Source organism: Chryseobacterium echinoideorum (assembly GCF_007474535.1).
GTDB classification, from domain to species: domain Bacteria; phylum Bacteroidota; class Bacteroidia; order Flavobacteriales; family Weeksellaceae; genus Chryseobacterium; species Chryseobacterium echinoideorum.
The window spans coordinates 115,343-173,013 of the sequence record NZ_VKNW01000001.1 but is presented as its reverse complement, the minus strand read 5'-3'; the positions used below and the strand labels follow the sequence as shown (position 1 = coordinate 173,013).

The window sequence follows — 57,671 nt, the reverse complement described above, 5'->3', positions numbered from 1 at the left end:
TCAAAGCCGGCGTAATCGTACTTATATGAAGCCAGGTTACATCCTTAAAAACTTCGTCATCAGAAAAACCGGAAAAATCTGATTCTGTGAAAACCGATGGAAAACGGTCGTAGATAACTTTCGCATTTTGCATATCGCCATCAAAAGGAAGATAAAACGCTCCCATTCTCCCATTTGACTTCTCTGCAAGAACTTTTATTTTTTCATCATTTAATTTTAATTCCAATTGATTTCCGAGATAATTTTCCGATAACGCAGAATACAGAGAAACCTGATTTCCCCATCTCGAAAGTGCCGAAGCAACATTATATTCAGCTCCGCCAACGTAAATTTTGAGAGCTTGATTTTTCAGCCAAGTTCCTTCAGAATCCGGAGCGAAATGCAAAAGCAATTCACCGAAACATAAGATTTTATTTGAAGTTTCCTGATTCATTCTTAAAAATTGAAATAATTTTTCGCGTTGTAATAGCAGATATCCTGAATGATTTTTCCAACCCATCTTTCATCATCGGGAAGAAGACCTTTTTCCATCTCGTTTCCGAACATATTACAAAGCAATCGCCTGAAATACTCATGTCTTGAGAATGACAAAAAACTTCTGGAATCGGTCAGCATCCCAACAAATGTGCTGATAAGTCCAATATTGGAAAGCGTGTTCATCTGCTTCTGCATCCCATCCAACTGGTCCAGAAACCACCAAGCGGCGCCGAACTGTATTTTCGACTTGATTCCTGATTCGTTGAAATTGCCTGCAAGAGAAGCCAGAACTTCATTATAAACAGGGTTCAGATTATAAATAATTGTTTTTGCAAGCTCGCCTTTGGAATTGAGCTCGTCAAAAAGAACGCTCATTCTTTGTGCAAAATATTGTTCGCCAATCGCATCGAAACCGGTATTTGCACCAATATTTTTCAGCATCAGAGAATTGTTATTTCTGGTTGCGCCAACGTGAAATTGCTGAACCCAGCCTTTACCAGAATACATTTTGCAGAGCTCTTTCAAAAGAAATCCGCAAAGCGCATCCGGATCGGAAAATATAAGTTGGTTACCTTTTAAAAATTCTGAAAATTCTTTTTCTAGATCATCATTCCATCGGGTTGTGTCCGGAAAATATTCGAAGCCGTGGTCTGAAACTCTGGCGCCAACCTCATCAAAATAATTGATTCTTGAATGAAGCACACTTAATAGATCTGAAACTGAATTAATATTGGTTCCTGAAGCTTTTTCAAGTTTTTTAATATTGAGGATATAAGATTCGGAATCAATAATATTGATGTAAATATCCGGACGAAAACTTGGTAAAACTGTTGTATTGAAATTGCTTTCTTTTATTTTTTTATGATAATCCAGATTGTCAGCCGGGTCATCTGTTGTACAAAGTGCCTCCACTTTATAATTTTTGAGCAGATTCTGTGGCGTAAATTCAGGTTTTTGTAAAGAATCCTGCATTGCGCTATAAATATCATCCGCATTTTTTTCAGACAAATATTCCTTAATTCCAAAAGAATTTTTGAGCTCCAAATGCGTCCAGTGAAACAATGGATTCCGAAGTGTGTAAGGAACCGTTTCGGTCCATTTTTGGAATTTTTCTTCGTCCGTTGCCTGTCCTGAAATGAATTTTTCATCAATCCCGAAATTCCGCATTGCCCGCCATTTGTAATGGTCACCATCCAGCCAGATTGCTGTTGGAGAACGGAAATTCTGATTATTTGAAATAACCTCAGGTTCCAGATGATTGTGATAATCAATAATCGGCATCTCTTTCGCATAGCCAAAATAGAGATTCTCCGCCTTCGCCGATTCCAGCAAAAATGATTCTCCGAAAACTCCTTTATTTTTAATGGAATGAGTCATTATTTAATGTAAAAACTGATTTTTATTTTATGAAAATCTTTAAAAACAAGACCTTAACGATGAGAAAAAATTGATTAAGGTTCTGCTTAAAACAATACTTAATTTAAACACCACTGAATGCGCTAAAACCGCCATCCACAGGTAATAATGCACCTGTTATAAAACTTGCGGCATCGGAACAGAGAAACTGTACAGCTCCATTCAGTTCTTCCACTTCACCGAATCTTTGCATTGGTGTTTTGGCAATCACTTTTTTGCTTCGATCCGTTAAAGAACCATCTTCATTCAACAAAATAGCACGGTTTTGGTCACCGATGAAAAATCCTGGGGCAACAGCATTGACACGGATCTTATCCCCGAACTTCAAAGCTAAATCTGAAGCTAACCACTGGGTAAAATTGGTAATCGCCGACTTCGCTGCCGAATATCCTGCTACTCTTGTAATCGCCGAATAAGCGGCCATTGACGAAATATTGACAATGCTTCCGCTTCCCTGTTCAGCCATCACTTTTCCGAACACGTAACTTGGATAAACCGTTCCGTTGATATTGAGATCCGTTACCTCATCCCATCCGTCTATATTCATATCGAAAAAAGACTGGTCGGGAGATAAAGTTGCTGTGGGAATATTTCCGCCTGCAATATTCAGCAGAATGTCTATTCTACCATACTTTTCTATGATTTTTTTTGATGCATTTTCAAGACTTTCGATGTTCATTACATTGGCTTCTACTGCGAAAGCATCGCCTCCCATATCGGTCAGTTCTTTCACGCGGGAATCCAAAGTTTCCTGATTTCTGCCTACCGCAACAATTTTTGCTCCGGCTTCGATGAAACTTTTCGCCAAACTTCCTCCCAAAACGCCGGAAGCGCCAGTGATGATTGCTACCTTATCTTTTATGCTGAATATTTCGTTCATTTTTTACTTTTTAAAATGATTGCAAATTTTAGATTTATTTTTTTTGCAATTCTGATTGTACTGTTGCCATCACGCCTTCAATTTGACCTAAAGCCAACATTCTTCCAAGGAAAGAATAACCGGGATTGTAGCCTTTATCAATATCTTCCGTCAACAATCTTCCGTGGTCGATTCTCATTGGTAAATTCGGATTTTCTTTTTCGAATACGCGGATAACGTCAATCAATTTACCTCTGCCACCTAAATGATGCGCTTCGATGAAGTCTCCGTTTTCAAAAACATTGGTACTTCTGAGGTGAACAAATTTAGTTCTGTGGGCATATTTTTGAGCTAATTTCGGAACATCATTTTGAAGATTGGCACTTAGAGAACCTGCGCAGAATGTCAGTCCGTTGTGAGGATTATCGACAGCATTCAGGAACCAATCGATGTCGTCTTCATTGGTCACAATTCTTGGTAAACCAAGCAAAGCAAATGGTGGGTCGTCCGGATGCACACACATCTGGATGTTCCACTCTTCACAAACCGGCATTATTTTCTCAAGAAAATATTTTAAGTTTTCCCGAAGCTGATGTTTATCAATTCCATCGTACAAAGCCAATAGATTATTGAACTTTTCAACCGGATTCAAATCGCCTTCCTTGATATTTCCATTAACGAAACCTTGAGTTTTAACGATAACAGAATCTATTAAATCATTGTTATCGGCTTCTGTAAGCGTATTTTTTAATTCTTCAACTTTTTTGAGAATTTCAGGTGTATAATCTTTTTCTGCTCCTTTTCTTTTCAGAATATGAATTTCGAAATAGGCAAATTTGGCCTTATCAAAATATAAAGATGATGAACCATCTTCCCACTCGTGGAAAAGGTCCGTTCTTGCCCAATCCAGAACCGGCATAAAGTTGTAACAAACCGTTGTAACGCCTGCTCTACCAAGATTTTCGAGACTTTTGATATAATTTTCTATCAGTCCGTCTCTGTCCTCACCTCCGTATTTGATAGACTCACTCACAGCAAGGCTCTCAACTACAGACCAACGAAGTCCGTGACTTTCTATATAGTTTTTATAATCATTAATAGCCTCTGAACTCCAAACTTCTCCGTTCGGAATATCATGCAGTGCAGAAACAATCCCTTCAACACCAATCTGTCGAAGTGTTTGTAATTTTATTTTATCATTCTTCCCAAACCAACGCCATGTTTTTTCCATTTTAAAATGAGAATTAAAACAAAGCAGGTGTAGTAAACACCTACTTTGTAAAGTTAATATGAATGTAAACTAATTTTAATTATACCCTGGATTTTGGTATTTTGCTTTTACATCTGCCGGAACTTCCATTGCATTTAACTGTCCTAAAGGAATAGGTCTTAAATAGTGAAAAGGCTGAATATTTCTTGTAACCGTCTGTGGTGTATGATCACCATAAGACAATCCCCCAATCTGATATGTAGCAGCGTATTCTCCCCATTTTTGAGTACGAACTAAATCATACCATCTGTAAAATTCACCATAATATTCACGAGATCTTTCAGCAAGAATATAATCAATAGTAATAGTAGAGGGTGTTGCTGCGATCATTGCGGCACTATTATCTGCAACAAAGGTAGTATTTTGAGCATTATTGAATCTCCACTTTCCAGCTCTTGCACGGATAACATTGATTAAATCTCTTGCTGTCATGGCACCTGAAGCACCTTTAACAGCAGCCTCTGCAGCAATAAAATAGAACTCTGAAAATTTAGCAACATTAAACGGACGTGTTAAACCTGCATTTGGATACCCTAAACCATTTGGATCATCTGTGCGATAAGTTCCTATTTTCCAAAGTCCTGGGTAAACGATTCTGCTTATTCCATTAGGAGCAATTACCCAATCAGCTCTTCCAGGCAGAGTTCCTGCTCCAACACCACTTTGTCCTGAACCTGATGGATAATTGGGTAATTGAGAATCATCATTAAGAAAACTTAGAATTGCACCTCCAATCGGAACCGGAAGAGCATTCGCATTGTACATCATTGAAATTCCTGTAAGACCTGTACCTTGTTTATGCCAATTTCCACGATAAGTAGTTACAAAAGTTCCATCGTATCTTGAATCATTTACCTTATCTGAGAATGTATTTTTAATAACGCCAATAGTCGGACACATACGAACCCACGGTCTCCCAAGTGGCTGAGAAGCTTCTCTTTGTACTGAACTTATAATATCAGTTGATGCCCATGAGGTTGTTTTACTACTTTTTATTGCTGTATAATTCCAAGTTTGCATCCAAGCTGCAAAATTATCAGGAGCCCATCCTGAACCAAATCCTACAGGATCACCTTCGTTGTAGAATGCACTCGCCTGTGTATGATCTGCATAAAGCATACACTCTGCATTTCTATCTTTTGATCCCTCATTTACATCGTAAAAAGTTGGCTGTAATGAATATGGTCCAGGAGCATTTATTCCAGACATTGCGATATCATAAGCTTGCTGGAAATACCATTGAGCATTGTGACCATCGGGATCTGTTCTTGGTGTTTCAGGATAAGTTGGGATATTATTTGGATTTTGAAGCCACCATCCATAAGTAAGATATGCTTTTGCTAAAAATAACCTCGCCACATTTTTTGTGACCCCTCCTGTAATTCTTGGACTTGCAGGTAAATTATCAACTGCTTTTTTTAAATCAGGAAAAACCGCTTTTGTATATATTTCAGGTACTGTATTTCGTACCGATGTTGTAACAGGAGTAATATTAAATTTTAGTTCTCCTGAACCTAAGTCTAAAGGAACTCCTCCATAAGTTTGTACTAGCATGAAATAATCAAATGCTCTAAAAAATCTCGCTTCTGAGATTAAAGCTTCTGTAACGCCTAATGCCGGTCCCTTTTCTATTATTCCATTTGCTGTATTTATATTGGGAAAAACTGCTCCCCAAACCATGCTGGTAGGAAATGTATTGGAATTTATAATTCCGTTCCCAGACATATCCAATTCTCTAAAGTTTCCATCTGCACTTTGAGCAAATGTAGACTCATCAGTACCATTCTGACAGTTACTCATAAAGTAACCATTTCCATATAATAATCTCAGATGTCTGTATAATGATGGAATACTTTGATTAATACCATCGACTGTACTGAAGTAATCAACTGTATAATTTGCTCTTGGCTGTTCATCCAAAATTTCATTACAGCTTGTTAATGTTAATGACAGGAACATTGCTCCAATAATCATTTTAGGTTTAAATTTTATCATGACAATGTGATTAGAAAGTTAAATTAAGTCCGATTAAATAATTTCGTGTGGATGGGTTATTGGTTCCGATTACAAGCTGTCTATTACGATATCCGCTTACAGCCTGATTTTGATCTCCGAAGGAGTTAGGTTCCGGATCCATTCCTGAAAATTTATGATAAGGAGAAAACAATACTACAGGATTTGTAACTGTAAAATAAAGTCTTAATGCGGTAATCTTTAAATCATTCAGCAAATCTTTGTTGAAATTATATCCTAAAGTAATTGTACGAAGCTTTAAATATGAAGCATCAAACATAGCTAATGTAGAAGAATATTTAGGATTATCACCGCTCAAATGTCTTCCTGGTCTTGGAAAATGCGCTCCGGTATTATCTTCTGTCCAATAATCAACTTCTACATTATTACCTCGACCTGTAAGTCTGTTTAAGTAGCTCGCAGAACCATACAATGTACTTACTAAAATTCCTCCATGCTGGAAAGCTCCAACAGTACTGAGGTCAAAATTTTTGTAAGCAAATCTCATATTAAAACCGCCCTGAAACTTTGCAGCGGTATCAAATACCTGCATATCATCTGGCCCAATTGCCCTTACAGGAGTTCCATCTGCATTATATCCACCTGTGTACAAAACCTTTATCGAACCTACAACATCTTCAGGAGTTCCAGGCTCTAGGATATTTTGATATGGATCTCCAGCCTGCCATAAACCAATATATTTATAATCATAAAGAGCATTAATATTATGTCCTACAAACCAAAGATTATTGATGTCTCTTGGGACACCTGATGCAAGTGATAAGATTTTATTTTGATTTGTATATAGATTTACTCCTGCTTCCCATGTAAAGCCTTCTGGATTGTCGAAAATAACACCATTTAAAGATATCTCAAAACCTTTATTTTCTGTTTCTGCAACATTCTCAAGGACATTCAATAATCCTGAAGATGCAGGTAAACTTTTTCTGGTCAGTAAGTCAAAAGTATGTGTTTTGTAATATTCTACACTTCCTGAAAGACGGTTATTAAACAAACCGAAATCAATGCCATAGTTTTGTGTTTTTGAATATTCCCAACCTAATGAAGCATTGGGAGCCTCAGTTACATAAACTCCTGTTGTATTGCTACTACCGAAATTATAGGGTGTTACTGCAAGTCTTCCTAATGTTGAGTATTCAGGTACTGCCTGATTAGACGTTTGACCCCATCCAGCCCTCAATTTAAGTAGATTGATCATTTTTACATTTTCCATGAATGACTCATTGGATATATTCCAGCCCAATGATAATGCGGGATATGTATGCCATTTGTTACCCGGAGCGAGCCTTGAAGATCCATCCGCACGTAAAGTAGCAGTCAGCATATACTTATTATCATAAGTATACATTGCTCTTCCCATTGCAGAAAGTAACCCATTTTGATAGTATTGCTGATCCTCTGGTTTTACCTGAATATCTGCTTGAGGGGCTTGACCTAAATTATAATATTGAAAAAAATCAGCAGGTACATTCCTTGCGCTCATGTATGTACTTATATATCTATTGCCTTCAGCAGAATATAAAGCTACAGCATTTACCTTATGCTTACCAAAAGTTCTGTCATACGTCAAAAGATTTTCTACGACCCAGTGATATGTTTGATTGTTTCCTCGACCAGCAGACGAAGGACCGGCAGGATTCGTATTAAACACACCCATTCCAGCATAGTTACCTCCGTTTGATGTACGATAGTCTAATCCTACATTCAATCTGTATTTTAAACCATTAATAATATTCATTTCACCATACATATTATTATATGATGCGAAAATTTTTGATTCATCTACATATTTTTCTCCTAATCCCTCAATTCTATCTCTTGTATATATCCATGTTTGATCTATCCCTCCCGCAGTAGTCATTACACTTTTGGGACTACCATCAGCGTTATAAGGTGTGGCAAGTGGTGAATATCCCAACACAGCGCCGGGATTCAAACCATTGGCTTCAGATTCCGTGTAATTGGTATTGGTAGTAAAACCAACACGAAAACGCTTACCAAGCTGCTGATCAACGGCCACTCTTAGAGCAAATCTTTCATAATTTTGTAAAGGGATAACTGCATTTTGCTTGAAATAGGAAAGTCCCACATTGTAATTTCCTCCGCTGGTACCTCCGGATACACCAATGTCATGACTTGTTATCATTGCAGGCTTATAGTATAGTTTCTGCCAATCCGTATTATTATTTACATTTTCATCTCCGGTAGTTCCATAAAGAGGGTTATTACTTCCTGCTGGAGTTGCATAGTTTCTTAGTTTTGCAAAAGAAGGACCATCCATCATAGGATACCTAGAAAACAATGTCTGTACGCCATTAAATGTATTATAAGTAAATCTCGCCTTCTGTCCCTTGCTTCCTCTATTAGTGGTTACTAATATAACCCCATTTGCTCCTCTTGATCCATAAATAGCAGTAGCAGAAGCATCTTTGAGGATATCAATACTTTTAATATCACTTGAGCTGATATCACTTAAAGATCCTACAAAAGGGATTCCATCTAAAACAATTAATGGGTTATTATCACCTGTTAGCGATCTGGTACCTCTAATCCGAATCTGCATAGGAGCACCAGGTTTTGTAGATGTTTGTGAAATGTCGACACCTGCAGCTCTTCCCTGCAATGCCTGAGTAATATTTGCGGAAGGAACTTCACGAAGAGCATTACCCTTTACGGTAGATACAGATCCTGTAACAGCTTCTTTCCTTTGAGTTCCGTATCCGATGACAACTACCTCCTCAATCTGCTTTTCATTCCTGAGAGAATCGGGCGTAGTCTGGGAGTAAACTAAACTTGCAGGCAACATCGTCATCGCAAAAAACAGCGCGGCTTTGTTACTCTTACTGAAATAAAATCGGTTCATAATTATTATTTTTTAAATATTAGTTTAGCAGGAAAATGAAATTGATAAATTCAGTTTTCCTTTTTTTTAAATGTACATGTTCACAATAGCTTCAAACAATTCCTGCTTACCACTCTTAGGCTGGGGTTCTCCTATTTCGTATGCTATGGTTTGTAGATCTTCCAGAGTAAGTGTTCCTTCTTCAAAGGCTTTTCCGCTTCCACTATCAAAAGAAGAGTATCTTTCTGTTCTTAATTTCTGATAGTCTGAATTTTCTAATACATCAGCAGCGACCAGAAGTCCTTTTGCAAATGCATCCATTCCTGAAATATGTGAGATAAATAAATCTTCGGCATCAATAGAATTACGGCGGATTTTTGCATCAAAATTTACTCCTCCTGTTCCCAAACCTCCTGCAGGAAGAATTACCAACCAAGCCTGAGCAAGTTCTAAATAGTCTACCGGGAATTGATCTGTATCCCATCCGTTTTGGTAATCTCCTCTGTTTGCATCAATACTTCCCAACATACCAGCATCTACGGCTGCCTGTAGCTCATGCTCAAATGTGTGTCCTGCCAAAGTAGCATGATTTACTTCTAGATTTAATTTAAAATCTTTATCTAATCCGTAATTTTTAAGAAATCCGATCACTGTCTCTGCATCATAGTCATACTGATGCTTGGTAGGCTCCATTGGCTTAGGCTCAATAAGAAATGTTCCATTGAATCCCTGTTTTCTGGCGTAGTCTCTCGACATTGTTAAAAATCTTGCCAAGTGCTCCTTTTCTCTCTTCATATCCGTGTTCAAAAGACTCATGTAGCCTTCTCTTCCACCCCAAAAAACATAGTTTTCTCCACCTAAAGCAATTGTAGCATCAATAGAATTTTTCACCTGAGTTCCTGCACATGCCACAACATCGAAGTTAGGATTGGTAGAAGCTCCGTTCATATATCTTTCATGTGTGAAAACATTCGCCGTACCCCAAAGCAATTTAATTCCTGATTCATTCTGTTTTTCTTTAGCGTATTCTACAATAGTCTGCAGATTTTTTTCATAATCCTTCCAGTTATCAGCAGGATCTACTAAATCAATATCATGAAAGCAGTAATGACCAAAACCCATTTTGCTCATAAACTCAAACCCTGCATCCATTTTATACTTAGCTCTGGAAATTGTATCTGTACCTTTGGACCATGGATGATGGATTGTAGAGGTTCCGAAAGGATCACTTCCGTCTGCACACAGAGTATGCCACCAAGCCATTGCAAAACGCATCCATTCTTTCATTGGTTTTCCCATTACCATTTTATCGGCTTCATAATATCTGAATGCCATTGGGTTTCTGCTTTCCTTACCTTCAAATTTTATTTGTTCAATTCCTGAAAAAAACTCTTTGGTTCCTGTTAAAATATTCATGTTGTCTTTATATATTTAAATTTTATTTTTTTGTATTTTGATATGAAAATTCTTTCCTTACTGCACAAAATGTACGGTAAGTAGCTATTTTTCCTACTTAATTTTTCTAGATTTTACAATATTTCAGTGAGGTGTTTCCTCCATCGCGTGTAAGCTTCCATATACTGATCCCTTTTTTCTGTCTCCGGCTCTATCACTGTTATTTTTTCTAAAGATGAAAAGGCTTCTTCGGTATTTTCATAAAATCCGATTCCAATTCCGGCTGCTCTTGCTGCTCCTACAGCTCCATCGGTATCATACAATTCTATAACTGCATTGCTCACGCTTGCTAAAGATTGGCGGAAAATTGAACTGAGGAACATATTGGCATTTCCTGCACGAATTACCTGAATATTCATTCCCATATCTCTCATAATGTTCATTCCGTATTCATAAGAAAAAACAATCGCTTCCTGTGCGGCACGCAAAACATCTCCCTTAGAGTGAATGTTAAAATTAATCCCATGAATTGAGCAGCTTGTATCACGGTTTTCCAAAACTCTTTCTGCACCGTTTCCGAAAGGGATGATACTTAAACCTTTAGATCCTATGGATGATAATGAAGCCAGCTCATTCATATCTCCATAAGATGAAAGTGAAGTTGCAAAATTGTGTTTCAGCCATGAATTTAAAATTCCGGTTCCGTTGATGCATAGCAAAACTCCAAGTCTGGTCTGCTCTTCGGAATGATTGACGTGTGCAAATGTATTTACTCTTGAAAGCTTGTCGTAATCTAACTGGTCTAAAACCCCATATACAACACCTGAAGTTCCTGCCGTTGAAGCAATTTCTCCCGGATTGAAAACATTAAGCGACAATGCATTATTCGGCTGGTCGCCTGCTCTGTAAGAAATCGGAGTACCTTCTTTTAAGCCTAATTCTGTTGCTGCTTTTGCTGAAACTGTTGCCTGAATCCCAAAAGTTGGAACAATTTCCGGAAAAAAACTTTTTGGAATTCCGTAATAGCTAATAACATCCTCCGAAATAGAGTTGTTTTTAAAATCCCAGAAAATTCCTTCTGAGAGACCTTCTATTGTAATTCCTACTTCTCCCGAAAGTTTCATGGCAATGTAATCTCCCGGAAGCATTATTTTATCAATTTTTTCAAAAATATCCGGCTCATTATCTTTAACCCAAGCTAATTTTGAAGCAGTAAAATTACCCGGAGAATTAAGAAGATGAGAGAGACATTTTTCTTCACCTATTTCTTTAAATGCCTTCTCACCATAAGGTACAGCACGGCTGTCACACCAGATAATAGAAGGTCTAAGTAAATTCTGATCCTTATCTACCAAAATAAGACCATGCATCTGCCATGTAATTCCGATACCTTTTATATCTTCTGGATCTATTCCTGAATGATGCATTACAGACTCATGAGCAAGTTTCAGGTTAGTCCACCAGTCTGCAGGATTTTGCTCTGCCCATCCCGGATTGGATGCAATAATTTTCATCTCTTTTTTCGGCGAAAAATCCGAAGCAATGATTTTTCCGCTCGAAGCCTCAATGAGACAAACTTTTACAGAAGAACTGCCGATATCGTATCCTAACAAGTACATAGTAGAGTGGGTAAATTTTTATTTAATGAGTTTTGAATTATTTTTTTTATAAATTTTTGCATCAAACTTGTAATATCTTGCAGCACGGTGCGAAACATTTTTTTCAATTTCGTCTAAAGGAATAATATAATTAAATGATGAAATTTTTTTATGAAAGTTTTTAATGTCAATATATTTTTCACTTAGAGCAGAATACAGCTGATAAAGTTGTCTTATGGTAAATTTTTTTGGCAAAAGCTCAAAAATGATTGAGAAATCAGATTCTATCCATTTTCTTATTTCAATCAAAGATTCGCTGATGATTTTATTATGATCAAACGGTAAAGCCGGAACATTATCCACAGGATACCAATCTACCGTACTATACTTACTGCTGTTAATCTTATGATCAATTTTACAAAGAGAAAGATAAGCTACTGTAATAATCCGGTCTATATCGTGTTTATATTCAGTTCCCATCCATTTGATATCACTTTCATTGCTTGCTCTCATAGGATCTGCAAAGCATTTGAATTGCTTCAAAACCATTTTTTTAATTCCTGTAAGCTCGTGAAGAACTCTTTGGGCAGCATCATCTACATCCTCTTCACTGAAAATAAGGCTCCCCGGAAGTTTGATCTGTTTTTTATTGGCATTGTCTTCTTCATGTCTTTGAACTAGTAAAATATTGAGCCTGTTTTCGTGATCAAATCCAAAAACAACACAGTCAACAGATACATAGGTATGAATGAAATTCTGTTTCATAAAAATGTTAACATTTAGGTAACATTACAAATATAAAAATACAATTGAATAAAAAAAATTATTTTACTATTAGTTACTGCATATCAATATATTACATATCTATTTTTTATGATATTGTAGGGGTAATTTTTATGATAAGGTTATCATAAAAAATATACTTATGTAAAATGTAAGGTATGAGTTTACAAACAATTAGTGAAATGTATCATCATCATCAGCCGAATATTTTTTTAAGAAAATTTTATGATAAGAATCATAACAATTTTTATGAAAAAAAATAAAATAAAAAGTGTTAAAAACACACTTTTTATTAAAAAAAACAATAGAAATTGATATTTTTTTTTGCTTTTTTTATACGTAAGCAAGCAAAAAATTGGTTATAACGGAATTTTACATTCAAAATGTATATAAAATTGGTTGCTGGGAAATAGAATATTTTAAAATTGAAAAAATAAAGCTAACTTACTGTTAACCAAAATAAAATCTACTTAAATTATTGGCGAGTAACTTCGGGGCTTTAATTAAGAGATATTTTTTTCAATAATCTCCTTATCTAAGAAAATTACATTTGCGTAATCAGGGGATAATTTAAAAAAAACATCAATGTCTTTTAAGTACATATTCGTAGGTGAAGGCGGTTCTCTGATCCTGAAGATCCCATTTTGAAGTTTCTAGCCTGACCCGTTCTCCATACTTTTTGCTGATATCCCTCAACGAATTACCGACCGACTTCCGGAGGTATTCACTATCACTGGCTTTATGTTGGCTTATGAGATCAATAGCCACTTCAGGATGCGTTTTAAAATAAGGTCGCCCTGTCCAGATCCGCAAACCTTCGGTAACCGCACGGCAAACATTGGGATGTTCATCATCGAGCCAGTCTTTGATTTCGGGAAGTGAATTCTCATAGCCATAATCTTTACAGTACTGATCAAATGCCTTAGCAATGATCTCCTGTACCTGCCAACTTTCATCCGATCGGGCGGTTTCCTTTAATAAACGGAGTACAGAATTATCTTTGACCGCAATAAATCCGAGGATGAAAATAGCACAACAACGGACTTGATAAAATTCGCTTCGGAGCATATCCACAGCTATTGCTTTTGACTCCGGTAAAGTTTTACTGTCGATTATTTTTTGTGCTTCCAATTCAAATGGTTTGAAGCCGTGCTCCACTGCCGTCAATTTCTCTATAAGTGAATCCATTATTATCTTATATTATTTCATCCAATTTAAGATCGGAATATTTAAAATAATTAGTTTTGTTTAATCCCTGCCAATTTTACTTTATTAAGCCAAATCTTACGTTGATTTTCATCGGAGGTTTTAATGATTCCTATATACGTAACCTTTACCGGCTTTATTCCGCAAAATTGCAAGACCGATTTCTTGAGCTGATTTACGCTTGGTCTCCCGAACATTATTCTGTAATACAGGCTGGGTTGATCTAATGTCGTTATAATATGTGCTGTTTTACCTTTCAGAAGTTGATCCCACCAGACAGAATTTTCCCTGTATTTGAAGGCGCGACCGGGTAAAAACAATCTGTCAATAAACCCTTTTGTGATCGCCGGCAAGCCTCCCCACCATACAGGATGGATCCATACCAGATGATCTGCCCAGACAATCTTTTCCCAAGCTGTGACGAGATCAGGTTCCAGTTCCATTATTTTCTGATATCCAAACTGAAGGTTCGGATTAAAGTTGAGCTCAGTAATGATGATTTCCTTTATTTCAGCCCCGGATTCAACAGCTCCCTTTTTGTAGGAATCAGCAATTCCAAAATTGAAAGAATCCTTATTCGGATGTCCGTTGATGATCAATATTTTTTTCATTCTTTAAATTTAATATTAATAGAGCAATAAAATTCAATCTTTTGTATGAGATTTGACATTCATAAAGCTAATAACTAAAATTATTTTTATTTCATCTTAATTATGCAAGAGTTATTTTAGTGAAAAAACATTAAGTAATACAATTAAAACACTAATATTCTTTGTCTTGTTTATTTTATTAGTATTGTCCATACATAAAGCAGAAACCCACAATCATAAACTTTCATTTTTGATTGTGGGTTTTTCACTTAGTAAGACTATTGTAGACTAAGTTATTTTTAAAATTAAGCTTCAATTCATCTTGTGATATGCATTCTATTCTTACCAGACAAACTCGCATGGCAATTGTCTTTCGGCAATCACTCTGCGTGATTTTGTAACATACAATCTAAGGAAAGATCCCGGATTGATGTTATAAATGGTTTTTCCATATATTTGAACTGCCATGGTACCACCAGATTTGTCAAAGTTATAAATGACAATCTGTTGTTTTGGATAGATTTCTTTAAAACTAACCACCATTTTCACTTGTTCACCTATAATATGAATCAGTCGGTTTCTATCATCTACAGCCAGATAACCGGAAGGATCAATCTCATATTCGTGGGGATCTAACCTGATTGCATATTCAGAATCATCGTTTACAATTTCATCTCTAAGATTAGCTACATTACCATTGGGAATAAATATTGTGTCGGGTCTCTCCTCTTCCGATTTGAAGTTTTTACTGGCTTTAACCGAACCTTCTACCGTTAATTTATCCTCTTTATTGGATTCTCTTCCCATTCCGAAGAGTCTTGTATCTAAATTAAAGTTTAATCCTTCGAAGCCGTCATACTGAGAACCATAAAGGTAATATTGTTTTCTTTTGGCTGTTACAAATCTTTTTTGGTTATTATCTATAATACCTGATTCGCCACCAATATAATCATCCGCAATTATTAAACCTGACCCTGTATTTACCGTAAAATCTGAGTTGAGCTGTAGCCCATATTGAGCCATATAATTCCATTGCTGAATGCTGGCAACATTAAAATCCTGAGAAGTCCAAACCTGTGCCCAAGCTGACCAGCTTCCACCCCTCAGTGTCCTTTGATAGGTTACGTTAGTAGTATTGCCTGAACCATAAGAAGTTGCTGTTTGTTTTACCCAACTGGTATCGTGGGCTTCAATAGTTACATACCACCAACCACTATTATTTAAAGGCGCATTAAGTAATCCTGAACCTCGGTAAAAACCTGTATTAAAGTAGTTATTAAGATTTGCGCCCGATATTTCAACAGACATACCACCCGGTGTACTTAGAAAATTTGCCCGTGCATATGATTGTGTTGCCAATGCTACATATAATCCTGAATTATGATATATGTAAGGAAACGAACTTCCATCTGCAGTAGGCACGTTTCCAGAAGAGAAACCAACCGCCGTAGCATTTTCCTGACCATTGGCTTTTGTATTTAGCTGGTTAACATTCGCCGCATGAGTTCCTAAAGTTCCTGCCGGAATAACAGGACTTTGCAGAAAAGTATTGGTACTTGTAAAAGTCTGAATACCATTCAGGGTTGCATAATTATTCAGTTGGGTATTTAAAGATGATTGAGTTACATAACTTGCCGGGTTAAAATTACCTGTGTGAAACATTTTAACCCATGAAATCCAGTTGCCTGCTGTTTGTGATCTAAGATATATGTCATTGGTTCTCCAGTCTCCATATAATTGTGTAGTCCATGCGGAACTGTAACTTAATGACAATAAACTACCATCCATAGAACTGGAAGGTCTATTACTACCCCCTAAATAATTAGTTTGAGTACCTTCGCTTACTAAATTAGCATCAGATATAGATTTAGATGATAAATAAACATTATTAAACCCATCAATGATACCATAACCAGCTAATGTAGTCGGTTTTGAAGTTAATGATGCAAAAGTGTGCGTATGATTTACTGAAGCATATTCTGATGGATTAAAATTTCCCGTATGAAAAATTTTATTCCAAGCACCCCATGTATTATTATAATTTTGAAAAAATAGATTATTACTGGATTGTACTAATCTGAATGCTGTATTATTATTTCCTGAATTATCACTATAAGGTACAAAAGTCATACTTGCGCCGTAAGTACCTACAGGAAAATTATTCAGCTCAATCGCTGAATTTGACTTAAAATCAAACCATACACCGGCTCGTATATCAGTTGAAGGTGATGGATTTGTATTTCTTGTATCAATACTTCTTATAGAGTTTACATCACCTCCTAATCCTGCTTGTCTTGGTACATCTGTAATACCATATCCTGATGCTGTAGTTGGTTTACTCGTTATTTGAGAAAATGCATGAGTGTGTCCTGATAATGAATAATTGTTAGAATCTAAACTACCATCCGCTTTTAAAAATTGGGCGGCAGTACCGCCCAATACCCTATAGCCCTTTGAGGTGTTATAGTATGAGTATTTTACATCCATATCAAATATCTTTACGAGTTACTGTTATAGCTACAGTATTAGGCAAAGCAGAATCAAATTCAATATCAATTTTATTAGGATCGGTTAATTTTATTCTGCCATCAATTTTGTAAAATGTCACTGTATCGTACATTGCAACATCTACATTTCTGGTTCCTAAATTGTGTATCACAGTTGCAGTCCCTGAAATAGAAGTACTGTATGATTTTGCAGTATTATTTCCGGCGATAACTCTACCTTTAGAATCTACTGTAACCTCATCGTAAGTTCCGGCAGACACCCCCGTAGCAGATAATGTAAAAGTTGAAGAAACATTTGCAGAACCGTCAAATGAAACATTCCAAGTTCCGTCACCTGTAGCGGAAATTGTTCTCGGAGTGGTCAGTTTTGCAGATGATCCGGTCGTATTGATCGCTGCAGTTCCTGTTAATAATGTTGCAGGAACAGCAGTTACAGGAATGGTAACATTTCCGGAACCATCAATGGTTTGCGCTGTCGATGTAACTCCTGAAAGGGCAATACTTCTGGCTGTAGTCCATTTTGTAGCAGAAAGAACACTTTTCGATGCATCTGCCGTATTATCAACATTACTTAAACCTACATGAGATTTATTTAAAACAACAACCCCTGTTAATCCATTCACAGAATCTACAGCTCCGGAAGTGATATAAACGAATGTTGTCCCAGTCCATCGGTACGTTTTGTTTGTATCAAGCGACACATAAATTTTGCCTGTTTCAGCAGCAAGCAGATTAGTATATGCAGCTTCTTTATAGAATTTTCCGTCTGCAGCTTTATAATATCCTTCTAAAACATCGTCTACATAAGATGGCAATTGAGTTGCAGGAACCTGTCCCGATGCATCCAGTGTAGCAACTCCATTCGCTATCCCTTTTTGCGATATCTGGATGTAATTTGCCAGATCCGAAGATGTAGGCATAGATCCCAAAGATACCGTAATTCCGTTCGTAGTCTGAGTGATTCCCGTAACTACATTTCCCGTACCCGAAGTAGTGACCGGTAAAGAAAATGTAGTTCCCGATAATGTCAAACCATTTCCTGCACTATACGTTGTATTGGTAGAGGCTAATGTAATTGTGTTTCCGGATTGGGTAACCGCTATATTAGAGCCTGCTGCAAGCGTAACATCTCCGGAGACTAAAGAACCTGATGTACCCCCTTTCAAACGGGTAATGGTGTCAGGCGTTGTCAATGATCTGTTTGCAGACAAGTCATAAGCTGTACCGTTAATTGTTAAAGTTCGTGTTTTGGGTACGTAATCTGACGGATCTAAATTTCCATCATGCCAGAAAGTACTGATTGATCTTGTGCCTCCGCCGGCTGTTAAAATTTCGCTGTCTGTTTTACCTTCTATTTTGTAACCAACAGAGCTTCGATAATAAGCGTATTTAATGTCCATAATTATATTTTTTTAATGGTTAACTGAATCATATTTGGCGGTAATGAATCAAATAGCACGTCAATAGTATTCGTGTCTATTCTTTTTACCTTAAGAGGAATTGTAAACATGGTAACTGTGTCATAAGCATCAACCATAAAACTTAAAGTATCAAGATCATGCTTTATTCTGGAGTCACCTCTTACCCTCTCTTCGTGTTTAATTTTTTCGGAATTGGCAGCTTCTTCAATTTTCTTAATTTTATCATATACCAGATCATTGAACTGATTCTGGTAAGTAATCGTTCCCCAGTTTGAATAGCTTCCGATAAGATTGATTTTATCATCCCAATTGCTACCGACAAAAACCTCTTTAAGCAATTCTATCTGCTGCCTGTTTTCTTTAATATAGTCTACAATTTTCTGTAGTTGATCAAGATTTATATCATTGGAGATCAGCATTGCATCAATTCTTGCAATACTTGCGAGCATTTCCTCATCTTTTATGTAAAGTACATCCAGAATTTCCCTGATTTGTTCTTTCGTATAGACATTCCCGCTTTCTTGGTCGCCATCGACAGTGGCTGCTAAATGTATTTCTAACTTTTCCTTCCATTCGCTTATATTAACGGCAGAAAGATTGGATGCATTAAGCTTTGCCAATACTGCGTGGTGTGCATGTTGATCTTCCAGATGGCTTGTAAAAGCTGTTGCAGAAAGTGTATTTTGAAAGGCTTCATATAATCCTGCCACATCGTCCATTTTGATTTTTTCACTCAAATGACGGAACGAAGAAAAGGTCTGCTTAAATTGATATTCTGTAGGCATATCGCCTTCTTCAAACCAACTGAAGATCGTATTTAATGGTGTAGGTGTATCCATTGGCTTATTAATATTAGTTTTATATTTTGATCATTGAGAAAATCTGTCCTGTTCATGAGCTAATTGCCATGAATAAAGTTCTTCTTTATTATTCTGGATAATTACAGAGTCCTGATCAAGAAACTCTGTTTTCTTGTAATTCTATTTTAAGATCAACAATCAATCTACCTTTTATCTGTAATAGTTTTTGACAGATCTCTTAACATCATCTTTTTTTGAATTCAATGATTATTCAAATTTTTGAGAGTTCAAATTTGATCATTCTTTCGTTCTTACAAAAGTTTTTCACCATCTCTAATCTGTAGCTGCAGTCGTGTTACATTTTTTCAGACAAGATGATATTGTCATGTTATTACTTGGTACAAAATTCATCTTTTTTAAGTTTATCTCAAAGCTTTTTACCCCTTCTGTTCTGTAGCTGCAGTCATCTTTACTTTCCTGAAACAAAAGCATATTATTATCTAATTACTTGTTGCAAAATTCATTTTTTTTAAGCTCATTTGAAAATTTTCAGACCACTCCATTCTGTAGTTGCAGTAATCTCGAACTACATCAAAAAAAGATGTAACAAAATACTTTCAGATTCATACTGGTCAATAAGGAGATGATTTAAAGTTTAATTTTAACTCTGCTTTTAGCTTTCCTCAGAAAAATTCTTACCATAAGATCCTCAAGCATAACATAAAAAAAGAGACTTATCCAACCGATAAGTCTCTTTCTGATTAATTAATTAATTAATTTTATTTTTTAATAAAATCCTGCTGATTGATTGGGTTCTGATCCCAGCCTCCGCCAAGCGCTCTATAAACAGCAACACTGGCTTTCAGTTGATCAACTTTCTTTTCAACAAGCTCAAATCTGGACTCTAAAGCATCTCTTTGTGTAAGCAAAACTTCCATATAATCTGCTCTTGCATACTTGAACAGGTCATTAGAAATATCAATAGATTTTGTTAAAGCATCAACTTCCTGCATTTTAATACTGACACTATTATTCAGATTCTTGATCTTTGAAAGCTGGTTTGCCACCTCAATATAAGCTCCTAAAACCGTTTGTTCGTAATGATAAACCGCCTGAATCTGCTTTGCATTTGCATTTTTATATGCTGCTTTTATTGCACTTCTGTTAATCAGGGGAGCCGTAAGTTCTCCTGCTAAAGAAAATAAAAACGACTCCGGTTTTACTAAATATACCGGATTGAATGCCTGCAAACCAATTCCTGCGCCAATATCAAGAGAAGGATAAAATCTTGCTTTTGCAGATTTAATATCCAGCTTTGATGCAGCCAACTCATATTCAGCCTGTTTAATATCCGGGCGGTTTTCAAGAAGCTCGGAAGGAATTCCCGCAAAAACAGTTTGTGGAAGTACAGAGTTAAAATCATGGCTTCTTTCCACCGGCTGAGGAAATCTTCCTATCAGAAAATTAATTTTATTCTCTGTTTCTACAATTTTCTGCTGGATGTCATACTGCATTCCCTGCGTTTTCAAAACCTGAGCCTGAAATCTTTTTACAGCAAGCTCATTGGAGCGTGCATTTTTTTTCAGTTCTTTTATAATATTCAGCGCATCATTCTGAATTTTAATATTTTGATTTAAAATAACCAGTTCATTATCCAAAGCAAGCAATTCATAGTAAGAATCTGCGATCTCAGAAATAAGGTTGGTAATCATAAAATTTTTACCTTCCACAGTCGCCAAATATCGCTGTACCTGAGCTCTTGTTGCATTATGAAGTTTTCCCCAAATATCGGTTTCCCATTTTGCCTGAACTCCTATTCCGAAATCAAATAAGGGTTCCGGCATTTCTTTACCATGTTCAATTTCAGTGTTGGCTTCCATTGCACCGATATTGGTGTAGCGGCTCACTTTGTCAACTCCGGCTCCTGCTTTCAGACCAACTGTTGGCAAATATTCTCCTTTTCTGGCTTTAATTTCATTTTTAGAAATTTCAATTTCCTGAAGAACAATATTTAATTCCTGATTATTCTGAAGTGCCTGACTGATTAATGTCTGAAGATTCTGATCATTAAAATAGTCATTCCATTTCATTTTTCCTGAATTGGAAGAATCATTTTGTTCAGATCCATACATCTCAGGAACTGTTTTGTTTGCGGCACGCTGCTGTATTTCTACAGGTTTGCAGGCAGTAAGACTTAGTAGAAAAAATACTGTTGCTGCGTATTGATGTAATTTATTCTTATTCATAGTGGATCATGTCTTCAGTTAATGGTGATTCATCTTCGTCTTTGATCATTTTTCTGCCATCCGATAATCGGGCAAAAATGTAATAGAGTCCCGGAATTACAATCACTCCGAATAAGGTTCCTATTAACATTCCCCCTAAAGCAGAAGCTCCTATGGTATGGTTTCCTACCGCGCCTGCTCCGCCTGCGAAAACGAGCGGAACCAAACCTGCAATAAATGCAAATGAAGTCATTAAAATAGGCCTGAAACGTGCTCTTGAGCCTTCAATGGCAGCCTCAAGAATAGAATCTCCCGCCTGCCGCCTCTTTACCGCAACTTCTACAATAAGAACGGCATTTTTACCTAATAAACCGATAATCATGATTAATCCTACCTGTGCATAAATGTCGTTTTCCAGTCCCATTGCTTTTAATAATAAAAAAGACCCGAAAACTCCTACCGGCAATGAGAATAAAACTGCAAACGGAATGATAAAACTTTCATACTGCGCTGCCAATACCAGATAAACAAATACCAATACGACAAGGAAGACATAGATTGCTTCATTACCACGCTGTGCTTCGTCATAAGACAATCCTTCCCACGCTACTTTGTAACCGTGAGGAAGCGTTTTTTCTGCTACTTCATTAATTACCTGAATCGCATCTGCTGTTGTATATCCTTCAGCCGGAAGTCCGCGGATTGCAGCCGAATTATACATATTATAACGTGTAATTTCATTCGGTCCCTGTGTTTTTTTCATGGTCATAAATGCTGAATAGGGAACCATTTCACCATGATCATTTTTTACGTACAATCCTAAAATATCAGTAGGAAGCCTCCTAAATTCTGGTGAAGACTGCACGTATACTTTGAAAAACTGTCCGAAACGGATAAATCCCTGCTCGTAAGTACTTCCGATTAAAATATTCAGATTTTCCATTGCAGTACCGATAGACACGCCTTTCTGCATCGCGGCATTATTGTCAAAAACCAGCTCGTACTGAGGATAATTTGCCGCAAAAAAGGTAAAAACTCCGGTAAGCTCTTTACGTTTTTTCAGTTGAGCGATAAAGTCTTTATTTATTTTGTCAAAATCCTGATAATTGGTAGTTCTGTTCATATCGAGAAGCCTCATAGAAAAGCCTCCCGAAGATCCGAAGCCCGGAACTGCAGGCGGTTCAAAAAACTCAATGGTTGCTCCCAGATCTTTTGATTTTTCTTCAAGCTCTTCCATGATTTCTTTCACGTCATGCTTACGGTCATTCCAGCTTTTAAGATTAATTAAACACGTTCCGGCGTTGGAGCCGCGACCTTCTGTCATGATTTCGTAACCCGCCAATGATGAAACCGATTCTACCCCCTCTACATTTTCACAGATTTTTTGTAATTCTCTTGATACTTTATTGGTCTGCTCAAGCGTTGATCCCGGTGGAGTCTGAACAATTGCATAAATTGTTCCCTGGTCTTCGTTGGGAATAAAACCGCCCGGAAGTAATCTATTGACAATAAAAATCCCTACACAGAAAGCGCCAAGAATTCCCCATGTCACCACTTTTCGGGTAACAATTTTTCTTAGGAATAAGGCATATTTTCCTGTCACTTTATCAAATCCTTTATTGAAAGAATCTAAAGATTTAACGAAAATATTAGATTTTTTTGGTTTTCCATGGTGATTTTTCAATAACATCGCTGCCAAAACCGGAGTCAATGTTAAAGCTACCACCGCTGAAATTACAATTGAGCTTGCCATGGTAATAGAAAACTGACGATAGAAAGTTCCTACCGGACCCGTCATAAATGAAATTGGAATAAACACTGCAACCATTACCGCAGTAATGGCAATGATAGCACCTGCGATTTCTCCCATTACTTCTTTTACCGCTTTGTAAGGGGTAATAGTACTATTTTCTTCCATCTTGGCGTGAACAGCTTCTATGACCACAATTGCATTATCTACCACAATTCCGATGGCTAAAACTAAAGCGAAAAGTGTCACCAGATTAATTGACATCCCAAAAAGCTGAATGACAAAGAAAGTTCCGATCAAAGAAACGGGAACCGCAATAATGGGAATTAATGTTGAGCGCCAATCTCCTAAAAATATAAATACAACAATCGCTACCAAAATAAAGGCATCCCTTAAAGTATGCATTACCTGTTCAATAGAAGCATCAAGGAATTGTGAAACATCGTAACTGATCTTATAATCAACTCCCGGAGGAAAACTGCCTTTCATTTCCTCCAATTTAGCTTTTACATCTTTAATTACATCATTCGCATTACTTCCGTAGTTTTGTTTTAATACAATAGAAGCCGAAGGATGCCCATCAAGATTTGAATAAATATCAAAAAATTCACTTCCCAATTCTATATTGGCAATATCTTTCAGTTTAATATTTTCTCCTTCAGAATTAGAACGGACAATAATATTTTCGTATTCTTCAGGTTTATTATATTGTCCTTTATAAGTAAGTACATATTCCAGCGACTGTGCTACAATACCGGAACTTTGTCCTATCCTTCCGGGGCGGCCGATGATGCTTTGTTCACCAATAGCTTTCATCACCTCATCTACAGAAATTGAGTATGCTCTCATCCTGTCGGGATTTAGCCAGATACGCATTGCATATCTTCGGCTTCCCAGAATCTGAGATTTGGCAATCCCGTGAATACGGTTGATTTCCGGGATAATATTAACTGTTGCGTAATTGTACAGAAATTTTTCGTCCATGCTTTTGTTGGTGCTGTATAAATTTACATACATCAACATACTTGGCTGAATCGGGTTTACCACCACCCCTTCCTTCTGTACCAGTTCAGGAAGTAAAGGCATTACCTGATCTACTCTTGTTTTCACCAGAACTACAGCCTCGTTAGCATCGGTTCCGGGATCAAAAACCACATTCACTGTTGCTTCGCCCGCACTCGTTGCATCGGTTGTGATGTAACGCATTCCCTGAACACCATTAATCGCATTTTCTATGGTAATCAAGGAGGACTTTACCAATACATCCGCACTTGCGCCCGGATACGCAATGGTAACCGCAACCGTCGTAGGAGCAATTTTAGGAAACTGTTCGGTAGGAAGCTGCTTAATGGCAAGACCACCAATAAATAAGATAACAACCGATAACACAATAGCGAAAACCGGTCTGTGTATAACTTTTTTAAACATAATTCTGCTTTTAAATTACTCGGCATACAGATCCAGATTCGACATTACTTTTTCAGGTTTTTGATATTTGACGTTAATCTTCTGGTTTTCCTGAACCATTCTGAGACCGTCAAGAAGAATTCTTTCATTCTTGTCAAGACCTGAAGCTACTACATAAATATGTGGCAATTCGGCAGCAATTTTTATTTCTCTTGCTTTTACTTTATTGTCTTTTGTAATTACATATACGTATTTTTTCTCTAATTCCTCAAAAGTTGCTTTTTGAGGGATCATCAATGCATTGGCGTAAGGTGAAGTAATGACTATATTTCCTGTTTCGCCATATCTTAATAAGCCTTTCGGATTGAGAAAAGTTGCTCTGTAGGCGATATTTCCCGTTTCATTGTCAAAATCAGATTCAATAGTTTCTACAATCCCATCCTGAGAAAATTCTTTCCCATTTGCCATTCTGAGACGAACGTGCATAGGATCATTGGTTTTTCTGTCACTCATCTGATTCAGATATTCAGCTTCCGGAACGTTGAAATACACCCACATTTTACTGTTATCCGAAAGCTCGGTAATCAATTCGCCATCATCCACAAGACTCCCCTTTCTCACATGAAGTCTTCCTACAATTCCCGAAAAAGGGGCTCTGATTTCAGTAAAACCTAAATGGATGTTCGTAGAAGAAAGCTCTGCTCTGGCTTTTTCATATCTTGCTCTTGCCATTGCCATTTCTTGTGGAGCCACGATGTCTTTGTCTGCAAGATTTTTGGTATTCTGATATTCAATTTCGGCATACTTGGCTTCAGCCTTAGCTTTATTTACATCAGACTGATATAAATTAGGCATAATTTTAAATAAAAGCTGTCCTTTCTGAACATGCTGTCCTTCGTCTACATAGATAGACTGAATATATCCTTTTTCCTGAGCACGAAGCTCAATATGATTGATGGAACGAATTTGGGCTACATAATCTTTATTGATTAATGTATCTTTAACGATTGGACTTGTCACATTAAAAGATGCCTCTTCCGTCTTTTCCTTCTTTTCCGATTGGCAGCTTACACACCAAAAGGTAAGGCACAGACTGATATACATGAGACTTTTCTTGACCATGATAATAATTTTTATAATAATTTTAAAATTGAAAATAGCTTTGTAAGCTTTCAAAATAAAAAATGAAAGCTTTAATGTTTTTCAGAAAATTATTATAAAATCACAGCCGGATGACCCTGTACTGAATATACAGATCATCCTGAGAAGATTGTAAAAGCTCTGAATGAGCCAGTGAAACAGCGATTTCTCTATCGTGAAATGTCGCAACAAAACCTGAGATGAAGTGCCCGAAATCTCCTTTGAAAAGTGTAAGTACTTCTGGAGATGCCTTTACATTATCATCGTTTTCAGAATCAATTTCGAAGAAATCAGCACAAATTTTAATATAATAAGGATGATCAGGTGTATACAGACAAAATTTCCCGTTGTCTTTACCGAAGTGAAAAGCTGTAGGTGAACTTTGATCTAACCTGTCGGCATATTGAAGATCAGACGATATATCTTTAGAAGTATATTGCTGCAGTTGCCCATTATACATACCCAAAACGGTAAGCAAAGCGAACAGCGAACTATATAAAAACTGATAAAATCTACTTGACATTCTGAGGGCAAAGGTAACCAAACTTTAATCTTATTTACAAATATGTAAAATTAAAAAAGTGTTAAAAGATGAGAAGATAAGGTGATTACTCAACAGCCGAACAATTTTACCTTCAAAAAATGAATAAAAAAAATATTTTGAAGCAATTAAATCAACCTATTTCTCTTTGCCATCTCCACCGCTTCAATTTTTGAATGCACATGCAATTTCTGATAAATGTTTTCGGTGTGACGCCGAACGGTTGAAGGCGAAATGAATAAATTTTCAGCAATGGCGGTGTAAGGAAGCCCTTTCGAAAGTTGTTCCAAGACTTCGGTTTCGCGTGTGGTAAGGGTAATGGGTTCTGAATTTTCGGGTTGAATTGTTAACGGATGCCGCAGCAATTTTAAGGTTTTCATCGCAATGGACGGCGTCATCACTGCACCGCCTTCCAATGTTTGCACAATGGCATCGTGCAGTTCTTTCGGTGGTATTTCTTTAAGCAGGTAACCGTCTGCTCCGGCTTTTATCGCATTGAAAATATTTTCATCATCGTCAAAAACCGTAAGCATAATGATTTTGATCTGCGGGTATTTTTGTTTGACCAATTTGGTCGTTTCAATCCCGTTTTTTCGGGGCATTTCGATGTCCATCAAAATGAGGTCGGTGCGTTTATCTGTCTGCAATTTTTTCATACACTGCATGCCGTCATTTGCCGTAAAAGAAAGCTGTATATTTTCAAATAATGATAATTTATCCTTAACACTTTTGATAAGAAAATTATTGTCTTCGATGATGGCGATTCTTGTTTTCATTGTTAAGTTTCTTTTACGCTTTTAACGGTTTGCACTATTTGCCAACCTTTCACTTAATTTTTTAATAAGCCCTTCTTTTTCAATCAATTCAGAAACTTTTATTTCAAATGTTTTGATATTGGATAGTCTTGGAAAGGATAATTTTCCTCTTGCAAAAGATTGACTAACTAATATATTGACATAATTAAAAATCAAAATGAATTTTTGAAGGTTGTCGGTTTCTATTATTTTAAAACCAATATTCCGAGCCGTTCGTTCATTGATAATGTAGCTGGTTCCCCGAATAATTAATTCATCTTCATTGGAATTTTTTTTCTCCTCAATTAACTTTAAGAGTCCCTGCAAAAACTTAGAAAGAATAAAATTTATCCTTTGCCTGCCCTTTAATTCACTGTCAATCACAAAAAAGTAATCGAAAAGCGTACCTCCGTGTATTTTCATTATTCCATTTTTGGGTTCTTCCACTAATAAAAGTGAGGAGAGGTAAACTATTTTCCCGGTTTTCTTCATTGATGGCACATCAAAAAATGGGGCAACCACCGATATAATTATGGGAATAACAATAAAAATCAATAAATATAGTTTCAGCAACCCAAACAGTAAAACAAATAAAAATAAGATAATCAAGGTGATAAGAGCTACATAAACCTGAATTCTGTTTTGTTCTTTTTTTGTTTTAGTGTAAAATCGATGTTCCAAAAATTTATTTTTTTTAAGCATCCTTTGTTTAAACAATGGATTTTTTATTCTAATTAAGTGATGTATTCAATGCTCCTTTTTTCCTGAAAAATCATTCTGATACTGATTTCTTCCATCAAAGCATTTAACTCTTTACAGTAAAAAACACTTTCGTTCCTTTCCCCAGTTCCGATTGCAGTTCCAATTCGCTGTTTAATTCCAGTGCTCTTTTTCGCATATTCAGCAAGCCGTTTCCGGGTTCAATTTCGTTTTCTTTAAATCCTTTTCCGTCATCTATTACCTGAAATTGAAGGGCTGAATTTTCTTTGGAAATGAGAATTTCAATCCGGTTGGCGACTGCATATTTAAAAGCATTGTTGGTAGCTTCCTGAATTATTCTGAAAATATTCAACCCCTGAATGCCCGTAAAAACTTCTTCTTCCGACACATCATTGGCAACCTGAAATTCAATCTGGGTATCGCTTTGCGACTGTTTCGCTTTTTCGATGAAATTGGCAATCCGACTTTCTAAATCTTTGATGGTAATGCCTTGTTTGTTCATTGCCCAAATGGTATCCCGCAGTTCCTGAATGGTTTCTTTGGCAAAGGAACCAATGTTGCTCAATCTACCGATCAGGTTTTCGTCTTTGTCGTTCACATAATATTTAATGGTGTCGATGGCGGAAATGATAAAGCTCAATTGCGCCCCGATATTGTCGTGCAAATCCCGAGAAATCGACAAACGCTGCTCCTGCAATTTGTTTTGATTTTCAATTTTTTGATGCGCCAATTTCAGTTCGTTGTCTTGTTTTTGGCGAAGGTTTTTCAGCACCTGTTGTTTATAAAACAGAAAACCCATCAAACCAATAATAACTGCCAAAGCCGCCAAACCAAAAATCCAGAAATTACGGTTGGTCAATTTTGCCTGTTGTTGTAGGATTTGATTTTCTTTTTCTGCCGTTTCGTATTTGGTGGAAATTTCTTCTACATCTTTCAGTTTTTGAGCCGTGTACAAACTGTCATTCAGCACGTTAAACGATTTCAAACTCTCAAAAGCTTTTTGATAATTGCCCAGCGCTTCATAATTGCTGGTAATTTGTTCGTAATTGTATTTTTGAATGTCGGTAAATTTGATTTTTCGGGCTAAAGCATTGCTTTGTTCAAAATATTCATTGGAAAGTTGGTGCTGTTTGGTTTCTTTGTAAAATTCACCCAAAGCCGTATAATTGAGCATCAAAGCAAAGTCATCATCCAGTTTTTTACGGATTTCGAGCGCCTGTTTCAGATAATTTTCCGATTTTTTATAATCTTTGATCAACAATTGATTATAACCCAGAAATTCCAATGCGTAGCCAATTCCCACGCTGTCGTTCCGCTGTTGCTGAATGCGCAATGATTTTTCGAAACGAATATTTGCTTCCTTATAATTCTGAAAATCATCCCTGAAAACGACCCCACTTTCATTGTTGATGCGGGCAATTCCTTCAAGATCGTTTTCATCTTCATACAATTTCAAAGCTTTGTCGTAAAATTCCAACGACCTTTTCGGTTGTTTTAATTTGCGGTACATTCTCGCCATATCATCGTAGAGCAAACCTAGCTTCTCGCTGTTGCCCGACTTTTCCAACAACGGAAGTGCTTGGTAATAATAAACAGATGCGCTGTCGATTTTCCCTTTCTTTCCATAAGAAAGCCCGATGTAGCGCAAAAAATCACCCTGATTCACTTTGTCGCTTTCGGCTTTTGCCAATTCCAAACCCCATCTCGAAAGCTGAATGGTCGCATCAAAATCTTTTTGGTAAATCTTTTTCAAATGATCCTGCAACACCGAAATTTTCTTCGGATAAGCTTTTTGCTGTGCCACAATTTGCCGGATGCTGTCAACCGTTTTTTGGGTTTGGGCGAATGTTTTGTTGAACGAAAAAATATAAAAACACAGTATTAAAAGTAGCGTTTGTTTCATATTACGAAAGCTTAATAAGAATTGAATTACTCCATCAAATCCACTCTTTTCATTATAAGCTGTTAAATTAATAAAAAAATCAAGCAGAACTTTCTTCGGATTTGAAAATTTTCAGGATGGATTGCAAATAAATCTGAAGCGATTGTAATATTTCTGCTGAGTTCCGCAGAATGGAAGCCTGGTTTTCTGAGTGGGTCAAAAGTTCATCCAACTCTTGCCAGCGTTGTTCTACCGATTGGTTCATCGCTTGTTGAAGCGCGTTTGGTTTTTCTTCTGTGAATTTTTCCGAACGGCTTTCCAGCGCGAGTTCATAATCGTTTAAAACCTTTTTCAATAAAGGAATGAGCAGTAATATCAACCCAATGATCACGATAAAAAACAAAGCCAATGCTACCATTTCATTGTCCTTTTTGCTTTTTAATTTTCCGCCATTTCACAAATCCCCAAATCAAAATGGCAACCAAAGCAGCGATAATCAGAAATGGAGCGATGATGACAAATAGCGTCAGCAAACCCGGCAAAGCTCCGCTAATGGTGCTTTTTACTCCGTATGGATTGCCTAATTCTGCTTCGGTGTAAGTAAGTTCATTGAACGGAATTCGGCTGAGTTCATCAATGGTGTTGAATAATTTCTCTGACTGGGCGGTATGTTTCGCAAAGTCGAAATTTTCAATTTTTTCGTAATAAGATGCCACGAGGTTATCGGCGGGTGTGGGCGAAAAATTGCTTTTGCTTCCGGCAAATAGTTGGTATTTTTCATTGAATTTAAAGTTAAATCCACCCGACAAACCTTGTAGATTTTCCGGTGTTAATCCGTCTTTCAGCTGTACATAAAAAATTCCTTTTTCGATGGGTTGATGCCATACGCTGCCGCTTTCCAAAAGATAGATAAAAGCATTTCGGTTTTCCAAATTGTAACCTTTTCGTACCTGCGCATCATTGGTATTCACGATAAAATAAACCTCTACTGTCTGAATTTCGTTCGGTGCAAAAGCCATTTGCCAAACCATCCAATTGTCGCTGAATGGATTTACATTTCGATCGTTGTGATTGAGTTCCGGATGATTTTCTTTGATTAAATCTAACCAACGTTCTTTGGCTTTGATTTTAAATTGACTTAAACTGTCGAGGGTAATTTGGTTGAGATCCGTTTCGCCACCCGAATAGATGCCGTTTACCGGATACCCCATTTTAAATTGCAGGTTTTCGTTGCTTGTATTTTTAAAAACATAGCTTCCTTTTACCACGGCAAAACCTTTGTAAAGCTGAATGTAAATGCATTCCTGCCGCATCTGCACTTTCTTGAAACTCAGACTGTCTTCGGGATACAACATCGTAAAAACCGTTCCTCCGGCGTTCCAGATGCCAGGTTGAGCAGCATTGGCAAAGGTTTTCTGCGCAGAAAAAATGCTGATAAAAATAAGGAATAGGTTCAGGTATTTTTGTAAAATAATTTTCATATCAATTGAATATTATGGAAGTTGATATTTTTCTAACATTGCTTCAAAAATGTATACCTTTTTATGCTGAAAATCAGTATTTCCCATGACTGTTCCATCGGCATAAGTGATTTGAAAGAAGCCAATTCCTGCAATCTTTTTGGTCTTTATATCCACTTCTGCTTCGGCAATGATATTTTTATGTTCGTCCCGGAGAAATACCAACATTCGATAAGGTTTCAATTCTTCTGGATTTTTGGAATACACCTGCAAAGTCTGTTCAGAATACCCCTGCAAATCAAAAGGTAAATTGTCTTTTGGCACTTCGGCATCAAAACGCTGAATGCCTTTCAATATCTTGCTTTGAGCGGTGCTGTCTTCGATGAGTTTAAATTTGATTTCCATTGCAATTTCATCCATCGCGTCTTTCAGATAAGCCGTTGCATAGAAGTAACTTTGCGGTGCTACAAAAGACAAAATTTCACGATCTTCGAGATAAAAATAGTTGGTAATAATGTCGGCTTCGCCCGGAACTTTTTGGTGATGGATTTCTTTGTATAAATTTCCATTCTGGCTATAATGCCTTTCTGTACTGGATTTTACGCCATCAATTTCGGCATCGATTAAATTTAATTGTTTGTTTTGGTATTGAAAGTCGATATAACTTTTGGCACCGTCTTTAAATCGAATTTTTTCTTTGATTATGCGGTTTTCTTTGTCGTATTCATAGGTATAAGTTCGGTTCAGATACGGATTGCTGTGTTGCCAGATTTCCTGATGCAAACGACCGTTTTTGTAAACCGTTTTTGATTTCGCCCAGCTTTCGTCCAGAAAACTTTGGTTTTCGTAGCTTTCCAAATTTCCATCGGCATTGAAAACACGGATTAGTTTTTCGACCTTTTCTACGTTTTCGCCGTCAAAACTATAATAGATTTGTTCTACTTTTTTCACCTGCTTTTTGTAGCCGTAATCCTGGCAGCTGATTTCGGGCAGGGATTGGGCGAAAGCATTTGCTAGAAAGAATAGCAAACAGACAATAATCAGGTTTTTCATTTGTGAAAATTTAAAATTGAAATAATTAAAGGGGAATCAAAGTTTTCCAGCCTTAAAAATTCTAAAGAATTCGTTTTTTAATTGGTTTTAGTACTGTACGAACCGCTGTATTTTTGGAGTCGTTGCTTTGCTTTTTCCCGGATAAATTTTCTTTCGTCCTCAGTAAGCATTGGAAGGATTTTCTTCACATCAATATTTCGTGGCAACTTCATCATTAATTCAAAAGAAGCATCTTTATCTTTAGCATAAATTTCCTTAAACATATTCACACAAATCTGAACAATAGCTTCTGGAGAATTGCCTTTTTGTTCCCAATTGCTTTGTCGGTTTTTCAAATAGTTTTTTAAATCATTGGGGTTCTTTCGGTATTCTTCCAAATATGATTTTACTTCTATGGACATATCGCCGTAAGAATTGACAGGAATATTATTTGACTCTGTCTTTTTTGCGGTAGCTGTGTTTTTGATGTAAAGCTGCTGGTCTTTATTTAGTTTAGAAATAACGCTCTTTAGACGTTCGTTCGTTTTCCAGCTTTCGGGGAAGTTTAAAATTAAATCATAGGCTGCGCTCTTTTCAATGCTATAAATTTCATTAAACATATTTGCGCAAATATGACTGATTTCTTCAGAAGAATATCCTATGATATCCCAACTTCCAAAACGATTGTGAAGATAAGTGGTTAACATTTTGTCTTTTAGATTGTTTCCGTTGAGTTCCTTCCATTTTTTTATAAAAACTTTAGCTTCTTCAGAAGAGTAATCCTTCAACTTTTTTGTGTTGATGCTATTGGCATTGGTTGCAGCACTATTATTTTGTGTATTAACAATATTTTGGTTGATGGTCATAAAATTAAAAGGAACATCAGCAAACAATTTCACCTGATTGTTGTATGCTTTTCGGTTGGCCTCGTCATTGCTTTGCGGAGAAAGCATAATGAAATCTCCACCTTTTGCCACCACCGCACTAATAATCATAATAGACAAACTTTTGTCCTCAATCACATATCGTATTCCTACCGTAATTTTGTCTTTTCCGGCTAGCTTTTGTTCCCAAATTCCATCAATTTGATATGGAGAAGATTCGCCGCCTACAAATTTCAAATTTTCAGACTGAACGATTTTCAGATATTCATTAATTTTCTTCAATGCCGTTTCTTTGGTGTATTTGCCATTGTAAGTACGGGTTTCGGTAGTTTGACCCAATACGCAAGTACCTACTATTAAAAACAATAATGTGATGATCGCTTTCATTTTGTTTGTTTTAAAATCGTTATTTAATCCGCTTCACTTTCTGATCAAAAATCAAATCGAATGCTGTACTGCCGCTTTTGCTGCCGTCGCTGTATTTAATCTCTCTGAAAACCATTCTTCGCTGCACACCAAAGTGTTTATCAACTTGTAATCTTTTCGTCCAGTCGCCGTTTTCATTTTTACTTTCTGCCGGAATATCAAACGAAATGATTGCACTCGAATTTGTTCTTAAATCACCTATGGTTTGCTGAAATTTCTTAGCATCTTCCTGCTTCAATTTTCGCAAGTTTAAAATGTAAGCCAACGGATCATTTTCTGTTATTTTTATCGTAAACTCAATGCGGCGATCTTTGTCATTGATCCGAATTCTATTTTTACCATCTTTTTGAAAAGAAGCCAACATATCATCACCATCATACACAAAGATGGTTTCCGCAACCGTTCCTTTGGTGCTCGTTTGTTTTTCTGTGACCGTATTTTTCCGATGGTCAAAGAAAGCTTCTTTTTTGCTTCCGTTTTGATAGGTTCGTTGGATGGAACTTACCATCCCGTTTTGATCGTACTGATAGGTGTCGGTAAAATTGGTGTAAACGCCTGAAGCTGTAACTTTTTGCAAAACACCTTTTGCATCATAATGAAATTTTTGGTCAGCATTGAAGTTTTGTGACGAAGCTACTGTTTTGATGTTATCAAGCATATCATTCACATAGTAATAATAGTGCGTGGTATGACTTGCAAATTTCCCTAATATGCTGTTGTGTTTTTTGATCAGCCTCCCTTCTTTGTTAAAAAAAATCATCTCAACCATTGATGATTCATACCCCAAACTGTCACTTTTGTAATAAACCGTTTTGACAACTTCAGGCTGTTTCTGAAAGCCCAATGACCGCCAATACGTTTTGGGTAGTGTGAGATGTTCATAGTTTTGTGCTTTTGATCCGAAACACATCATTAGTAAAAGCAGGGTAATAATTTTCATCATTTATATTTTTAGTTACGGTATTCAATCTCTCTTTTTGTCATTTGGGTAACTTGCCATTTCCCCGCTTTCATTTCATAAGTTTTGCGCTCCGTCCAGTTTCCTTTTTTATCGAATTGATACTCAAATCTTTCTGAATCTTTCCCATCTCGTTGTATAAGTTCCAGATCCCGATAGTCAAATTGATCTCCAGCAACATTTACTTTTCGGGATTTATAGATATATTTCGTATATCTATCCGCTCCAAAATTGGCCACTTTCCTTTCGAGTGCTTTATCGTTTTTATCTAAAATAAGACTATCTGTTTCGGTAAATTTTCCTCCGAAATGTTTTTTGGATAAACGCAATGTAGTCCCGTCCTTATTAGATTTATACCAAAATTCTGACTTATTTTCCGCTGAATTTCCAGACGTAATTTTTTCCTGTGTATAATCATCATCATTTCCTTCATATTTTACTTCAAAAACTTTAGGTTCTGGTTTTGTATCCAAAAAGCGATTGACTTTTATCTTTTCTACATCAAAAGCGCCATAAGTATATTGCCAATCTTCAATGATTTTCAACGTATTGGGATTGATAATTTGTACCGATTTTAATTTTTGGGAATGTGCATCGGCATAATTGAATTTGATATCGAAATCGGAATAACTGCTATTATAATTCACAAATTGATAATCAGTCAGTTGATAGGTATTGTTCCACTTCAAATAAATTTCTGAAACAGGAATTTCTTCGGTTTGTTCCATTTTCAATTCTTTCGTGGTCAGACTTTTCACCTGTGAAAAATCAATCAAATCCACTTGGTTTCTGAAATCCCATTCGATTGGATAATACGGAATAAAATTCTGAGCCAGCATAAAATTTCCTAAGAAGCAAAGGATTGCTAAAAATAATATAGAAGTGGTTTTCATAGAATTCGTTGTACTAGTTTTTTTTCATTACATAATTATACGCCTGCTGGCTAAAATACTTATATTGATCCGGTGTCATCATTTGCTTAACTTTTTTCTGAATACCCCAATAACTGCTTACCGTTCCAATTCTGTATACCAGCATAAAAGAGCTTTCTTTATCATTAGAATACAAGCTTTTATACATCTCATAAAAATATGAAGCTATCTGATCTTCGGTTTTGTTTTCTGCTTTTTGATCTTTGATAATTTTATAAATCACCTGATCCCCATCACTTTTGCTTTTCCTGAGTTGATCCTGATAATTTTTTGTTATTGAAGCAATTTCGTTTTTACTATATGTAACCGGCTTATTATCAGTATAATTATTTTGATTAAAATTGTTTTTAATGTCAAGATAGCCAAACAAAGCATTGATAAACATTCCTTCCTGATTGCTGTAGAGTTTTCTCACCGATTCGTTTTTATCATTTTTAGTAAGAATAAGAAACTTTTCTCGGGACTGAAAATAGGTAGCATTTTTCAATTTCAAGGTTAGATCTTTTTCACCAATGATATATTCTATTACCACTACCAGCTTCTTATTCGGTTCGCCCAAGTTTTGCTGCCAATTTGCTGTAAAATGATATTTCGAAAGCTCGTCTGTTTTTTTAAACGTAAAATTTCCTTCTCCTTTCAATACATCAATGTAATTATTTACTTTTTGCAGAGCGGCTTCCTGGTTATATTTTCCGTTGTACAATCTTGTTTCTGTAGTCTGACCGGGCAATTCTGCCGGATTTATCCTAGAATTATTATATGTAGCGTTATTTTCCTGTGATTGCTTTGGTTTTGCTAAGCTCAGAATATTGTTATAATAGGTGACATTTACCGGATAGAAATCTTGTTTTAACCGAATGACAAATTGACCTCTTAGATTATTATATTGATCCACCATCACTCTGACAATATTCGGGTCAAATGCTTCCAAACCTGCTTCATCAAAAGAAAACTTCTGCGGATTATTAAATATCTGTTCTCTTTTTTGTCGGACAAATGAAGAGGTAATCAGCGGAATACTTCCTTTGGTTGCCAGTTTTCCTTCTTTATAAATGTGCATCACAACATCCCAACCGCCTCTGTTATTTTTAGTGTAAGAAAATTTAAACTCTTCGGTTTCCATCACGCCTGTAGCAGCGTGAGGATCAGTAATTTTTTCGGAGATAACCTGACCAAGTGTATTGTAAACAAATTCCTGTTTGTAAATTACTTTACCGCTTTTATCTTTATTTATAACTGAAATCAGGCGGTCATTATTGTCATAACTGCAAATCATTGAACCTTTTTTGGTCACCAAACCTTTGTCATTTACTGTAATAGAAGTTGTACTTTCATAGCTTTTTGCCCCTTTACTGTCAAGGAATGCAGTGGTTTCACTTATCAGTTTTCCTTTGGCATCATATTGATAAGTGAATTGTATTTTACTCGTTCCCGCAGCTTGCGATGTGATTTTTTCTACCAACTTTCCTGATTCATTAAAATGCAGATAAAAAATCTCACCACCTCTGCTTTTGGCACTAAACTCTTGAATAGGTCCGTTGACGTTGTAATGATTGGTAGTATAAAAAACAGCAGCAGGATTTAGTGGAGCATTTTTCCAGTCGATGGTTTGTGCTGAAAGATTCATATTAAAAAAAATCAGCAGCAATATGATCGTTGTTTTCATTGTTTTAGTTTTTTTGAGTTTGATTGTCTGATTTTGTTAATGACTGCACCAGAATTTTCAGCAGAAGAAAAGGAAGCACAATCATCACAGAACCCCATTGGTTTTCGGGTGTGAAAATTTCCGGATAATTTTTTATTACAAAAAACATCACGATGCCACCAATAATGATGGAAATGTGCAGCACAATAGCATTGGGACTGAATGCACTCAAATAAATTTGTACCGGCTGCTTTGTTTTATGAATGAGTATTCTTTCAATAAAAATAAAAATAAGATTGCTATTGAAAAACCAATTCTGAAAAAACAAAACTTCCATATTGGTAAAGATGATTTCGTGATTGTCTGATCCTGCGATAAATCCGAAAAAAACCACGATAAATACCCAGTAAATTCCCATCAAAAACAAACTGCTAAATTCAAATTTTTCTTTGTTTTCGCAAATTGCATATTCGTTTCGTTTTCTGAAGTAAAAATCTACTATCAACTGCATCAAAGCATTCCACCAAAAAAAATAAATAAGGTAAAAAACAGTAGTTTTTCCATTAAGTACAGATAATAAAGTAAGGCTAAGAAAGATAACGAGATCCCACTTTCTGTAACTTTTTATTTGATGGTTGAGGCTAGATTGCAGTGACATCGTAAATAGTTTTTAATCTAAAATTAAAAAATCAGATCCACTATTTATAATATTTTGAATGAAATTCGTTGAGGTGATGTTTTAGAAACATATCAATAGCCTGTTCAACTCCTTTTTCATATTTTTGAGCATCTGCCGGAACTATTGCAGCTTTAGCTGTCGCTTTATTTTTTGCCGAGTATAACGTGCCAAAAGCCGTTTTTGTTCCCCAATTGTCGTAATCAGAAGCTACATAATTGGTAATTTTTTCTTCCTTAATTACTCCGTCAATATCTAAATCTTTTTTTAGGACACCTTGATATTCTGCCAAAGGAGAACCTCCAATTTTGTTTCTTCCTACTACAAAATGGGCAATGGTATTATCTTCCGACAACACCAGATTGGTTTTGGCTACTACATTAGCTCCGATGCCGCTTTTGCCGGAACCTCTTGTTTCAACAAACATCACAAATAAATCAACGCGAACAACGGCTGCATCATTAAGTTCTTTAGAAAGTTTTGTGGTATTTTCTGTCGAGCCTTTTTCTTTGTAGAAGAAACCTACGTTTTGCGGATGGACTGTAACAGCACCTTCTACAATATTTGAAGGAGTCATATTTAAGTTGGTGCTGTACTGATATCCTTTATAGAAATCTTTGTTTTTGCCTTCTTCTGCTGTCATTACATTGAAGCCTTTTGACTTTAAATCTGCTATGAACTTAGCATAAGCCTTATTTGTAATATTTTGAAGTGTTTCCTGCGAAATATCCAAACCAACAGCCAATGAGGCTTTTGCTGCGCCCATTACCGCACCGAATATACCCGAACCTCCTTTTTTAGAAGCAGATTTCTCGCTATAGACCTGATAATGCACCGCAAAATCAGATATATATACATTTTTGTTATCAAATTTTGGCTTTTCTAAGCTTACAGGACCTGCCTTTCCCGGCTTAAAATCACCTAAAGTTTGGGCATTGATGGTAGAAATCGCCACTAAAAATGCCAACGAAAGTAGTAATTTTGTTTTCATTGCTGTTCATTTTAAAATTGATACTATGCAATATTATTTAAAATAAAAGGGCAATAAAATAGGGCAAATGCACCATTTTCACTAAAGAAAGTCCGTTGAATTGATTTAGTGAAATGATGCAATTTTAAGTTATAGTAAAAATCTGTACCGGTAATTACAATATAAGTCTTACCCCTCCCAATTCATCAACTCTATAGCTGAATCTTTCACCGGGGCTACTGATGAACATAAAGTTTTTCGGAATATTCCATTCTTTGCTCAGCTGATCCACCAGCTCAGGAGTAAACTCTCCCACCATCGTAATATATTCCATATCTACTTCAGGATAAGCTCTGTCCAGCGTATCAAAATCTGAAAGAAATTTAGGATCTGGTTCTTTATTTTTGTCAAGAATTGTTACAATCTTCATTTTGTTGGTTACCTCGTTTTCATGCAGATACATCATTACTTTATTAAGTGTAGAAATATCATCTCCTTTAGAGAAAAACACGAAATTCTGCTCATACAGTTTTTTCAGGCTTCTGTTTAAAAAGCGCTGCCTGGTAACAGTATATCGCTTATAGCCTTTGGATACAGATTCCAGAATATTGACTATGAAGTGCATAATGTCTTTTCTCATCAGCATTGCAAGAATAATCAAAACTGAAGGAACAAAATATTGTAGAAATGTAACCAGATACTGCGGATTGGCTTTTACATTTCCGTATAATGCGATGATAATCGCAAAAAATGCGATCAATACCACACCGGGTTTAGCATATTCCGGTCTTGGAAGACGTGAGCGTCTGAGTTTTAATAAAATATTTCCCAAAGCAAAAGATGCCATCACCGTTAAAAATGAAAGAGCATATACCGCTGCCAAAGGTCCTAGTTTACCTTTCGTTACCATCAGAACAGAACAGCACAGAAGAAAAAACAATATCAAAATTCTATAAGTACTGCCTCTTTTATTTTCTTTGAGGAAATAATTGGGGAGAATTCTGTCTAAGGTCATTCTTTTAATAAGACCATTAACGCCGACAAATGAGGTAAGTACCGCTCCACTCAATACCGTAACAGCATTAATTGAAACAATTGTTGCCAACCAGCTTCCGCCTGTTAAACTTCCGATATAACTAAGAAAAGAATTTTGATGCTCTCCTACCTCAGCAATAGGAATAATACAAATTGCCAAAAAGGCAATCAATGGATTGAGTACAGACACTGCAATCCACATATTTCTGAGGGTTTTTGCAAAAACGCCTCTCTTTTGCTCTTCTACGAAATTTGATGAGCTCTCAAATCCCGATATACCCAGCATTGCAGCAGAAAAACCAAAAAATATAGCGGTCATTATGCTTCCATTTTTTACCGGCAGATGAAAATTGGCTGTAAGTACAGAAAGTCCATTACTCATTACGAAATAAATACAGGAGCCGATCAATAATGTCATTGTTGTAAGGTGAAAAATGAATATCACCAGTGCCACAACTGCACTTTCTGAAATGCCCAACACCGTAAGTCCCAAAAAAATCAACAATAGCACAAAGGTGGCAATATTCACATCAAAATAAGGTAAAATGTGATGCAGGTAATGCATTGCCTCGCTTGAAGAAATCACAGCTGTTGCCATGTAGGATAGAATAGTGAGACAAGCTGCGACAGAAGCATTGCTTTTCGTTGTTGTATTGAGTAATACGTTATAAGCACCGCCATTTAAAGGAAGTGCCCCTACTACTTCACCATAGATTTTACGGAATAAAAAAAGTATTCCAGCTACCATAAGAAGAGCGATCCAGGCATATTGTCCTGCAGCGACTATTGCCAATGCAGACACATATAGACAGGAGGAAGTAATATCATTTCCGCATATCGCAGTAGCATACCACTCACCAAGTTTTTTTGCAGACATTTTATTTTGATCTTTTATGTTTAAGGATGTAATAATAACAAAAAAAGTTCAAATTCCGGACTTTTAGATTAATAAATAGGTATTAAACTTATGTAAAGCACTTTTTTAAAAGAGGCAAAAAGACTTGTCAATCTTCTATAAGATATGTATTTATCGTAGTATATTTCGCTCGAATAGCAAATTTTTGATTGCTAAATTTATGAAAATGCAAGGTTTGTATTTAGAAAAAATCTATCATTCATTTTATCTAAAGGAATTAATGATTCGGACTTTTTGGAAATTCGTTTTCTAATTTTGTTCTATTAACAATTAAAACTATGATTAAAGGATTATACGAAACTCACATTCAGGTTAGCCATCTGGAAGATGCAATAGAATTTTACACTAAAGTGTTAGGATTGGAATTAGCCCACAAAGATAAAACTCGCCCGATTGCCTTTTTATGGATTGGAAAGAATAAAGAATCCATGTTGGGCTTATGGGAGCAGAAAGAAAATCTGCAGACAAGACATTTTGCTTTTATCGCTGACAAAGAAGATATTCTGAATTATTCCGTTACGTTTTTGAAAAATAAAAACCTAAAACCATACAATTTTTTGAAAGACGGAATTGAAAAGCCAATGGTTTTTTCCTGGATGCCTGCTTTGGCAATTTATTTTAATGATCCCGATGGAAATCAACTGGAATTTATCTCAATTTTAGAAGGGGAAGGAAAACCTGAACTGGGAGTGATTTCTTATGACGAGTGGTTGCTGAAGAAATAAAATAGCTCCCTTTTTGAAAGGAAGCTATTGTTACATTTCCAAGATTGGTAATCTTTTGTAATCCATTCATAACTAGGATTCACCGTTCCCAATTTCCAAAAATCATATCCTTCTTTCCTATCTTTCATTTTTTTTTTCCGTGGATGATTAAAATTGGTTTCATTGTTTAGTTTGTTATTACTTTAAACCTAACAAGTTTTGAAAACCTGTTAGGTTTCTGAAAGCTTTAAAATAAATGTAGAAGTTAAAATACTTTAATCTCCATACATTCCAGCTTCCTGCTTTTTTATCACACCATCATATCCGCACAATTGGAACTTGCAAATGCAAAGGGTTTTGCTTTAAAAGTATAACCCATTCCCAAAATATATCCCATAGCGTCTTTCAAAGCGACATTGGATTTGAAGTCCGGATCGGTATTGATATCGGCATGAACTTCCATTTCTACGTCATAGTTTTCCAAAATGGAACAGATTGCATAAGCAATTTCTACAGATTTGTTTACCTCGTTCAGCATTCGTTCTTTAATACTGATTTTCTGAACTTCCTTTTGTTTTCTGATAAATGTAAAAGCGCCTTTTCCTTCACGGATAAACACAACTGCTGTCGCATAATGGATATTTTCTCCGTACACATGGGAATCTGAGCCTACACAAACTTTCAGCCGGTAGCCTAATGCCTGTTCACGGACAATCGCTTCTTCTACCAATTGTGTGATGGATTTCCGGAATTGTATTCCCTTCAAATTTTGCCATATTTCGTGTTGTGTTTCCATTGTTTTAAAATTTTCTGTTTGCTACGTCATTTCTTTTTCTTTACTGTAATTTTCACTGTATCAATAATATTTGTACTGGTTATTTTATCTGTTATATCAGCAGCATCTTTTACTGTTTTAACCGTTTCAATAACCGGAAAATTATTTTTGCTTTTATTTTGCGCTGGCTTTAGTCTCATCATCTCATCTTCATGGGATATCATTTTGGAGGTGCTGTAAACCGAATGCTCAACTTGTGCTGATTTACTTAAAAACCTTGCATCAGCTAAGGGTTCTGCCATTTTCACTGTCGTAGAAACTGACTTAGTACATGTTCTTGCCAAACCACCTATTGCAATGATAGCAGCACATGTCACTTTAAAAAAATCTTTCATTTCGTTATCATTTTTAGGTTAAACATATTGCTTGTGACTTGATAATTTCTATCAAATCTTTTTTGAAGAAAAACAAAGCCTGTCTTTAATTTTTAGTTTGATATAAGAACTTCTGCGCTCGACAAACTCTTCTTTTTCTTCGGAACTAATCTCATTTTAGTTATTTGAAATGGTTATGGGGATTATTCATAACCATTTTTATTTTTTATTTGAATTCACGAATATTTCACATTTTTCAAGCTTATACATGATAATTGATGGGTGATAATCAATTTCTCATTTATTTATTTTTTTGAGTTAAGAAAAAGTTTATCTATTTGTAATTTTGTGTTTTTATAAAGAACTCCTGCGCTCGACAAACTTTTTCTTTCTCTCAATTAAAGGTTAATTAATTGTGATATTGTATTCATTAATATTTCAGACTTTCGACCTCCTGAAACAACCTGCGTTATCTTTCCAGTATTTCAGATTCACTTCAAAATTCTTTTCCGAGAGACAGTCGGAGCCGAATTTTTCCGTGAATCTTAATCATTTTGGGTTTCTTCGGGAATCGAACCCTGTTCTTCGGTGCCACAAACCGATGCTTTACCAAATAAGCTAAAGAAACCATAAAAAAAGCGCCTCTTTGGGAGGCGCTTTATATTTTTTGACATGTCAGTTCATTAGCTGACCCATTTATATAAGCACCTTTTTTCCACAAATTCACTTCCAAGAATACATATCCAACCTTTCGGCGCCTGTCCGTGTAGTCTTAAATACTGATTGGTTATATGATGTAATTGTTTCATTATATTCTTGTTGTTTTAAAAATGTTTTTTTGAAGATTGAAAAACTTGTTGCTTTCAATTTTCGGTTGCAAAGTAAATATGATTTTTTTGAATCTGCAAATTTACTTTTAAATTAATATACTGATTACCAGTGTATTAAATTTAAAATAAAAAATAGAAAAATCCTGTCCGTAATATTTTACAGATATTGATTTTACCTAAATGACTGTCTCTCATTGGTTTTCCTATCACTTCTTATTTTCTGATTACTTGTTCATTACTGATTAAATTATTTTCACTTTAATGGTTATTTTTTTTCATTCTAAATAATTTCGGTCTTAAAAACACAAAAACGCTCCCGATTATTGAGGCGTTTATGTAGTATTTGATAAAATTTTTACAAGTTTATAGTAAGTAATTTCCAAAGTAAGCACATTTTGCCTCATTCCATATCATCCATTCATATCCGAATAATCCCTTTCTTGATGGGCTATCGCATAGATTTGCATTGATATGTGCTCTTTGTATTGTCATAATTTTATGCTTGCAAAGGTAAATAAATTCCTGCTTATTAAAAATGGTTCATTTATTTTAAAAAATTAATTACCATCAAAAAACCAAAAATATTTTAAAATTAAATAAGAACATTCAGTCTTTTGCTAAATACTAACACTTGTTAGTATTTTGTTTTTTATTTATCTTTGCTATCTATGGAAAATACACTTCACGAAAAGGTTTCAAAGGATATTTTACTAAAAGCTTACCATCACATGATGCTTGCCAGAGCAATGGCAGATATTTATGAAGAAAACAGAAATGTGTGTAAGTACGTTCACAGTACATCCAGAGGTCATGAAGCTATTCAATTGGCAACAGCTTACCAGTTGAAAAAGGAAGACTGGGTTTCTCCTTATTACAGAGACGAAAGCATTCTTTTGGGAATTGGCTTCGAACCCTATCAGCTTATGTTGCAATTATTAGCAAAAGCTGATGATCCTTTTTCCGGAGGCAGATCTTACTACTCTCACCCTTCGAGCAGAGATGAAAACAAACCAAAAATCATCCATCAAAGTTCCGCAACCGGAATGCAGACCATTCCAACTGCCGGAGTTGCACAAGGGATAAAATATATTCAGGATTTTAATCTACAGCAATTCGAAAACAATCCTGTGGTCATCTGCAGTCTTGGAGATAATTCTGTAACAGAAGGTGAAGTGAGTGAAGCGCTTCAGTTTTCTGCCTTGCACCAACTGCCAATTATCTTCCTCGTTCAGGATAATGACTGGGGAATTTCCGTAACTAAAGAAGAAGCAAGAACATGCGATGCTTACGATTTTGTAGCAGGCTTTGAAGGACTTGGAAGAATGCGTGTGGACGGAACCGATTTTGTGGAAAGTTTCGAAGTCATGAAAAAAGCAGTCGATTTTGTAAGAACAGAAAGAAAGCCTTTAGTAGTTTGCGCAAAAACAGTTTTAATCGGGCATCATACTTCCGGTGTAAGAAGAGAGTTTTACAGAGATGAAGAAGATTTGGTGAAACACAGAGCCAAAGATCCGGGAGAAATACTCAGAAAATATCTTCTTGAAAGCGGTGTCGATGAAGATCTTTTAAAACAAATGACAAAAAAAGCCCGTCTGGAAGCCGAAGAAGCTTTCGACAGAGCTCAAAAAGCAGAAGATCCGAAACCTGAAACAGTAATGAATCATGTTTTTGCACCAACTCCAATCACGGAAGAAGTAGGAACCCGTGAACCGGAAGGTGGTGAAAAAATCGTTATGGTAGACGCTGCGATTCATGCCATTCAGGAATTGATGTGGAAACATCCGGAAGCTTTGCTGTACGGACAGGATGTTGGTGAAAGAATCGGGGGAGTTTTCCGTGAGACAGTAACTTTAGGAAAAAAATTCGGAAGCAAAAGAGTTTTCAATACCGCAATTCAGGAAGCCTATATCATTGGTTCCACCACAGGTATGAGTGCAGTTGGCTTAAAACCGATAGTTGAAGTACAGTTTGCAGATTATATTTATCCGGGAATCAACCAGCTGATTACCGAAATTTCAAAATCAAACTATTTGAGTCAGGGAAAATTTCCTGTAAGTAATATCATCCGTGTTCCTATCGGAGCTTACGGAGGTGGAGGTCCTTATCACAGCGGAAGTGTAGAAAGTATTTTAGCGAATATTAAAGGGATAAAAATTGCTTATCCTAGTAATGCAGCAGATTTTAAAGGTCTGCTGAAAGCAGCCTACTATGATCCTAATCCTGTTGTTATGCTGGAACACAAAGGCTTATACTGGAGCAAAGTTCCCGGAACTGAAGATGCCAAAACCGTAGAACCGGCTGAAGATTATATTTTACCTTTCGGAAAAGGAAAAGTAATTATTGAAGCTGATAAAGAAGAAACCGAAAAAGGCAGAACTTTATTGATCGTGACTTATGGAATGGGCGTTTACTGGGCGAAAGAAGCAGCTAAAAACTTTAACGGAAGAGTTGAAGTGATTGATCTGAGAACTTTAATTCCTTTAGATGAAAGTTTAGTTTTCGAAAGAGTAAAAACTCATGGAAAATGTATTGTCTTAACGGAAGAACAATTGAATAATTCTTTTGCTGAAGCCTTCGCACACAGAATTTCAAAGAATTGCTTCAAATACCTTGATGCTCCGGTTGAAACAATGGGATCTCTTGATACTCCAGCTGTTCCCATTAATTTGATTTTAGAAAAGGAAATGCTCCCAAATGCCGAAAAGCTGGTCTCAAAAATCGAAGAAATGCTCAGTTATTGATTTGACAGGAAAAATAAAACAAGCCTCTAATTTATTTTAGAGGTTTTTTTGTATACTTTTTGTTAATTTGAATAGATTTTTTTAAGATTGCTACTATGATTACTACAAAATATGTCAACTATAGGCAGGTTCTGAATCTTTCAGGCTTTCATGTAATTCTGATATCTATCTGGTGTACCCTCATCGCCATACTTTTCCATTTCTTCAACTGGGAATGGATGATTATTCCATGGGTTCCTGTAGCATTGATTGGAACAGCTGAAGCCTTCCTTGTTGGTTTCAAAAATAATCAGGCATACGACAGGCTTTGGGAAGCAAGGAAAATCTGGGGTGGAATTGTCAACTCCAGCAGATCATTTGCTGCAATGGTTTACGCTTTTGAGACTAATAATGAAAAAATAGGCACATTTGATTTAGAAGACCGCAGAAAAAAGCTGGTTAATCGTCATATTGCCTGGCTTTATGCATTTCGCGAACAGATTCTGGTTCCGACGGACTGGGAGCATATCAAAGCGGAACAACAACATACTAAAAAGATCAACAAAAGAAGAAACAGACTGATTAAAGCTGGATTCCCGGATTATGGCAGAACACCAATTTTTCTCAATAAATATCTCTCAGAAGAAGAAGCAGATTTGCAGTCTTACTACAAAAACTTTGCAACATACCTTATTTCGCAACAATCTAAAGGCGTAAATGAGCTTAAAAATATGGGTGCTATTTCAGATTTTAATCAAATGCAGCTACAAAATTGCCTGAATGAATTTTATACCTTACAGGGACAGGCAGAAAGAATAAAAAAATTCCCTTTGCCCAGACAATTTGCAAGCACGGCATTCGTTTTTAATGTATTATTTATTATGCTGCTTCCTTTAGGTCTGGTAAACGAGTTTTCAAAACTGGGAGATTATGGAATATGGATGTCTATTCCATTTTGTATCATTATAGGCTGGATTTATATCATTATGGAATTGGTAGGAGATTACTCCGAAAATCCTTTTGAAGGACTCATGTTTGATATTCCTATGCTTTCTATCTGCCGAACTATTGAGATAGATCTTTTGCAGATTATGGGAGAAACAGAACTTCCCGATCCGATTCCATCCAGAAACGGAGTTTTAGTATAAAATGAGACGATTTAAATAAAAGCAAAATCCCAAACTTATTTAATGTTTGGGATTTATTATATGTGTTGACTAAAAAATCTATTCGAAAATATAGCTTAAGCTTAAACTTAAAACCTGCTCAGATTTCTTTTTTGATGAATTGGCATCTAGTTTACTTTCATCCAGATGAGGATAAGTATTTGATAAACCAAGATCATATTTTAAAGCCAATTCGAGCTGTCTTTTATAGCTATACCCTATTCCAGCCCCAATTGCAAAATTGAAAGATTTTGCCTTTCCCAATTGATCGGCTCTGTAAATTTCACGGGATTCATCAGTTACTTTCTGATCAATTAAGAAGTTAAATCTCGGACCAATCAGTCCGAAAAATTCAGACTCAGCTTCCGAAAAATAACCTTTAAAAGAGATAGGAACACTGATGTAATTGTTGGCATACATCGCATCGTATCCTTTAGTTCCTTTAGCGTTTTTATCTTTACCCGATTCTCCCGCTCCATAGTAAACTACTTCTGGCTGAATGTAAAACTGATCGGCTCCACCCATCGGAATCAGTGCCAAAACACCTCCCTGAAAAGCAAATCGCGCACCTGAAGGATTGTGTGCATTTTTCACTCTGGAATAGTTACCACCTGCCGTAAGACCAAATCTTGTTTCTCGCAGATTAATCTGTGCCATTGAAGAAACAGATATAGCTAATGCAGTGGCGAATAAAATTTTTTTCATATCATCAATGTTTATAATTAACTTAAGATTTTTGCAACCGTAGCTCCAATATCAGCTGGAGAATCTACTACGTTGATCCCATTTTCTCTCATAATTTCCATTTTAGCCTGTGCTGTATCTTCTGCACCACCAACGATTGCACCGGCGTGTCCCATTGTTCTACCTTTAGGTGCGGTCTGTCCTGCAATAAAACCTACAACCGGCTTTGTAGAACCACTTGCTTTGTACCATCTTGCAGCTTCAGCCTCAAGACCACCACCAATTTCTCCAATCATTACCACTGCTTCGGTTTCAGGATCGTTGATGAATAATTCTAAAGCTTCTCTGGTTGTAGTTCCGATAATCGGGTCACCACCAATTCCGATAGCTGTAGAAACACCGTAACCAGCTTTTACCACCTGATCAGCAGCTTCATACGTTAAAGTTCCAGATTTTGAAACGATTCCTACTTTTCCTTTTTTGAAAACAAAACCAGGCATGATACCAATTTTAGCTTCTTCAGATGTAATAATTCCAGGGCAGTTAGGACCGATTAATCGGCAATCTTTATCAGCGATATAAGATTTTACTTTAACCATGTCTGCAACAGGAATACCTTCAGTAATACATACAATAACTTTAATACCCGCCTCAGCAGCTTCCATAATAGCATCTGCAGCAAATGCAGGCGGAACGAAAATAATACTCACGTTAGCTCCTGCTTTTTCAACAGCATCAGCCACGGTGTTGAATACCGGCTTACCTAAATGCTCGCTTCCTCCTTTGCCCGGAGTAACACCACCTACTACGTTGGTTCCGTACTCAATCATCTGACCAGCATGGAAAGTACCTTCGTTACCTGTAAATCCCTGTACAATTACTTTAGAATCTTTGTTTACTAAAATTGACATTTTATTGTTGTTTTAATTTATTTTTTTTGATTTATTAACGCTCACAAATTTACTTATTTTTCTTTGATTATAAATAAATATGAGCAATTAGTTTACCCAAGATTCCTCAGCTTAACTTCTTTTTTCAGATACGTTTTAAAATCTTCTGCAAACATCCCGATATAAGTTCCTTTTTTCAAATCACGATTAACACCGGTTTTACCTAAAATTACGGATCCGCTTTCAATCTGATTTCCGGAAGCCATTCCCACTTGTCCCCATAATGTAACTTCATCTCCAATAATACAGCATCCGGCAATACCCACCTGAGAAGCAATGAGGCATTTTTTACCAATAACTGTATCATGCCCAATCTGAATTTGATTATCTAATACTGATCCCTCTCCGATGATCGTGGAATCTGTAACTCCTCTGTCAATTGTACAGCTGTTTCCGATTTCCACATTGTTTTTGATGATTACGTTTCCTACGGAGATTAAGCGGTCAAAATTCCCATTTAGTTTTCTGTAATAAAATGCATCACCGCCTAAAACTGTGTTAGATTGAATGACTACATTATCACCTATAACCGTTCTGTCACCAATCACTACATTAGGAAAAATAAGTGTATTTTTTCCGATTTTTACGTTGTTGCCAATTACTGCGGAAGAATGAATTTTTGTTCCATCTCCTATTTCTACGTCATGCAATTCTTCTGTAAAGTTTGAAATTCTGGTGAAATGCGTATTGATCTTATTGAAATCTCTGAAAGGATCATCAGAAATCAACAGAGCTTTTCCTTCCGGACACTCTACTTCTTTATCAATCAGAATAATGGTTGCAGCAGAATTTAGTGCTTTATCGTAATACTTTGGATGATTAACGAAAACAATTTCACCGGATTTTACCCTGTGAATTTCATTGGTTCCTAAAACTTCAAAATCTTCTGAGCCAATAAATTTTGCTCCAATAAGATCTGCAATGGTTTTAAGTTTTTGTGGCTGATGAAACGTCATATTCTTAAATGATGTTTTTTTTAATTAATAAACCTTGATAAGATTTTGATCCTTAATGATGTTTTATTTTCAGTGTACTTGCAGCCCGACTTGAACGGAGCTCTTTTTGCAAAACGAAGTGGAGCAAAAAAGCGGGAGTGGAAGGCGGAAAAAGCTGCCATAAAAAAATGAAAGCTGAAAGTCATATGCTTCCAGCTTCAAAATATTTTGAAATATATTATTCTTTCACTCTTTCTAAGTAAGCTCCATCTTCTGTACTTACTTTGATTTTGTCTCCCGGCTCGATGAATAACGGAACCATTACTCTTGCTCCTGTCTCAACGATGGCATTTTTAAGGGCGTTGGTTGCTGTGTTTCCTTTTACTCCCGGATCTGCTTCTACTACTTCAAGATATACGGAAGCAGGAAGTTCTGCAGAAAGTGGGGTCTCGTCAATTTCTTTCAAAATGATGGTTACTTCTTCTCCTGCTTTCATGAGGTTTGAGTTTTCGATCATTTCTTTATTTAGATATAACTGAGAAAAATCGTCATTATTCATAAAGTGGAAACCGTTCTCATCATCATAAAGATATTGGAATTTTCTTGTAATTACTTTTACTTCATCAATTTTATGACCTGCAGAAAAAGTATTGTCGATTACTTTTCCGTTGGTTACCGATTTTAATTTTGTTCTTACGAAAGCTGGTCCTTTGCCCGGTTTTACGTGAAGAAATTCGATTACTTTAAAAATATCATTGCTGTATTCTATACAAAGGCCTTTTCTGATATCGTTACTTGTTGCCATTATTTTTTGTTTAAAATTTTCGGGCTAAAGTTTTTAGGTTTAAATCCGATTTTATAGTTAATTATTTATTTACTTTTTTTGATTGAAACTTCTTGAATTGCCGAAAAGTATTTTACTCTTTTCCTGTTCCGTATCCTTTCACAATACCTCTTGGTGAATTTTGGATGAACTGAAGAATTTCGTCTCTTTCAGCAGTAGGCAGCATTTCCTTTTCGATATACGAAACCGCCTGTGAGACATTCATTTTCATCTGGAATATGGCTCTGTAAATTTTCTGGATTTCAAAAATTTTCTCATTGGAAAATCCTCTTCTTCTTAATCCTACCGAATTGATTCCTGCATAAGACATAGGTTCTCTCGCAACTTTTACATAAGGCGGAATATCTTTTCTTACCAAAGTTCCTCCTGAAATCATGACGTGTTTACCAATTTTCCCGAACTGATGCACCGCAGACAGACCTCCCATTACCGTATAATCACCAATTTCTACATGACCTGCAATTCCGCAACCATTGACAATAATTACATTATCACCAATCACACAGTCGTGAGCAATATGTGATGTCGCCATGATCAGACAATTGGCTCCTATTTTAGTAAAACCTAAAGCTTTTGTTCCTCTATTTACTGTTACACACTCTCTGATGGTGGTTTCGTCCCCAATGATTGTGTGTGTATCTTCTCCGTCAAATTTTAAATCCTGGGGAATTGCTGAAATTACGGTTCCCGGAAAAATTCTGCAGTTTTTGCCAATTCTGGCTCCATCCATGATGGTAACATTCGATCCTATCCAGGTACCCTCGCCTATTTCCACATCACCTGCAATGGTTGTAAAAGGTTCTACAACTACATTTTTGCTGATTTTTGCTCGCTTATCAACGGCTGCTAATTGATGAATCATTTAGTCAATTTTATTTTTTGCTACCTGAGCCATCAATTCGGCTTCTACCGCAACTGTATCCCCTACATATCCGTAACCCTGCATGTGAACAATACCTCTTCTGATAGGTTCCATCAATTCAATTTTGAAAATCATGGTATCCCCCGGAACCACTTTTCTCTTGAATTTCACCTTATCAATCTTAATAAAATAAGTTGAATAATTTTCAGGATCCGGAACGCTTGCCAAAACCAGAATTCCTCCTGTCTGTGCTAAAGCTTCCACTTGTAAAACTCCCGGCATTACAGGTTCTTTAGGGAAATGCCCTACAAAGAACGGTTCGTTCATTGTTACATTCTTAAGACCTACCACGTGTGAATCCGAAAGCTCTAAAATTTTATCTATCAACAAAAACGGAGGTCTGTGAGGCATCAGCTTCATGATTCCGTTGATGTCAAAAACCGGCTCTTTTGTTAAATCAAAATCCGGAACATTTTTCTTTTTCTGTAATTTCCACTGGCGGTTTAATTTTTTTGCAAATTGTGTATTTACAAAATGTCCCGGCTTATTGGCAATTACTTTTCCTTTTATCTTTACTCCAGCTAAAGCTAAGTCACCAATTACATCAAGCAATTTATGTCTGGCTGCTTCATTGGGATAGTTTAGGGTCAAATTATCTAAAATCCCGTTCGGTCTTATAGAAACATTATCTTTACCGAAGGCTTTTTTAAGTTTTTCTGTTGTCTCAGGGGTCAGATCTTTATCTACATACACGATAGCATTCGATATATCTCCTCCTTTTATTAATCCGTGATCCAAAAGCATTTCCAATTCGTGCAGGAAACTAAATGTTCTCGCTGAGGAAATTTCTTCTTTAAACTCACAAATATTTTTTAAAGTAGCATTTTGAGTTCCCAGAACTTTAGTTCCAAAATCCACCATTGTAGTTACCTCATAAGTATCTGAAGGAATGATGGTTATTTCTGACCCTGTAGCAGGATCGCTGTAACTAAGAACTTCTTTTACTACAAGATATTCTCTCGCTGTGTTTTGTTCTACAGTACCCACACTTTCAATAGCTTCTACAAAAAACTTTGATGAACCGTCTAAAATAGGTGGTTCAGAAGCATTCATTTCCAAAATTGCATTATCTATATCACAGCCTACTAAGGCTGCTAAAAGATGTTCGCAGGTATTGATTTTTACTCCTAGTTTTTCCAGGGTAGTTCCTCTTTCTGTAGCGACAACGTAGTTAACATCTGCTTCTACCTGCGGATGCCCTTCCAGATCTGTTCTTACAAAAACAAAACCTGTGTTTTCTTTGGCAGGTTTGATGGTTAATTTTACTTCTTTACCTGTATGAAGACCTATTCCAGAAAGAGTAACCTCTTGCTGAAGGGTTTTTTGCATATCACTCATTAGTTTTATCTTTTGAGTTATTCTCAAGATTATTTATTCTTTTTACAATTTCCGGAAGATTTCTGAAGTGTACATAGCTTCTCAGATAATCATTATAGTTGATTGCAGGCGAACCATACATTGTTTCTCTGTCATTCACACTAGAGTTCACACCGCTCTGAGCCTGAATTTTCACCTGATTTCCGATTTTGATGTGTCCTACGATTCCTACCTGTCCTCCAATCTGATTCCAGTCACCGATGGTTGTAGAACCTGCAATTCCTGCCTGAGCCGCAATGACATTATTGGCTCCGATTTTCACATTGTGGGCAATCTGTATTAAATTATCTATTTTGGTTCCTTTGCCAATCACCGTTGAACCGATTGTTGCACGGTCTATACTACAGTTTGAACCTATTTCAACATTATCTTCAATGATTACATTACCCAATTGAGGAATTTTTTGAAATCCTTCCGGGGTCGGCTGAAATCCAAATCCGTCACCTCCAATTACAGTATTGGAATGAATGACACAATTATCACCAATAATACAATAGTCATATATCCTGGCTCCACTGTCAATTTTGCAATTTTTTCCTATTTTAACACCTTTCCCAATATACACTTGTGGAAAAATCTGAGTTTCGTCGCCAATTTTAGCTTTTTGGGAAACATAGGTAAATGCGCCAATATAAACTTTTTCGCCAATCACGGCAGTATCATGGATAGAAGAACCATCCTCAATCCCTTCTTTTCTTCCCTGCATTTCCTGATAAAGATTCATCAGAATCTGAAAAGAAAGATAAGCATCTTTTACCGAGATAATGGTTGAGTTGTACTGACTCCTAGTAATGAGTTTCTCACTTACGATAAGAACAGAACATTTTGAAGTTTCGAGATGATGAGCAAAACGATCCTGAGCAATAAATGAAAGATGCCCTTTTTCACCGCTCTCAATAGGAGAAACGCCCGTTATAAGTGTATTTTCATCACCTATAATTTTCCCATCAATAAAACTTGCAATCTGCGAAGCTGTAAATTCCATATTCTGCAAAGATAAGAAATTCTATTATTCGCAAACATTTTTTAATTTATGGAAGGGTGTTTTTAAGAATATTTTATGAAAAACAAATTCATATTCTCGGAAAAGCGAGAATGTAACGTTGGGTTTTATTCATAATCAATCCCGACAAGAGCTGATCTTCGGATTCGTTTAACTTGATGATATTTCCGCTTTTCTGTAAGAGATAGATAGGCTGTTTTTCTGTATTATAAGGTCTTAATTCTCTTTGTATCTCATTGACTAGTTCTTCCGAATTATCAATTCCGAAAAATTCATTGCTCATTCTTATCTTTTCCATAATAAAATCTTTTTCAAAAGGTTTTGAGGAAATAATTGTTTTTGGAAGGTTTCTTTGAACAACACATTTACACCAGTAAGATAAAATAAAATCATCTGCCGTCTGCCAAATTTTCATTGCCTGAATAATATCATTGTCATCCAGCTCAGTAAAGCGCAGAATATCTTCTTCCGTAGCTGCACTTTTACTTCTGTTGAGGAAATACTTCAGATTTTCTGTTGCCGGCAGATTTATTCCCTGAGAAGACAAATATTTAGCTCTTTCTAAAATTTTCACTAAAATAAATTCTGCCAAAGCTGATGTTTTATGATAGTAAACCTGCCAATACATAAACATTCTTGCCGTTAAAAAATTTTCAATAGAATAAACTCCTTTTGCATCAATTACCAACTCATCTTCACAGACATTCATCATAGAAATGATTCTCTGGGTATTGATATTTCCTTCAGAAACTCCGGTAAAAAAACTGTCTCTGTTAAGATAATCTAACCTGTCAACATCCAACTGGGAGCTGATTAGCTGATTGAAAAATTTTCTGTGGTATTTCCCCTGAAACATCTGAATTGCCACAGACAACTGCCCATCAAACTCATCATTTAGCCTGCTCATCAACAACAAAGAAAGTTTTTCATGATGCCAGTCATCCATCAGCATGCTTTCCAATGCGTGTGAAAAAGGACCATGACCAATGTCGTGCATCAAAATGGCCAACATGGCTCCTTTTTCTTCATCCTCCGAAATTTTCACACCTTTTTGTTTTAAAGTTTCTAAAGCAGTAAACATTAGATGCATGGCTCCTATTGCGTGGTGAAATCTTGTATGAGTTGCTCCGGGAAAAATAAGGTTAAGAAGACCTGTCTGTGAAATTCTCCTTAATCTTTGGAAATAGGGATGCTCAATTACATCAAAAAGAATTTCATGAGGAATTTTTATAAAACCGTGTACCGGATCGTTGATGATTTTAAGCTTGTTCTGCATAGAAATTAGGATGAAGTATGCAAAATTAACTTTTTAAACCCAGAATTAGCTATACAGAAGATTATTATTACCAGAATTTAATTTGCATCTATTGAGATTACAATATTTATCATATCTTCATATAAAAATTGCATTTTAATTAACGATCAAAATTCTTTTAACTAAGATTTAACTTTTAAGGTGATCATTTTGTGAGAAATTAAAATTAATTGGTCGTAATTTTGATGCCATTACTCAACAAAAAAATAAAACTTGTATGTCAGATAAAATATTATGGATTGACGATGAAATAGATCTGCTGAAACCGCATATCGTTTTTCTCGAAAAAAAAGGTTATCAGGTAACGCCTGTTAACAATGTAAATGAAGCTTTAGAACTTATTGAATCTGAAAAGTTTGCGTTAACATTAATTGATGAAAATATGCCCGGAATCTCGGGACTGGAAGCTATTCCGATGATTAAACAGAGAGACAGCTCACTGAAAATCGTAATGGTTACCAAAAGTGAAGAAGAGCATATCATGGAAGAAGCCATCGGCTCTCAGATTGCCGATTACATTCTAAAACCTGTGAATCCCAATCAAATATTACTTTCACTGAAAAAAAACCTGCAGGAAGATAATTTAGTAGAGCAAAAAACTATTCTGCAATATCAGCAGGAATTCAGAAACCTTTCCATGGAACTTTCTTATCTGAAAACGTATCAGGAATGGGCAGATTATTACAAAAAAATCATCAACTGGGAACTGAAATTCGATAAGGTAACTGATAATGAATTCTCAGACCTGCTACAGTCACAAAAGGAGGAAGCCAATATTCAGTTTGCCAAGTTTATTGAGAATAATTACGAAGAATGGCTGAAAGGTTCGGAAAAGCCGATGATGAGCCATACCCTTTTTAAAGATAAAATAAAACCAGAAGTTGAAAAAGATAAAGTTTTGCTTCTGATGATCGACAATCTTCGCTATGATCAATGGAAAGTGATTGAACCTCTTTTTACAAAATTTTATAACAAAGTTTCAGAAGATTACTATTACAGCATTTTGCCTACTGCAACACAGTATGCGAGAAATTCTTTCTTTGCAGGACTTTTGCCTTCAGAAATTGAGAAGCGTTTTCCTGACAAATGGTTCAATGATAATGAAGAAGGAAATAAAAACGAATTTGAACGTGATTTTCTTGAAGATCAGATGAAAAGAATCGGTCTTAATTCAAAATCAATGAAATATCTGAAAGTGTTGAATGCTGATTTTGAAAAAAAGATTTATGAAGATTTTAATCAGCACAAAAACAATGATCTTCTGGTAATTGTCTACAATTTTATTGATATTTTATCTCATGCAAAAACCGACAATCACATTGTAGATCAGCTGATTCGCGATGATAAAACATTCAGATCTTTAACGATGAACTGGTTTGAAAATTCTTCATTAATAAAAATCATTAAAAGCGCAGCTGAAAACGGATTTAAACTGGTCATCACCACTGATCACGGAACTGTTTATGTCAAAAAACCAAGCCGCGTTGTAGGGGACAGAGAAACCTCTACCAACATTCGCTATAAAACCGGAAAAAGTCTAACCTATGACGAAAGCGATGTTTGGGCTATAACAAATCCTGAAAAGCTATTTTTACCTAAAGGAAATCTAAGCTCAAAATATATTTTTGCTAAAAATAATATTTTCCTTGCTTATCCCAAAAATTACAATCATTTTGTAAATTATTATAAAGAAACATATCAGCACGGCGGAATTTCTCTGGAGGAATGTATTATTCCCATCAGTATTCTGGAGCCAAAATAATCTGGCATTACCTTAAACTTGATTGCTGATCTAAATGTAAACTGATTCGGGCGGAAAATTCAAATATTTCTGCCCGAATTTTTATATTTTTGAAATATGAGATTAATTACTTACAATGTCAACGGAATCCGAGCAGCATTTACCAAAGACTTTTTAAAATGGCTGAACACTGCTGATCCTGATATAATCTGTATTCAGGAAAGTAAGGCAGGAACGGATCAGATTGATATCGAAAGTCTTGAAAAAGCAGGCTATAAAAGCTATTGGCATTCTGCAGTAAGGAAAGGATACAGCGGAGTCGGGATTGCCTCTAAAATAAAACCTAATCATGTTGAATATGGTTGCGGTATCGAAAGCTATGATAATGAAGGAAGAATAATGCGTGCCGACTTTGAAGGGTTTTCGGTTATTTCGGTATATGTACCTTCGGCATCTAATATAGAAAGGCTGGATTTTAAAATGCAGTTCTGCTATGATTTTTTAGATTATATTAAAAATTTAAAAAAGACAATTCCTAATCTTATTATCTCGGGAGATTTCAACATATGTCATCATGCGATAGACATTCATGATCCTGTTCGTCTTAAAAATGTATCCGGATTTTTGCCGATGGAACGCGAATGGATGACCCGTTTTATTGAGGAGTGCGAACTCATTGACAGTTTCAGATATTTTAATCGCGAGCCGGATAATTACACTTGGTGGAGTTACCGACAGAA

47 protein-coding genes and 1 tRNA gene (2 of these 48 running past the window's edge) are annotated in these 57,671 nt (G+C 36.1%); 5 read left to right on the top strand and 43 right to left on the bottom strand.

The window, feature by feature from the left end:
• From FOL89_RS00790 to FOL89_RS00640, 31 genes are all read right to left on the bottom strand, one after another.
• Positions 1-433, bottom strand: the beginning of a protein-coding gene (locus FOL89_RS00790; RefSeq protein ID WP_144280946.1) for a PfkB family carbohydrate kinase. The gene continues 575 nt to the left of window position 1, outside the view; only the first 433 of its 1,008 coding nucleotides appear in the window; its start codon is at positions 431-433; its stop codon lies off the left edge, out of view.
• Positions 434-435: 2 nt separating this feature from the next.
• A complete protein-coding gene (gene uxaC / locus FOL89_RS00785) occupies positions 436-1,854 on the bottom strand; it encodes a glucuronate isomerase (protein ID WP_144280945.1) in 1,419 nt (472 codons plus the stop codon).
• A 103-nt stretch (positions 1,855-1,957) separates the two neighbouring features.
• A complete protein-coding gene (locus tag FOL89_RS00780) occupies positions 1,958-2,773 on the bottom strand; it encodes an SDR family oxidoreductase (RefSeq protein WP_144280944.1) in 816 nt (271 codons plus the stop codon).
• Between the two features lie 34 nt (positions 2,774-2,807).
• The gene (uxuA, locus tag FOL89_RS00775; protein WP_144280943.1) at positions 2,808-3,983 is read right to left on the bottom strand and encodes a mannonate dehydratase; all 1,176 of its coding nucleotides are present in this window, start codon (positions 3,981-3,983) and stop codon (positions 2,808-2,810) included.
• A 75-nt stretch (positions 3,984-4,058) separates the two neighbouring features.
• Positions 4,059-6,017: a RagB/SusD family nutrient uptake outer membrane protein gene (locus FOL89_RS00770; protein ID WP_144280942.1), complete on the bottom strand. Its 1,959-nt coding sequence runs from the start codon at positions 6,015-6,017 to the stop codon at positions 4,059-4,061.
• A 10-nt stretch (positions 6,018-6,027) separates the two neighbouring features.
• Positions 6,028-8,919, bottom strand: a complete 2,892-nt coding sequence (locus tag FOL89_RS00765) for a SusC/RagA family TonB-linked outer membrane protein (RefSeq protein WP_144280941.1) — start codon at positions 8,917-8,919, stop codon at positions 6,028-6,030.
• Positions 8,920-8,985: 66 nt separating this feature from the next.
• A complete protein-coding gene (gene xylA / locus FOL89_RS00760; RefSeq protein WP_144280940.1) occupies positions 8,986-10,314 on the bottom strand; it encodes a xylose isomerase in 1,329 nt (442 codons plus the stop codon).
• A 113-nt stretch (positions 10,315-10,427) separates the two neighbouring features.
• Positions 10,428-11,912: a xylulokinase gene (locus FOL89_RS00755; protein ID WP_144280939.1), complete on the bottom strand. Its 1,485-nt coding sequence runs from the start codon at positions 11,910-11,912 to the stop codon at positions 10,428-10,430.
• Between the two features lie 18 nt (positions 11,913-11,930).
• Positions 11,931-12,656, bottom strand: a complete 726-nt coding sequence (locus FOL89_RS00750) for an NUDIX hydrolase (RefSeq protein WP_144280938.1) — start codon at positions 12,654-12,656, stop codon at positions 11,931-11,933.
• Positions 12,657-13,256: 600 nt separating this feature from the next.
• Positions 13,257-13,862: a HEAT repeat domain-containing protein gene (locus tag FOL89_RS00745; RefSeq protein WP_144280937.1), complete on the bottom strand. Its 606-nt coding sequence runs from the start codon at positions 13,860-13,862 to the stop codon at positions 13,257-13,259.
• A 50-nt stretch (positions 13,863-13,912) separates the two neighbouring features.
• Complete coding sequence (locus FOL89_RS00740) at positions 13,913-14,491, bottom strand: NAD(P)H-dependent oxidoreductase (RefSeq protein ID WP_144280936.1); 579 nt, start codon at positions 14,489-14,491, stop codon at positions 13,913-13,915.
• Positions 14,492-14,812: 321 nt separating this feature from the next.
• Positions 14,813-16,957 (bottom strand): pyocin knob domain-containing protein, encoded by a 2,145-nt coding sequence (locus FOL89_RS00735; protein ID WP_144280935.1) that lies wholly within the window; start codon positions 16,955-16,957, stop codon positions 14,813-14,815.
• A gap of 1 nt (position 16,958) precedes the next feature.
• Positions 16,959-18,377: a phage tail protein gene (locus FOL89_RS00730; RefSeq protein ID WP_144280934.1), complete on the bottom strand. Its 1,419-nt coding sequence runs from the start codon at positions 18,375-18,377 to the stop codon at positions 16,959-16,961.
• A gap of 2 nt (positions 18,378-18,379) precedes the next feature.
• Positions 18,380-19,237, bottom strand: coding sequence for a hypothetical protein (locus FOL89_RS00725; protein WP_144280933.1), 858 nt, complete (start codon positions 19,235-19,237; stop codon positions 18,380-18,382).
• Positions 19,238-19,977: 740 nt separating this feature from the next.
• Positions 19,978-21,444: a TolC family protein gene (locus FOL89_RS00720; protein WP_144280932.1), complete on the bottom strand. Its 1,467-nt coding sequence runs from the start codon at positions 21,442-21,444 to the stop codon at positions 19,978-19,980.
• Positions 21,437-24,601: an efflux RND transporter permease subunit gene (locus tag FOL89_RS00715; protein WP_144280931.1), complete on the bottom strand. Its 3,165-nt coding sequence runs from the start codon at positions 24,599-24,601 to the stop codon at positions 21,437-21,439. Before FOL89_RS00715 ends, FOL89_RS00720 begins: the two co-directional genes overlap by 8 nt.
• 15 nt (positions 24,602-24,616) lie before the next feature.
• Complete coding sequence (locus tag FOL89_RS00710; protein ID WP_144280930.1) at positions 24,617-25,702, bottom strand: efflux RND transporter periplasmic adaptor subunit; 1,086 nt, start codon at positions 25,700-25,702, stop codon at positions 24,617-24,619.
• Between the two features lie 100 nt (positions 25,703-25,802).
• Positions 25,803-26,243: a hypothetical protein gene (locus tag FOL89_RS00705; protein WP_144280929.1), complete on the bottom strand. Its 441-nt coding sequence runs from the start codon at positions 26,241-26,243 to the stop codon at positions 25,803-25,805.
• 146 nt (positions 26,244-26,389) lie between these two features.
• Positions 26,390-27,037 carry a response regulator gene (locus FOL89_RS00700; RefSeq protein ID WP_144280928.1) on the bottom strand — a complete coding sequence of 216 codons (648 nt, stop codon included), beginning with the start codon at positions 27,035-27,037 and terminating at the stop codon, positions 26,390-26,392.
• A 21-nt stretch (positions 27,038-27,058) separates the two neighbouring features.
• A complete protein-coding gene (locus FOL89_RS00695) occupies positions 27,059-27,757 on the bottom strand; it encodes a hypothetical protein (RefSeq protein WP_228444832.1) in 699 nt (232 codons plus the stop codon).
• 103 nt (positions 27,758-27,860) lie between these two features.
• Positions 27,861-29,678 carry a tetratricopeptide repeat-containing sensor histidine kinase gene (locus tag FOL89_RS00690; RefSeq protein ID WP_144280927.1) on the bottom strand — a complete coding sequence of 606 codons (1,818 nt, stop codon included), beginning with the start codon at positions 29,676-29,678 and terminating at the stop codon, positions 27,861-27,863.
• A gap of 79 nt (positions 29,679-29,757) precedes the next feature.
• Positions 29,758-30,075, bottom strand: a complete 318-nt coding sequence (locus tag FOL89_RS00685; protein ID WP_144280926.1) for a hypothetical protein — start codon at positions 30,073-30,075, stop codon at positions 29,758-29,760.
• A gap of 1 nt (position 30,076) precedes the next feature.
• Positions 30,077-31,138, bottom strand: coding sequence for a hypothetical protein (locus FOL89_RS00680; RefSeq protein ID WP_144280925.1), 1,062 nt, complete (start codon positions 31,136-31,138; stop codon positions 30,077-30,079).
• Positions 31,139-31,150: 12 nt separating this feature from the next.
• A complete protein-coding gene (locus FOL89_RS00675) occupies positions 31,151-32,170 on the bottom strand; it encodes a hypothetical protein (RefSeq protein WP_144280924.1) in 1,020 nt (339 codons plus the stop codon).
• Positions 32,171-32,247: 77 nt separating this feature from the next.
• A complete protein-coding gene (locus FOL89_RS00670) occupies positions 32,248-33,420 on the bottom strand; it encodes a hypothetical protein (protein ID WP_144280923.1) in 1,173 nt (390 codons plus the stop codon).
• 19 nt (positions 33,421-33,439) lie between these two features.
• A complete protein-coding gene (locus FOL89_RS00665; protein WP_144280922.1) occupies positions 33,440-34,399 on the bottom strand; it encodes a hypothetical protein in 960 nt (319 codons plus the stop codon).
• A gap of 11 nt (positions 34,400-34,410) precedes the next feature.
• A complete protein-coding gene (locus tag FOL89_RS00660) occupies positions 34,411-35,310 on the bottom strand; it encodes a hypothetical protein (protein WP_144280921.1) in 900 nt (299 codons plus the stop codon).
• 13 nt (positions 35,311-35,323) lie between these two features.
• Positions 35,324-37,015 carry a hypothetical protein gene (locus tag FOL89_RS00655; RefSeq protein ID WP_144280920.1) on the bottom strand — a complete coding sequence of 564 codons (1,692 nt, stop codon included), beginning with the start codon at positions 37,013-37,015 and terminating at the stop codon, positions 35,324-35,326.
• Positions 37,016-37,019: 4 nt separating this feature from the next.
• On the bottom strand, positions 37,020-37,652 hold the full coding sequence (locus FOL89_RS00650) for a hypothetical protein (RefSeq protein WP_144280919.1): 633 nt from the start codon (positions 37,650-37,652) through the stop codon (positions 37,020-37,022).
• Positions 37,653-37,692: 40 nt separating this feature from the next.
• Positions 37,693-38,661, bottom strand: coding sequence for a hypothetical protein (locus tag FOL89_RS00645; RefSeq protein ID WP_144280918.1), 969 nt, complete (start codon positions 38,659-38,661; stop codon positions 37,693-37,695).
• 154 nt (positions 38,662-38,815) lie between these two features.
• Complete coding sequence (locus tag FOL89_RS00640) at positions 38,816-40,552, bottom strand: APC family permease (protein WP_144280917.1); 1,737 nt, start codon at positions 40,550-40,552, stop codon at positions 38,816-38,818.
• A gap of 317 nt (positions 40,553-40,869) precedes the next feature.
• On the opposite strand from FOL89_RS00640, the gene FOL89_RS00635 reads away from it, so the two are divergent.
• A complete protein-coding gene (locus tag FOL89_RS00635; RefSeq protein WP_144280916.1) occupies positions 40,870-41,316 on the top strand; it encodes a VOC family protein in 447 nt (148 codons plus the stop codon).
• A gap of 289 nt (positions 41,317-41,605) precedes the next feature.
• Here FOL89_RS00635 and FOL89_RS00630 read toward each other — a convergent pair whose 3' ends face one another.
• The 4 genes from FOL89_RS00630 to FOL89_RS00615 all read right to left on the bottom strand — a co-directional run bounded on the left by FOL89_RS00630 (position 41,606) and on the right by FOL89_RS00615 (position 43,766).
• Positions 41,606-42,091 (bottom strand): ribonuclease H-like YkuK family protein, encoded by a 486-nt coding sequence (locus FOL89_RS00630; RefSeq protein WP_144280915.1) that lies wholly within the window; start codon positions 42,089-42,091, stop codon positions 41,606-41,608.
• A gap of 26 nt (positions 42,092-42,117) precedes the next feature.
• Entirely contained in the window at positions 42,118-42,465 is a 348-nt protein-coding gene (locus FOL89_RS00625; protein WP_144280914.1) for a hypothetical protein, read from the bottom strand.
• A gap of 536 nt (positions 42,466-43,001) precedes the next feature.
• Positions 43,002-43,072: transfer RNA gene (locus FOL89_RS00620), tRNA-His, on the bottom strand.
• Between the two features lie 565 nt (positions 43,073-43,637).
• Complete coding sequence (locus tag FOL89_RS00615; protein WP_144280913.1) at positions 43,638-43,766, bottom strand: penicillin-binding protein; 129 nt, start codon at positions 43,764-43,766, stop codon at positions 43,638-43,640.
• Between the two features lie 176 nt (positions 43,767-43,942).
• On the opposite strand from FOL89_RS00615, the gene FOL89_RS00610 reads away from it, so the two are divergent.
• Positions 43,943-46,015, top strand: coding sequence for an alpha-ketoacid dehydrogenase subunit alpha/beta (locus FOL89_RS00610; RefSeq protein WP_144280912.1), 2,073 nt, complete (start codon positions 43,943-43,945; stop codon positions 46,013-46,015).
• Between the two features lie 95 nt (positions 46,016-46,110).
• Positions 46,111-47,142: a bestrophin family protein gene (locus FOL89_RS00605; protein WP_144280911.1), complete on the top strand. Its 1,032-nt coding sequence runs from the start codon at positions 46,111-46,113 to the stop codon at positions 47,140-47,142.
• A gap of 78 nt (positions 47,143-47,220) precedes the next feature.
• On the opposite strand, the gene FOL89_RS00600 is transcribed toward FOL89_RS00605, so the two are convergent.
• The 8 genes from FOL89_RS00600 to FOL89_RS00565 form a co-directional block, all read right to left on the bottom strand.
• The gene (locus FOL89_RS00600; RefSeq protein ID WP_144280910.1) at positions 47,221-47,865 is read right to left on the bottom strand and encodes a porin family protein; all 645 of its coding nucleotides are present in this window, start codon (positions 47,863-47,865) and stop codon (positions 47,221-47,223) included.
• A gap of 17 nt (positions 47,866-47,882) precedes the next feature.
• Entirely contained in the window at positions 47,883-48,755 is an 873-nt protein-coding gene (gene sucD / locus FOL89_RS00595; RefSeq protein ID WP_144280909.1) for a succinate--CoA ligase subunit alpha, read from the bottom strand.
• Positions 48,756-48,847: 92 nt separating this feature from the next.
• Positions 48,848-49,750 carry a UDP-3-O-(3-hydroxymyristoyl)glucosamine N-acyltransferase gene (locus tag FOL89_RS00590; protein ID WP_144280908.1) on the bottom strand — a complete coding sequence of 301 codons (903 nt, stop codon included), beginning with the start codon at positions 49,748-49,750 and terminating at the stop codon, positions 48,848-48,850.
• A 217-nt stretch (positions 49,751-49,967) separates the two neighbouring features.
• Positions 49,968-50,534 (bottom strand): elongation factor P, encoded by a 567-nt coding sequence (efp, locus tag FOL89_RS00585; protein ID WP_144280907.1) that lies wholly within the window; start codon positions 50,532-50,534, stop codon positions 49,968-49,970.
• A gap of 112 nt (positions 50,535-50,646) precedes the next feature.
• A complete protein-coding gene (gene lpxA, locus FOL89_RS00580; RefSeq protein ID WP_144280906.1) occupies positions 50,647-51,435 on the bottom strand; it encodes an acyl-ACP--UDP-N-acetylglucosamine O-acyltransferase in 789 nt (262 codons plus the stop codon).
• Positions 51,436-52,833 (bottom strand): bifunctional UDP-3-O-[3-hydroxymyristoyl] N-acetylglucosamine deacetylase/3-hydroxyacyl-ACP dehydratase, encoded by a 1,398-nt coding sequence (locus tag FOL89_RS00575; RefSeq protein WP_144280905.1) that lies wholly within the window; start codon positions 52,831-52,833, stop codon positions 51,436-51,438.
• Positions 52,826-53,857 (bottom strand): UDP-3-O-(3-hydroxymyristoyl)glucosamine N-acyltransferase, encoded by a 1,032-nt coding sequence (gene lpxD / locus FOL89_RS00570; RefSeq protein ID WP_144280904.1) that lies wholly within the window; start codon positions 53,855-53,857, stop codon positions 52,826-52,828. Before lpxD ends, FOL89_RS00575 begins: the two co-directional genes overlap by 8 nt.
• Positions 53,858-53,945: 88 nt before the next feature.
• Positions 53,946-55,151, bottom strand: coding sequence for an HD domain-containing protein (locus FOL89_RS00565; protein WP_144280903.1), 1,206 nt, complete (start codon positions 55,149-55,151; stop codon positions 53,946-53,948).
• 256 nt (positions 55,152-55,407) lie between these two features.
• Between FOL89_RS00565 and porX the strand changes: the two genes are divergently transcribed.
• Positions 55,408-56,952, top strand: a complete 1,545-nt coding sequence (gene porX, locus FOL89_RS00560; protein ID WP_144280902.1) for a T9SS response regulator signal transducer PorX — start codon at positions 55,408-55,410, stop codon at positions 56,950-56,952.
• 96 nt (positions 56,953-57,048) lie between these two features.
• A protein-coding gene (locus FOL89_RS00555; RefSeq protein WP_144280901.1) for an exodeoxyribonuclease III crosses the window boundary here: on the top strand, positions 57,049-57,671 show its 5' portion. Its footprint extends 142 nt past the window's final position; 623 of the gene's 765 nt are visible here — the first part of the coding sequence; its start codon is at positions 57,049-57,051; the stop codon falls past the right edge of the window.

Bases quoted from the DNA above. Each gene is read 5' to 3' on its own strand.
- FOL89_RS00725 (WP_144280933.1), bottom strand. From the start codon at position 19,237: ATGGATACACCTACACCATTAAATACGATCTTCAGTTGGTTTGAAGAA.
- FOL89_RS00630 (WP_144280915.1), bottom strand. From the start codon at position 42,091: ATGGAAACACAACACGAAATATGGCAAAATTTGAAGGGAATACAATTC.
- FOL89_RS00730 (WP_144280934.1), bottom strand. From the start codon at position 18,377: ATGGACATTAAATACGCTTATTATCGAAGCTCTGTTGGTTACAAAATA.
- FOL89_RS00605 (WP_144280911.1), top strand. From the start codon at position 46,111: ATGATTACTACAAAATATGTCAACTATAGGCAGGTTCTGAATCTTTCA.
- FOL89_RS00675 (WP_144280924.1), bottom strand. From the start codon at position 32,170: ATGAAAAACCTGATTATTGTCTGTTTGCTATTCTTTCTAGCAAATGCT.
- FOL89_RS00645 (WP_144280918.1), bottom strand. From the start codon at position 38,661: ATGAAAACAAAATTACTACTTTCGTTGGCATTTTTAGTGGCGATTTCT.
- FOL89_RS00625 (WP_144280914.1), bottom strand. From the start codon at position 42,465: ATGAAAGATTTTTTTAAAGTGACATGTGCTGCTATCATTGCAATAGGT.
- FOL89_RS00575 (WP_144280905.1), bottom strand. From the start codon at position 52,833: ATGAGTGATATGCAAAAAACCCTTCAGCAAGAGGTTACTCTTTCTGGA.
- FOL89_RS00665 (WP_144280922.1), bottom strand. From the start codon at position 34,399: ATGAAAATTATTACCCTGCTTTTACTAATGATGTGTTTCGGATCAAAA.
- FOL89_RS00705 (WP_144280929.1), bottom strand. From the start codon at position 26,243: ATGTCAAGTAGATTTTATCAGTTTTTATATAGTTCGCTGTTCGCTTTG.
- FOL89_RS00715 (WP_144280931.1), bottom strand. From the start codon at position 24,601: ATGTTTAAAAAAGTTATACACAGACCGGTTTTCGCTATTGTGTTATCG.
- FOL89_RS00720 (WP_144280932.1), bottom strand. From the start codon at position 21,444: ATGAATAAGAATAAATTACATCAATACGCAGCAACAGTATTTTTTCTA.
- FOL89_RS00650 (WP_144280919.1), bottom strand. From the start codon at position 37,652: ATGTCACTGCAATCTAGCCTCAACCATCAAATAAAAAGTTACAGAAAG.
- FOL89_RS00640 (WP_144280917.1), bottom strand. From the start codon at position 40,552: ATGTCTGCAAAAAAACTTGGTGAGTGGTATGCTACTGCGATATGCGGA.
- FOL89_RS00565 (WP_144280903.1), bottom strand. From the start codon at position 55,151: ATGCAGAACAAGCTTAAAATCATCAACGATCCGGTACACGGTTTTATA.
- FOL89_RS00745 (WP_144280937.1), bottom strand. From the start codon at position 13,862: ATGGATTCACTTATAGAGAAATTGACGGCAGTGGAGCACGGCTTCAAA.
- FOL89_RS00780 (WP_144280944.1), bottom strand. From the start codon at position 2,773: ATGAACGAAATATTCAGCATAAAAGATAAGGTAGCAATCATCACTGGC.
- uxaC (WP_144280945.1), bottom strand. From the start codon at position 1,854: ATGACTCATTCCATTAAAAATAAAGGAGTTTTCGGAGAATCATTTTTG.
- sucD (WP_144280909.1), bottom strand. From the start codon at position 48,755: ATGTCAATTTTAGTAAACAAAGATTCTAAAGTAATTGTACAGGGATTT.
- FOL89_RS00710 (WP_144280930.1), bottom strand. From the start codon at position 25,702: ATGGTCAAGAAAAGTCTCATGTATATCAGTCTGTGCCTTACCTTTTGG.
- xylA (WP_144280940.1), bottom strand. From the start codon at position 10,314: ATGAATATTTTAACAGGAACCAAAGAGTTTTTTTCAGGAATTGAACAA.
- FOL89_RS00765 (WP_144280941.1), bottom strand. From the start codon at position 8,919: ATGAACCGATTTTATTTCAGTAAGAGTAACAAAGCCGCGCTGTTTTTT.
- FOL89_RS00590 (WP_144280908.1), bottom strand. From the start codon at position 49,750: ATGACGTTTCATCAGCCACAAAAACTTAAAACCATTGCAGATCTTATT.
- FOL89_RS00680 (WP_144280925.1), bottom strand. From the start codon at position 31,138: ATGAAAATTATTTTACAAAAATACCTGAACCTATTCCTTATTTTTATC.
- lpxA (WP_144280906.1), bottom strand. From the start codon at position 51,435: ATGATTCATCAATTAGCAGCCGTTGATAAGCGAGCAAAAATCAGCAAA.
- uxuA (WP_144280943.1), bottom strand. From the start codon at position 3,983: ATGGAAAAAACATGGCGTTGGTTTGGGAAGAATGATAAAATAAAATTA.
- FOL89_RS00735 (WP_144280935.1), bottom strand. From the start codon at position 16,957: ATGGATGTAAAATACTCATACTATAACACCTCAAAGGGCTATAGGGTA.
- FOL89_RS00695 (WP_228444832.1), bottom strand. From the start codon at position 27,757: ATGCTTAAAAAAAATAAATTTTTGGAACATCGATTTTACACTAAAACA.
- efp (WP_144280907.1), bottom strand. From the start codon at position 50,534: ATGGCAACAAGTAACGATATCAGAAAAGGCCTTTGTATAGAATACAGC.
- FOL89_RS00615 (WP_144280913.1), bottom strand. From the start codon at position 43,766: ATGACAATACAAAGAGCACATATCAATGCAAATCTATGCGATAGCCCA.
- FOL89_RS00610 (WP_144280912.1), top strand. From the start codon at position 43,943: ATGGAAAATACACTTCACGAAAAGGTTTCAAAGGATATTTTACTAAAA.
- FOL89_RS00660 (WP_144280921.1), bottom strand. From the start codon at position 35,310: ATGAAAACCACTTCTATATTATTTTTAGCAATCCTTTGCTTCTTAGGA.
- FOL89_RS00685 (WP_144280926.1), bottom strand. From the start codon at position 30,075: ATGGTAGCATTGGCTTTGTTTTTTATCGTGATCATTGGGTTGATATTA.
- FOL89_RS00770 (WP_144280942.1), bottom strand. From the start codon at position 6,017: ATGATAAAATTTAAACCTAAAATGATTATTGGAGCAATGTTCCTGTCA.
- porX (WP_144280902.1), top strand. From the start codon at position 55,408: ATGTCAGATAAAATATTATGGATTGACGATGAAATAGATCTGCTGAAA.
- FOL89_RS00670 (WP_144280923.1), bottom strand. From the start codon at position 33,420: ATGAAAGCGATCATCACATTATTGTTTTTAATAGTAGGTACTTGCGTA.
- FOL89_RS00700 (WP_144280928.1), bottom strand. From the start codon at position 27,037: ATGAAAACAAGAATCGCCATCATCGAAGACAATAATTTTCTTATCAAA.
- FOL89_RS00740 (WP_144280936.1), bottom strand. From the start codon at position 14,491: ATGAAAAAAATATTGATCATCAACGGACATCCGAATAAGGATTCTTTC.
- FOL89_RS00750 (WP_144280938.1), bottom strand. From the start codon at position 12,656: ATGAAACAGAATTTCATTCATACCTATGTATCTGTTGACTGTGTTGTT.
- FOL89_RS00635 (WP_144280916.1), top strand. From the start codon at position 40,870: ATGATTAAAGGATTATACGAAACTCACATTCAGGTTAGCCATCTGGAA.
- lpxD (WP_144280904.1), bottom strand. From the start codon at position 53,857: ATGGAATTTACAGCTTCGCAGATTGCAAGTTTTATTGATGGGAAAATT.
- FOL89_RS00755 (WP_144280939.1), bottom strand. From the start codon at position 11,912: ATGTACTTGTTAGGATACGATATCGGCAGTTCTTCTGTAAAAGTTTGT.
- FOL89_RS00690 (WP_144280927.1), bottom strand. From the start codon at position 29,678: ATGAAACAAACGCTACTTTTAATACTGTGTTTTTATATTTTTTCGTTC.
- FOL89_RS00655 (WP_144280920.1), bottom strand. From the start codon at position 37,015: ATGAAAACAACGATCATATTGCTGCTGATTTTTTTTAATATGAATCTT.
- FOL89_RS00600 (WP_144280910.1), bottom strand. From the start codon at position 47,865: ATGAAAAAAATTTTATTCGCCACTGCATTAGCTATATCTGTTTCTTCA.